This window comes from Alkalihalobacterium alkalinitrilicum (genome assembly GCF_002019605.1).
In the GTDB taxonomy this organism is placed as follows: domain Bacteria; phylum Bacillota; class Bacilli; order Bacillales; family Bacillaceae_F; genus Alkalihalobacterium; species Alkalihalobacterium alkalinitrilicum.
On record NZ_KV917368.1, the window covers coordinates 5388570 to 5446240 of the forward strand.

Here is a 57671-nt window from a genome sequence, read left to right on the forward strand (position 1 = left end):
GAAGAACAGCAGTCACAAGTAAAAAGAAGGTATTCTCACGGGAAAGTTTTAAAAATAACTTTACGCACATTACAAACTGCTTTTGTTGAAAAAGATAAAGTCGCGTTTACACTTTCATTCTTATTAAATGAAATGTTTTATACCCTTTATCCAAACACTTATATGTATGTTCAAGTTTCGACGCAATTGAAGGAGACTTTTTTTAATGAAAATATCGAAATGAAACAAATTTTTCCTACACTAGAAATGTCTGAGGAAACTAATAATGAAAATGAGCTTGTTTTATATGTGTTTGAAGATTCGCCTTTACAACTCGGTCTAATCGAAAGTATTCTCATGAACCGTGCACATATCATTGAAATTCTTGAAGATTATTTAACATGGGTGCTTAAAGAGCCTACAAAAAATGAAAAGTACTTAAAATTCGGCAAAGATTCCGTCAATTCGTTATTTGCTATTGAAGAAGCAGCTAAACTTGTGCGGAACTTTTTAGGGGATCATATTTTGAGTAATGTACGTCAGGCCTTTGAAAAAAACCATATCGTTCAGAAAGATATAGAAGAAACGGAAATGAAACAATGTGATTTCTGTGCAAGACAATATCCATTAGCTGAATTTGAGGAATTAGATGATGGACGTCACCGTTGTCAATATTGTAAACAAAGTGCGATTAATCGTGTGGCTGACCTATCATCCCTTTATGAACAAGTAAGGAGCTATTTTGTTGAACAATTTGGCGTACAATTAAGAAAAGATATCTATATTGAATTAATGAATGCGAAACAACTTCATGCGCTAAGCGGATTACCATTTATTCCGACCAATGACTATGATCCTCGGATCGTCGGTAAAGCAGTCATTGATGATGAGAAAAACATTTCCGTTTATATTGAAAATGGTGCTCCACGCATCCAGACATTATTAACGTTTGCCCATGAAATGACCCATGTATGGCAATTTGACTATTTAAATATTCAATACATGACACTTGAAGAACTTGAAGGCTTTGCGAGTTGGATTGAAGTTCACTTTGCAGAAACGTTAGGTGAAATGGATTACGCGGAAATGCTTCATCAGCAGCTGCTCAATCGAACCGACGAATACGGTCGAGGCTATCAAATGATGGTTGAAAGGTTAGCAAACAATCGACTCTTAAAAACGCCATTTGATATTTATATACAACAAGAAGTGTAACGTAGGATTAATTGACTAGCGAAGCTTAATTTATTAGAGCTAAGAACTCGACCCAAGGCTTGGAGGATAGAAAAGGTGAAGAGGAAATAAAGTTCCTATTACAGGTAAGTTCCCTTACGCCTATGGCAACATCTGTGTGATCCGTATCTTGTGGGCTGAACTAACAATCAGTGGGGGATAAAGGAAAGCTCTCAATGAATGAAGTTTCCACTTAATTAATGTTTAAAAGAGAAAGGACAGTCCAAATAAAAATGGGACTGTCCTTTTAATCATGATTACCTTATTATTTACGTAATTTCAACACCACATCTTCATTTGGTGTGACATATAATGTGGTTTGATTGTCATAAATTACAAAACCAGGTTTGGAGCCGTTGGGCTTTTTTACGTGGCGAATTTTTGTGTAATCGACAGGAACACCGCTTGATTGCCGAGCTTTACTAAAGAAGGCAGCGACTGTAGCTGCTTCTGTTAATGTCGTTTCATCTGGGTCAGTATGGCGAATCAATACATGTGAGCCTGGGATGTCTTTAGTATGAAGCCATATCTCGTCTTGACGAGCTAATCGATTCGTTAAATATTCGTTTTGCTTATTATTTTTCCCAACAAAAAATTCGACGCCAGTTGATGAAACATACGACTCAATTTGGGGCTTTGTCGGTTTTTTCTTCTTCTTGCTGTCTTTTTGACGACGTCTCACATAACCTTCTTCAATTAGTTCTTCTCGAATTTCCTCGATATCTTTCGGTGACGCCGCCTCCATTTGTTGTATGAGTTGTTCTAAATACTGCATTTCTAGTTTCGCTTTTTCGATTTGTTCTTCGACGACGGCAACAGAATTTTTTGCCTTATTGTATTTACGAAAATAATGTTGAGCGTTATCAGACGGTGATTTCTGTGGGTCTAATGTAATCGATACTGTAGCGCCGTTTTCATCATAATAGTCGAGAACGTTAATTGCTTGATCACCTCGTTTTACGAGGTGAAGATTAGCCGTTAATAGTTCTCCGAACCGTTGGTACGTTTGCGCCTTTTCGGCATCAACTAATGTTTTTTCAAGTTTTTTGATTTTCTTTTCATTTTTTTGAAATTCATTTCGTAAAAAACGTTCTAAATCATGGGCTTGCTGTTTGACGCGGTCGCGTTCTCCTTTTCCAAAGAAGAAGCGATCTAGTAACTCACTTACAGATGTAAAAAATCGTACATCGCCTTGCAGGTGCGTAAGTGGAAAAAGGGAAAAAGCTTCTTTGTTCTGAGCCAAAACCATCTGTGGCTCAAATTTATTATTTTTTAACGGTCCAATCACGTCAAAAAAAGCTCCTGCAACCGCCTTTTGTTGTGTTAATTTGGCCCGATGAACAATTTCTTTTGTTACTTGTGGTGATATACCTGAAAACGTCTCGAGTATTTGCTTATCTAATTTTCCTTGGTTAAAATCAAGTCTACTAAGTAACCCTTCTTCATCGATTGAAAAAGGATTTATTTTCCCTTGCGCAGGTGGAAATTCGTATGTTTGCCCAGGTAATACCGTTCGAACACTACTTTGCGATGGAGAAATATGTTTGATACTATCGATGATTTTTTTGCTATCTTTATCGACGAGTGTAATATTACTATGGCGCCCCATAATTTCAATAATTAACGTCTTATACGTTGTATCTCCTAACTCGTCTTTTCCTTTAATATCGATTGTGATAATCCGTTCCATATCAATTTGTTCTATTTTTTCAATAAAACTTCCTTCTAAATGTTTACGTAGAAGCATACAGAACATCGGAGGTTCTTGAGGGTTTTCATATTTTTCTGTTGTTAAATGGATCCTAGCAAAGGAAGGGTTTGCAGATAGAAGTAAAGAATGATTTGTACCTTTTGCTCGAATCGTAAATAATAACTCTGTTTTATAAGGTTGATAGACACGAGAAATTCTTCCCGTTTCTAATTTTTCTTGTAATTCTTTTGTTATTGCTTTTGCCATTAATCCATCAAATGACATACGTTCACCAACTTCCTCATCGATCTTTTAAAATAAGTTCTTAAAATAAGTTCATAAAGGAGGACAAAAAGACCCGAGAAGTTCGAAGTGGTGCAGTAGCGAGTACCACAGCGTATGCTGTTAATACGTGAGGAACACAGCCGCAAACCAACGAAGAAATTCGACAGAGATTTTTCCCAGACTTATTGAACATCCTCTAAAAATTTATAATTCTAAATCATTCCCACCATCAGTATAGCATTTTTTAGGACTTGCCTGAATATGATGCTTGTATAAAGTGTACAAGATGTGGGGTGTCTTCATGAAATGGTATGAGATGGAGGTAAATGAAGTTGAAAGATCAACAGGAACAGACGGAATACAAGGTTTATCAGATAAGGAGGCACAAAAACGACTAAAACAATATGGAGAAAACAAATTGGATGAAGGTGAAAAACCTTCGGCACTATTAGTTTTTTTAGGACAGTTTAAAGATTTTATGGTGCTTGTCTTACTTGCTGCGACACTTATTTCTGGTTTATTAGGTGAATACATCGATGCGATAACCATCATGATTATCATCTTATTAAATGGTGTATTAGGTTTTGTTCAAGAAAGAAAAGCAGAAAAGTCATTAACGGCTTTAAAAGAATTGTCAGCGCCTCAACTCATTGTACTTCGGAACGGTGAATGGAAGAAAATCCCGTCGAGTATGGCAGTTGTAGGTGATATCGTTAAAATTACGAGTGGGGATAGGATTGGCGCTGATTTGCGTCTTTTACAAGTGAATGGTCTTCAAATTGAGGAATCGTCACTGACAGGAGAATCGGTGCCTGTCCAAAAAAGTGAAAAGGTCTTACAAGGAGAAGAACTTGAACTTGGTGATCAAGCGAACATGGCATTCATGGGAACACTTGTTACTCAAGGAAATGGAATTGGTGTCATTGTTGCTACTGGAATGAAAACAGAGATGGGAAAGATTGCCCACTTGCTTCAGTCCACTGAAACATTAGTTACGCCTTTACAAAGAAAACTCGAACAATTAGGAAAAATTCTAATTGGTGTTGCATTACTCCTAACTGCCCTCGTTGTTCTTATTGGTGTGTATCAAGGGCATGATGTTTACACGATGTTCCTCGCGGGTGTATCGTTAGCGGTAGCAGCAATTCCCGAAGGTTTACCTGCCATTGTTACGGTTGCATTAGCACTCGGTGTTCAGCGAATGATTAAGCGAAAAGCGATCGTGCGTAAATTACCAGCGGTTGAAACATTAGGTTGTGCCTCTGTGATTTGTTCTGATAAAACAGGAACGTTAACACAAAATAAAATGACAGTGACTCACCTTTGGATCGGCGGTAAGACGTGGCATGTGACAGGAACAGGTTATGAGCCTACAGGAGATTTCTTAGCTAATGGTGAAAAAGTCAATATTCAAAGTGAACGGGCACTCCAACAAATGTTAGCGTTCGGTTACTTATGTAATAACGCTAAAGTAAATGAGAAACCTGTAAATGAAGGTTTATTAAAAAAGAAGAAAACTGAATATATACTAGACGGCGACCCAACAGAAGGAGCACTCGTTGTCGCAGCAATGAAAGCAGGAGTTTCGTCAACAGGACTTAAAAAACAATTTACTATTTTGAAAGAGTTTCCTTTTGAATCTACACGAAAGATGATGACGATAATTGTTCAAGACAAAAATGGAAAAAGGTTTGCTATAACCAAAGGTGCACCAGATGTTATCCTTGCAAATAGTAAAAATATCTTTGTGAATTCGCGCGAAGAAGAGATGACAAATCGTAGTCGAACGTTAGTTGAAGATGCAATTACAACACTAGCTAGCCAAGCACTACGAACAATAGCGATTGCTTATCGTCCACTGACGAATGCGGATAAAGTAGATCATCCTTTAGATGTAGAAAAGGAATTAACGTTCATCGGTCTTGAAGGAATGATTGATCCACCACGACCAGAAGTGCGAGATTCTATACGTGAATGTCGTGAGGCTGGGATTAAGACAATTATGATTACTGGAGATCATGCGATTACAGCTCGGGCGATAGCAAAACAACTAGATATTCTTCCTGAAAACGGAAAAGTGTTAGACGGGCAAACCTTATCGAGGATTAGTGTTCAACAGCTCGAAGAAATCGTGGACGACGTGTATGTTTTTGCTCGCGTTTCTCCAGAGCATAAATTAAAGATTGTTAAAGCGTTACAAGCGCGAGGACATATTGTTGCAATGACAGGTGATGGTGTTAATGATGCACCCGCCATTAAAGCAGCTAATATTGGTATAGCAATGGGTATTACAGGCACGGATGTTGCAAAAGAAGCTTCATCTCTAATCTTAAGCGACGATAATTTTGCAACGATAAAAGCTGCAATAAAAGAAGGGCGGAATATATACGAAAATATTCGTAAATTTATCCGTTACATGCTCGCTTCCAATGTTGGGGAAATTCTCGTTATGTTATTTGCGATGATCTTAGGGTTACCTTTACCTCTCGTTGCGATTCAAATTTTATGGATTAACCTCGTGACAGATGGTTTACCTGCAATGGCGTTAGGGATGGATAAAGCAGAAGGCGACGTGATGAAACGACCACCTCGAAGTCCTGATGAAGGCGTTTTTGCTAGAGGACTAGCATGGAAAATAATAAGTCGTGGGTTTATGATTGGGATCGTAACACTTATTGCGTTCATGGTAACATTGAATGCGAACCCAGATGATTTAACTAAGGCTCAAACAGTAGCGTTTGTTACACTCGTTATGGCACAGCTTATTCATGTTTTTGATTGTCGTAGTGAATATTCTGTATATCATCGAAATCCTTTTGAAAATATGTATCTCGTTATTGCGGTAATCTCGTCCATTTTACTCATGCTTGCCGTCATTTACTATCCACCACTCCAAACAGTTTTCCATACGACGTTCATGGATGCTCGTGACTGGCTTCTTATTCTCGGTATGGCTGCCATTCCGACTGTAGTACTTGGGGCAGGTCAATTGTTTGGTAAGCGCTAAGTTTTCAGACTTGCTATTTTAATAAAGTTTCGTTAGGCTGTTAAAGGTAACTTTTTACCTCTAACAGCCTTTCTTTTTTACCCTGTTTAACTGACATCCATACTCCTACTTGAAGGAAGACAAAGTATTGGAAAAAAAAGAAGGATAAACGCCAGCAGTTCTAGGAGGATATAAACAAGGACTAATGCTTCTAATAGAACATTTGTCTGGCCTACACCGATAAGACTCAACTACCATCAGTGTGGGTGAAGGAAACCTCCCACTGAATGGAGTTTCACTTTATCGTTGAAGATGGTAAAATTAGATAGAATAGAAAAAGTGGATGTGATAAGATGATTACAAGTATGACAGGATACGGTCAAGCGGTCTTAGACAATGAACGCTTTAAAGTTTCAGTTGAAATGCGTTCCTATAATCATCGTTTTTTTGAAGTAATGATTCGTATGCCTAGACAGCTTCTCCCTATTGAAGAACAATTAAAAAAAGCGGTCCAAAAACAAGTGAATCGAGGAAAAGTCGATGTTTTTGTTAACATAGAAGGCGAAGGCCTCTTTAAAAAGCGGCTTGACGTAGATTGGGATTTATTTCACGAATACATTCACACGGCGAATGAAATGAAAAAACAAGCAAACGTTACTGGCCAACCAACAGTTGACGGATTACTTTTACATGAAAAGATTGTAAGTGTTCACGAGCAAGAGCAGATGGACGAAGGACTTTTCACTTTGCTAGTTAAAGCGACTGAAGAAGCTGCACTTAAATTAGTAGAAATGCGACAACGTGAAGGTCATTCATTATTTACCGACTTAAAAACCCGAGTAGAACTTGTAAACCAGCTTGCTAACGAGTTGCGTAAGTACGCGCCAAATGTTGCTGATCACTATCGTTCGAGATTGCAAAAGCGAGTAGAAGAATTTTTACAAGGTCAAGTCGAATACGATGAAGGCAGGTTATTAAATGAAGTTGCCTTTTTTTCAGACAAGGTGAATGTTGATGAAGAGTTGATCCGATTAGACTCTCATACCCTCCAGTTTTTAAAAATAATGGAAGATGGTGGGGTTGTCGGTAGGAAGCTTGATTTTCTCATTCAAGAAATGAATCGAGAAGTGAATACGATCGGTTCGAAGGCAAATGACATACATATTAGCCGGCATGTGGTAGAATTAAAGAGTGAGATTGAAAAAATTAAAGAACAAGTGCAAAATATTGAATGATTTTATAGAAAAACCCCCATTCTTCGTATATAGTATTTTTAGGATGGGAAAAATAATGAGAGTGAGTTTTTCTTTTTTACAATAAGACACGTGTCAGCAACTTCCATTTTTGGGGAAAAGCTAAAGTGGTCCAATTCACTCCTCTCAAAAAGCGAGGGAGAATAGATGAATATTAAGTTAATTAATATCGGCTTTGGTAACATCGTATCTGCAAACCGGATTATTTCAATTGTAAGTCCAGAGTCAGCTCCGATTAAGCGAATTATACAAGAAGCAAGAGAACGAAACATGTTGATTGACGCAACGTATGGAAGACGTACTCGAGCGGTAATTATTGCGGATAGTGATCATGTTATTTTAAGTGCAGTTCAACCTGAAACGGTTGCTCAGCGTCTAACGAACAAGGATGAATCAGAAGACGCTTAAGACATACATATATTTATTGCTCGGCGCATTTGCCGAGTTTCTTTACACTTTTAACAAAAGGCTTGTCGTAACGTACGTTGTAAAAGAGTGACAAGTTAAACGGAGGTATTTATGAAAAAGGAAAAAGGGTTGTTAGTTGTTCTCTCAGGTCCTGCTGGTGTAGGAAAAGGAACAGTTTGTTCAGCACTTCGACAAGAGAACACAGACATACAATATTCAGTGTCTGCAACCACTCGTGCTCCACGTGAAGGAGAAGTAGATGGTGTTAATTACTTCTTTAAATCACGAGATGAATTTGAAGAAATGATTAAGAATGATGATTTATTAGAGTGGGCTGAATATGTTGGAAATTACTACGGAACTCCAATTGATTACGTGAAAAAAACGATCAATGAAGGTAGGGACATCATTTTAGAAATTGAAGTTCAAGGTGCTTTAAAAGTGAAAGATCGTCTACCTGAGGGAGTGTTTATCTTTCTAATGCCGCCTAGCTTAGCTGAATTAAGAAAGCGGATTGAAGGGCGTGGGACGGAGACAGCTGACGTAATCAATAAACGAATGACGGTGGCGAAAGAAGAAATCGATATGATGAAGAAATATGATTATGTCGTTGAAAATGATGAAGTTCAGTTAGCTGTTGATCGAATAAAAGCAATTGTAACAGCTGAACATTGTAAACGTGAACGATTAATCGAAAAATATAAACAGTTAGTGGAGGTCGAATAGTTTGCTATATCCATCAATTGACTCATTATTAGATAAGTTAGATTCAAAATATACGCTCGTCACTGTATCTTCAAAACGAGCTCGTGAAATTAAAGAGGATAAAAAACGTGGACCATTAGTGGTTAAGCCAGTTTCTCATAAGCCAGTAGGGGTTGCTTTAGAGGAAATCGTATCAGACCAACTTCAATATGAGCGCCTTGAAAAATAACAACCTATTCTTACAATAGGTTGTTTTCTTTTATACTTTAAACAAGTCTCACTTATTTAGCGGATAATTCGTCTATTTCTAATAATTTATGAAAAATTATTTTCTAATAAGAGTTAAAATAGAAGAAACTACATTGATTTTCGCTTATAATTGGCGATAATTCATTACTACGAACAGTAAAAGTATGGGGGGAAGAGAAGATGTTAAACGGAAAAAAAATTTTACTTTGTGTGACAGGTGGTGTAGCTGTATTTAAAGCAGCTGCGTTAACGAGTAAACTTTCACAAGCGGGTGCAACGGTTAAAGTCATGATGACAGAAGCAGCTGAGAAGTTCGTTACCCCGTTAACGTTTCAAACCCTTTCTAGGCAACCCGTCTATAATGATACCTTCGATGAGAAAGACCCTAGTGGAGTGGCTCATATTGATTTAGCCGATTGGCCCGATGTTGTGCTAATTGCACCAGCTACTGCTAATATGATTGGAAAACTTGCAAATGGGATAGCAGACGATATGATTTCGACAACATTACTTGCGACAACCGTACCAGTGTTCATTGCACCTGCAATGAACGTACATATGTATGCACATCCTGCTGTAGAAAAGAACTTACAAACATTAAGTCAATACGGATTTCATTTTATCGAACCTGAAGAAGGATTTTTAGCGTGTGGTTATGTTGGAAAAGGTCGTTTAGCTGAACCTGAGCAAATTATTCAACAATTAAACCAATTTTTTCAAAACCGATCACATCAACCATTGAAAGGGCAACAATTTCTTGTAACTGCAGGACCTACTCAAGAAAAGATTGATCCAGTACGTTATATTACTAACCATTCTTCAGGGAAAATGGGGTACCAAGTGGCTGAAGTAGCAGCTAATTTAGGTGCATCAGTGACACTTATCTCAGGACCAACTCAACTTAATACTCCTAGAGGTGTAAAGCGGATTAATGTTTTATCAGCACAGGAAATGTATACTTCGGTTATGGAACACTTTGCTACTGCGAATGTAGTCGTTAAGACGGCTGCTGTCGCAGATTACCGTCCCAAAGTGGCTCACAATCAGAAGATGAAGAAAAAACCTGGTGATGCTGTCATTGAGTTAGAACGAACAACAGATATATTAGCGACACTAGGTGAATTAAAAACCCATCAAACGCTAGTAGGTTTTGCAGCAGAGACGGAACAAATTGAAGAGTATGCAAAAGGCAAATTAGAACGAAAAAATTTAGATATGATCGTTGCAAATAATGTCACCGAAGCAGGAGCTGGATTTAAGGGGGATACAAATCGAGTATCCATCTTTAAGAAAAATGGGGAGGCTGTAGAGCTTCCAATGATGACAAAGCGAGAAGTAGCTGAGAAAATTCTAGACGAAGTCATTCAATATCAAAAAGGAAGTCTTAATAAATGATTGCTAGAGTTGTTGTCGATGTTCCAAGTGGACAAACTGATCGCCTTTTTGATTATAAAATACCAGCAGAGTGGTCACACATTTTAGAAAAAGGGATGCGTGTTGTTGTTCCATTTGGTCCAAGATCTATACAAGGTTTTGTTGTTGAGATTATAGAAACCTCAACTGTCGATAAATTGAAAGAAATTAAAGATATATTAGATGTTACACCTGTATTAACAGAAGAGTTATTGAAACTAGGTGATTGGCTAACAGAACAAACTTTATCTTATAAAATTTCAGCCTATCAAGTAATGCTACCAGCAGCATTGAAAACAAAAGTAGAAAAAAAACTAGTTTGTCTTAAACCGCAGCACTTACCTTTTTTGCTACAACCTTTTTTTGAGAAACAATCAATAATGAGCTGGAATGAGATTGTTGAAACGAACCCAAGCTTATTAAAAACAATTAAGGAAGCAGTTAAAGAAGGATTACTTGAAGTTGAATATTCCGTAAAAGATAAAGGTAAAAAACAAACGCATCGAATGATTGAGTGTCTATTTTCAAAAGAGCAACTAGTAAGTCTTATTGACACTCTCCCACAGAGGGCAGAAAAACAAATAGCGATTGTCCACTATTTTATGAATAATGTAGGTAAAGTGCCGTTAATTAGATTAATTGAACTTACCGATAGTAGTCGGTCATCCGTAAAAGCCCTTGTTGATAAAGGCATCCTCATTGAAAAAGATGAAGAGTTTTATAGAGATCCATTTTTGAATGAGCAGTTTGAACAAACAAAACCATTACCTTTAACTGAACAACAACAACAAGTAACAATACCTATTCTTACTTCGATTGAAGAAAACGTACACCATACTTTTTTATTACATGGCGTGACAGGAAGTGGAAAAACGGAAATTTACTTACAGGTGATTGAACGAGCATTATCTAAGGGACAAGAAGCGATCGTTCTCGTACCAGAAATCTCGTTAACCCCACAAATGGTTGAACGGTTTAAAGGGCGATTCGGTTCACAAGTAGCTGTTCTTCACAGTGGTCTGTCGCTTGGTGAAAAATATGATGAATGGCGAAAAATTCATCGCAAAGAAGTAAGAGTTGCGGTAGGTGCGAGATCAGCGATTTTTGCTCCTTTTGAAAATTTAGGGGTCATCATCATTGATGAAGAACATGAAGGAAGTTATAAACAAGAGGAGATGCCCAGATATCATGCAAGGGATGTAGCCATTTTTCGCGGTCAATTTTATCATTGTCCCGTTATATTAGGAAGTGCGACTCCTTCATTAGAAACATTTGCCAGGGCCAAAGTGGGTAGATATGAGTTACTTACATTAGGAGTGCGTGTAAATAAAGGTCCACTTCCGACCGTTGACGTTGTCGATATGCGTGAAGAGTTAAGAGCAGGAAATCGCTCGATGTTTTCAATTGCACTTTTTGAAAAAATGCAAGATCGTTTAAATAAAAAAGAACAAATGGTCTTATTATTAAATCGTCGTGGATTTTCGACTTTTGTAATGTGTCGTGATTGCGGATTTGTTGCAACTTGTGAACATTGTGACATTTCCTTTACCTATCATAAATCAAACCATTCTCTTAAATGTCATTATTGTGGACATGAAGAACGGATGATATCGACTTGTCCGTCGTGTGCAAGTGAGCATGTCCGCTTTTTTGGAACGGGGACGCAACGAGTAGAAGAAGAGTTAGGGAAAGTCTTACCTGAAGCCCGTGTAATTCGAATGGATGTTGACACGACAAGAAGAAAAGGTGCTCACCAAAAATTGTTAAAAGACTTTGGTAATGGAAAAGCTGATATTTTATTAGGCACTCAAATGATCGCGAAAGGTCTTGATTTCCCGAACATTACACTTGTCGGGGTCCTCACAGCGGATACAATGTTACATCTACCAGACTTTCGTTCTTCAGAAAGAACTTTTCAACTGTTAACCCAAGTGAGTGGTAGAGCGGGTCGTCATAAACTTCCTGGAGAAGTTATCGTTCAAACATATACACCGGAACATTATAGTATTGAACTTGTCAAAGAGCACGATTATGTGAGCTTTTTTCAACGGGAGATGTTTATCAGGAAAAATAGTGGGTATCCTCCATATTTTCATATTGCTCTAATCAATGTTTCACACCAGGAACTTCCTAAGGTTATTCATGTGACCGAAAAAATTACTCATTTCATTAAAGAACAACTTTCCAATGAAGCGAATGTCCTAGGGCCTGTCGCTTCACCCGTTGCGCGGATAAAAGATAGATATCGATATCAATGCATGATAAAATACAAAAATGAACCAGCACTTGGTAAAATATTACGTGAAATACAACAGCATTACAGTCGAGAAGTTTCGCAAGGAGAATTGCTAATTTCCATAGATATGAACCCACAGATGTTCATGTAACAATATATGAAAAGATATGTCTACATTGAAAGGTAGGTTATTCAGAAAATGAAAATCGTCTTTATGGGTACACCCGATTTTTCCGTCCCTGTATTACGTCAGCTCATTGAGGATGGATATGATATTGTCGGTGTTGTTACACAACCCGATCGACCAAAAGGAAGAAAAAGAGTATTAACTCCACCTCCTGTGAAAGTGGAAGCCGTTTTGCATGGTTTAACTGTCCTGCAACCGGAAAAAATAAAAGAAAAAGAAGAATTAGCAAAAGTACTTGCACTCGAGCCAGATTTAATTGTGACTGCGGCATTTGGTCAAATTTTACCGCGAGAAATTTTAGAAGCTCCAAAGTACTGTTGTATTAATGTCCACGCCTCTTTATTACCTCAATATCGTGGAGGTGCACCAATTCATCAAGCAATCATTGATGGACAAAAAGAAACAGGAATTACGATTATGTATATGGTAGAAAAGTTAGACGCGGGTGACATTTTAACACAAGCTGTCGTTCCAATCGAAGAAGAAGACCACGTCGGTTCTTTACATAATACGCTAAGTGCAGCAGGAGCGAAATTATTATCTGAAACGATTCCATCTCTAATTCGTGGTGAAATAAAGCCCATTGAACAAGACGACTCGGAAGTAACATTTGCAAGAAACATCTCACGAGAACAGGAGAAAATCGATTGGCATAAACCAGGTGAAGAAATCTATAATCAAATTCGCGGACTTCACCCATGGCCTGTTGCTTTTACCACATTTGCTGGACAGCCTATGAAAATTTGGTGGGGGAATAAAGTACGAGTGAAAAAGGCGGAAGCACCTGGTACAGTAATAGCAGTCGAAGAGGACGGGTTTATTGTTCGAACAGGTAACGAGATCGCGATTAAGGTGACCGAACTTCAACCCGCTGGAAAAAAACGAATGTTAGCGCAACAGTTTTTACGAGGCGCTGGTATTACAACAGGAGATAGATTAGGAGATCATCATGAAAATGAAAACCGTACGTGAAGTAGCTCTAGATGTGTTACTTCAAATTGAAAAAAATCAAGCGTATAGTAATTTACTCTTAAATCAAACGGTACAAAAATCAAATTTGGACCCGAGAGATGTCGGCTTGTTAACAGAAATCGTGTATGGTACCGTTCAGCGTAGGGATACCCTTGACTTTTACTTAGAACCTTTCATAAAAAAAGGGAAAAAGAAGTTAGAGGATTGGGTGCTCGTTTTATTACGACTCTCCCTATATCAAATGGTATACCTTGACCGTGTACCCGACCGTGCGATTGTCCATGAAGCCGTGACAATTGCAAAGCGAAGAGGTCATCAGGGGATTTCTGGAATGGTCAACGGTGTGTTGCGAAATATCAGAAGGCAAGAGTTGCGGTCGTTTGATGAGATTAAAGATGAAACGAGTCGTCTTGCCATTTCAACAAGCCACCCGTTATGGTTAGTAAAACGCCTGATTAAACAGTATGGAACAGAAGTGGCCGAACAAATCTGTTTGACCAATTTGCAACCCCCTCAAGTAACGGTTCGTGTCAATCAAACGAAAGTTACTGTGGATGAAGCAATGGAGCTTCTTCAAGGAGAAGGCGTTGATGTGGAGCGTGGCCATCTTTCTGACGATGCCCTTATTATAAAGAAAGGAAACGTCACACATACGAATGCTTTTCAAAACGGGATCTTTACCATTCAAGATGAAAGTTCGATGCTAGTAGCTAGAGCCCTTGGTCTAAAAGAAGGTATGAACGTATTAGATTGTTGTGCGGCACCAGGAGGGAAATCAACACACCTTGCTGAGCGAATGAATGATAATGGACGAGTAGTTGCTCTTGATTTACATGAACATAAAGTGAAATTAATTGATCAACTAAGCAATCGTCTTGATTTAAAATCTGTCCAAGGAATGGCAATGGATGCACGTCTGGCAAGTTCTCATTTTGAGAATGAGAGCTTTGACGCGATCTTAGTCGATGCTCCTTGTTCAGGTTTAGGAGTCATTCGGAGAAAGCCTGATATAAAATGGACAAAAAATGCTAAAGATATTGAGGCTATACAAAAAATTCAAAAAGAAATATTAACAGCCGTTGTTCCGCTATTAAAACAAGGTGGGCGGCTTGTTTATAGCACATGTACGATCGACAATTCCGAAAATGAAGAAATGATACAATGGTTTTTAGATCATTTTAACGAATTTACGATGGATCCATCACTTAACGATCGTTTACCAGATCATGTATCAATTAATGTGGAAATGAATGAGGGTAGTTTAACCATTTTGCCACACCATTTTCAAACAGACGGATTTTTTATAACCTCAATGATCAAACGGTAAATCAATGAAAATGAGGACATGAAGGGAGTTCTTATGGAGGATAAAAAAATAGAAGCAAAGTTGGTCGAAACTGGAAACTTACCTTCCATTTATTCGCTTCAATTTAATGAATTAAAACAGTGGTTGCAAGAAAATAATGAGCCTGCATTTAGAGCTGGACAAATTTATGAGTGGCTTTATAGCAAACGGGTGGAATCTTTTGAGGAAATGACGAATTTATCCAAAGAACTACGTATGAAGCTAGTAGAGCAATTTAATTTAACCACATTAAAAACGGTGACGAAACAAGAATCGAGTGACGGGACAATTAAATTTTTGTTTGAACTTCATGATGGTTATTCGATCGAAACGGTTATTATGCGTCATAACTATGGTAATAGTGTTTGTGTAACGACTCAAGTTGGTTGTCGAATTGGTTGTACGTTTTGTGCTTCAACACTAGGGGGGCTTAAACGTAACCTAGAAGCTGGAGAAATTGTCGCCCAAGTGCTAGAGGCCCAACGCGCAATTGATGAAGTTGATGAACGAGTCAGTTCTGTAGTCGTCATGGGAATTGGGGAGCCATTTGATAATTACGAAGCACTCGTTTCATTCTTAAGAACAATCAACCATGACAAAGGATTAAATATTGGCGCACGGCATATTACAGTTTCAACGAGTGGCATCGTTCCATATATTTATAAGTTTGCTGATGAAGGGATGCAAATTAATTTTGCAATTTCACTTCATGCTCCAAATACAGAACTACGTTCAAAACTTATGCCGATCAATCGAGCATATTCGTTACCTAAACTAATGGAGTCTATTGATTATTATACGAATAAAACAGGACGTCGCGTTACGTTTGAGTATGGTTTATTTGGAGGCGTGAATGATCAAGCGGAACACGCTGAAGAATTGGCTGATTTAATTAAAAATCTAAAATGTCATGTAAACTTAATTCCGGTAAATTTTGTACTAGAAAGGGATTATAAGCGGACACCTAAAGAGCAAATCTTTGCTTTTGAAAAAATTCTAAAAGATCGTGGTGTTAATGTAACGATCAGGAGAGAGCAAGGACATGACATAGATGCTGCTTGTGGGCAGCTCCGAGCGAAGGAGCGTAAAGAGGAGACGAGGTGAAGAATTCATGAAGTATGCATTTAATACGAGTGTAGGAAGAGTGAGACCCCATAATGAAGATAGTGGAGGAATTTTCCTACACCCTAAAGGAGCCGTTTTGGCAATAGTTGCAGATGGTATGGGGGGGCACCAAGCTGGTGACGTTGCAAGTCAAATGACAAGTGATATTCTACAACAAAGATGGTTAGCTACATCAGAGTTACGGAAACCAACTGAAATTGAACAATGGATACGAGAATCGATTGAGGTTGTTAATGAAACCTTGTTTATGCATGCTAAAGAAAATCGAGACTGTCAAGGGATGGGGACAACGGTCGTTGTTGCTGTTTGTACGAATGATTTCGTATCTTTAGGTCATGTTGGAGATAGTCGTGGATATTTGCTAAACAGATGTGGATTTCAACAGAAAACTTCTGACCATTCTTTAGTCAATGAACTCGTCCGAACAGGTCAAATCACAGTTGAACAAGCGGAGCACCATCCGAGAAAAAACGTGCTTCTTCGTGCGCTTGGAACAGAACCTACCATCAAAATTGATGTAGAAACGGTCGATTGGGAAGAAAATGATACGATTATACTTTGTTCAGATGGGCTTTCAAATAAAGTAACGGATCTTGAGATCGAGGAGTTGCTCCAAACTAAAGGTCATAGCGTTAACGAAAAGGTAGACAAGCTTATAAAGATGGCGAATGAACGTGGAGGAGAAGACAATATTACCGTAGCGATTGTCCACTATACTCATGACCGTCAGGAACAGGGGTGACGTTTATGATAGGTACACGCATTAACGGTCGTTATCACATTTTAGAAACGATTGGCGGCGGCGGAATGGCATTTGTGTATAAAGCACGTGATGTTATTTTGGATCGTATCGTTGCTGTTAAAGTTTTACAGCCACAATTTTCAAGAGATGAACAGTTTATTAAGCGATTTAGACGTGAAGCTCAAGCGGCTACAAGTCTAGCACATCCGAATGTTGTTAGTATATTTGATGTTGGAGAAGAAGAAGATTTATACTATATCGTAATGGAATACGTAGAGGGACCAACATTAAAAGAATTAATTCAAGACCGTGGAGCCCTTTCACTTGATGAAACTATTGATATTATGTCCCAAGTTACATCAGCAATTGCTCACGCACATGCAAATCAAATAGTTCATCGGGATATTAAACCGCATAATATATTGATTAGTAAGAATGGTGAAGCAAAAGTTACTGATTTTGGTATTGCGCGTGCAATGTCAAGCGCGACGATTACTCATACTAATTCTGTTATGGGGTCCGTCCATTATCTATCACCTGAACAAGCAAGAGGTGGAGTTGTTACTTACAAGTCAGATATTTACTCTCTAGGAATTGTTCTTTATGAGATGGTAACGGGTCAGGTTCCTTTCTCGGGAGATACAGCGGTAACAATTGCTTTAAAACATCTTCAAAATGATGTTCCCTCCCCAAGACAAATCAATCGATTGATCCCGCAAAGTGTTGAGAATATTATTCTACGTTCTACTGCAAAAGATGCATTTCATCGATATGAAAGTGCTTTAGAAATGGGGGAGGATCTAGAAACAGCTTTAGATTCGTCACGTGCAAATGAACCCAAATTTACAGCTTCGGATGATGATGATGATGTCACAAAAGCGATTCCAGTCATTAAAGATCAAGGTCATTTAGAAAATTTAGATAAAACGATAGAAGTTAAGCCTTTAGATAATAAAACTGAGAAAAAAAAGCCTGCCAAACCACCAGAAAAGAAAAAAAAGAAAAAACGTTGGTTAACGACGTTACTCGTTATATTTTTCTTAATTATTGGCTCAGGAATAGCTGCTTTTGCCATTTTTCCAACTCTTTTAAAAGTAGATGAAGTAGAAGTTATCGATGTCATCGGTAACGAAATTCAAGAAGCTGAAGATTTGTTAGACGACCTTGGCCTTATCGTAGTACAGGAAAGAATTCCTGATGATGAAGTTCAAGCAGATCATGTTATACGTCAAGATCCTGCGGGGGGATCAGTGGTAAAAGTAGGGAGTACGGTGAAGTTGTTCGTAAGTGAAGGTCAAGAAAAGTATGAAATGCCTAATGTTGTCGGTATGCAAAGAGATCGAGCAGAGCGCATCTTGATTGATTTCGAGAATATCGAGTATCAGGAACGGCAATCGGATGAACCGCCAGGGATTATTTTAACACAAGAACCACAATCAGGCACTCATATCATTGCCGAAGAAACGACGGTTTATTTAACATATAGTGTTGAGCAAACTATAACTTTAAATAATTTACGAGGATTAACAGAACAAGAAGCGTATAATTACTTAGATGGAGAAGGTCTTTTAGCAAATGTAACATATGAACACTCGAATAATGTACAAAAAGATCATATCATTTCGCAGTCCCCAAGTGCTTTTACACAAGTTAGGAAAGGTTCAGAAGTAGCAATCACAGTTTCAAAAGGTCCTGAGCCGCAAAAACCAGTGGAGCCGAAAGAAGAAGAAAAAGAACCAACGAAAACGATTACCAGTGTACTTCCAGTTCAAGTAGATGAAGGAGATTCACCGCATATATTGATACGTTATGAAGATGCTACGACAGATGGGGAAAAAGTATTTTTTGATGATACGATTACAGAGTCTGTAACATTTCGAATTCCGTTAACAGTTACGCCAACTATAGATGGTTCTTATAAACTTTACATCGATGGAGAACTTTATAATACGTATGATTACACGTACTAACAATTTATTTAATAATGAGGCTGTTTTCATAAAAATAATGGAAATAACTCAACAGGCGTTGGTTGTATTAATGGCCAATTCTGAATGAAGAGTCTAATCAGTAGGAGACAGTCTCAAAGATCAGGAGGATTTCATGCCAGAAGGAAGAATAGTTAAAGCCCTGAGTGGCTTCTATTATGTCCACAATGAAGAGGGTATGTTTCAATGTCGTGGTCGAGGTGTTTTTCGTAATCAAAACATTAAGCCACTTGTTGGTGATTTTGTTCATTTTGAAGCAGAAAACCGAACAGACGGCTATATTTTGGACATTTTTGAACGTGAAAATGAAATGATTCGTCCACCAATTGCAAATATCGATCAGGCTATTTTAGTTTTTTCCGCTTTAGAGCCTGATTTTAGCCCGCTTTTATTAAATCGTTTTTTAGTCCATATCGAAGCTCACTATATTGAACCACTTATTTGTATAAGCAAAGTCGATTTATTAGACGATATTAAACAGCAAAAAATTATAAAATACAAAAGTGATTATGAGAGTATTGGTTACCAGGTGATTATGACATCGATAGAAACGAAGGAAGGGATTGGAAATGTCATCCCGTTCTTAAAGGATAAAGTAACTGTTATCGCAGGACAATCAGGAGTAGGGAAGTCATCATTACTAAATACTTTACATCCTGAATTAAATATTGAGACGAATGAAATATCCACTCATTTAGGACGTGGTAAACATACGACGAGACACGTTGAATTATTAGCAGTCGGAGAAGGTTTGGTTGCAGATACCCCTGGATTTAGTTCGTTAGATTTTGTCGGGATTGAAGCAGAAGATTTGTCCTTATATTTCCCAGAAATGAAAGAAAGAATGGGAGCTTGTAAATTCCGTGGGTGCACTCATACGAGTGAACCGAAATGTGCAGTGAAGGCAGCGGTTGAAGCAGAAGATATTCTAGAATATCGGTATGAACATTATTTACAGTTTTTAGATGAAATAAAAAGCCAAAAGCGGAGGTATTAATCATGATAAAAATAGCACCCTCGATTTTATCAGCAAATTTTGCAAAACTTGGAGAAGAGGTTAAAGATGTGGAACGTGGAGGTGCGGATTATATCCATATCGATGTGATGGACGGTCATTTTGTTCCGAATATTACAATTGGACCCTTAATTGTAGAAGCGATCCGACCAGTTACAACACTTCCACTAGATGTTCATTTAATGATTGAAAATCCTGATTTATATATTCCTCAATTTGCAAGTGCAGGTGCAGATATTATCACCGTTCATGTTGAAGCTTGTCCGCATCTTCATCGAACCGTTCACCTGATTAAAGAACATGGTGTCAAAGCGGGAGTAGTCTTAAATCCTGCCACTCCTGTAGATACAATCCAACATGTCATTAGTGACCTAGACATGGTGTTGTTAATGACTGTAAACCCTGGTTTCGGGGGGCAAAAATTCATACATAGTGTATTACCGAAAATTACTGCTGTATCTGAAATGGCTAAATCAAAAAAACTAAATATTGATGTTGAAGTAGATGGTGGAGTTAACGAAGAAACAGCAAAATTATGTATCGAAGCTGGTGCCAATGTATTAGTTGCAGGTTCAGCTATCTATAATAAAGATGATCGTTCTGCGGCTATTCAAGCGATTAGAGGATGAAGAACATACCTCCTCCAAATCGATTAATGAAAAAATGGTTTGTCCTATTTCTTAAACCAAGTTGCATAAGAGTGGTAGTTTTGCATATGAATGGTTGTAGGGTAGAACTAAATGGTGAAACTCAGTGGGGAACTCACATGAAAAAAAAGGGTACTATTTTGTCAGTGATGAATATACTAGTATAAATGAGCATTCATGAAATCATCCTTCATTTATTCGTTAGTCGGTAGCAATTCATGTTGAGGAGGAGGAGCTATGAAATTTTATACGATCAAGCTGCCTAAATTTATTGGCGGGTTTGTAAGAGCGATCCTAGGTTCGTTTAAAAAAAATTAAGAATCCAAAAATGCACCGTACCTGCCTAAAGACGGTGCATTATTTGGTTTGAAAAAACACTCTTTTGATTAAATAATTCTAGGAAAAATACAAAAAAACAAGAGGTCGACAAGTGTCAGCCTCTTGTTTCTTCAACGAAGCATGAAAGGACTTCGTTTAGTCTACACTGATAGTAGACATAATTCTTATACGCGTTCTACTTTACCAGACTTTAATGCACGAGCTGAAACATAAACTCGCTTCGGTTTGCCGTCAACTAAAATACGAACCTTTTGAACGTTAGCTCCCCATTTGCGCTTTGTTTTATTCAACGCGTGTGAACGCTGGTTTCCTGTGCGTGCTTGTCTACCAGTAATATAACATTTACGTGCCATAATACGCACCTCCTTAAACCCAATTAATCCAACCGAAATTTTTGTTCGGTTTTTAATTCATACTCGAATATCTTAGCATAGGGATTTTTATAATGCAACAGTTTCCAACTAATATTCAGTAAATATAACGAATCAAAACTTAACTTTATCAATGGATGTTTCTTGACAGCAACTTTCAGTAGAGTTAGCTTTTAAATTAAGGGATAGTATAGTAAAATGACGATACCCAAACATATTATAAAAGGGGGACATGTTAATGCCTGTAGAATTAAAAACACAAATGGGAGTTATTGATGTTTCTAAAGATGTTGTTGCAACAATAGCTGGTGGAGCTGCTGTCGATTGTTATGGAATCGTAGGAATGGCTTCGCAAAAACAATTAAAAGATGGTTTAAGTGAAATCTTAGGGAAAGAAAACTTTCAACGTGGTGTCATCATTCGAGAAGAAAATGAAGAAATTCATATTGATATGTACATCATTGTAAGTTATGGTACAAAAATTTCTGAAGTAGCTCATAATGTGCAAACGAAAGTGAAGTACCAACTAGAGAAAATGTTAGGTTTGGTTGTAGACTCAGTGAACATTTTTGTTCAAGGGGTGCGAGTGATCAACCCTTAAGTGAGTTAGGAGGAAAGATTTGTGTCAACAAATGGAATTGAGGCAATTCAATTAGCGCAAATGTTTATTCAAGGTGGCGCTAATTTAACAAAACATGCAAAAATCGTTGACTCATTGAATGTGTTTCCTGTGCCAGACGGCGATACGGGAACAAATATGAATTTGACGATTACTTCTGGAGTAAAAGAAGTTAGACAAGCATCGCAACAAAGTATTGCTGTAGTTGCCCAAGCATTTTCTAAAGGACTCTTAATGGGTGCGAGAGGTAACTCTGGTGTTATTTTATCCCAGCTTTTTAGGGGGTTTGCTAAAGGTGTCGAAGGAAAAACAACAATGGGTGGTAAGGACTTAGCGGTTGCTCTCGAATTAGGAGTGACAACAGCTTATAAGGCTGTAATGAAGCCAGTTGAAGGAACGATATTAACAGTGGCAAAAGATAGCGCTAAAGCAGCTGAAAAAGCTGCGAAAAAAAGTGAAGATCCAATCTCAGTAATGGAATACGTATTAACAGAGGCCAAAGCTTCTTTAAAACGGACACCAGATTTGTTGCCTGTTTTAAAAGAGGTGGGAGTTGTTGATTCGGGTGGACAAGGTCTTGTTTATATTTACGAAGGGTTCCTAGCGGTCTTAAAAGGTGAAACAATTTCAGGCCAAGAAGTGGAAACGCCTTCAATGGAAGACCTCGTTAAAGTTGAACATCATAACGCTCAAAGTATGTTAGCTACCGAAGATATTGAATTTGGCTATTGTACTGAAGTGATGGTTAAGTTCGACGAGGAAAAATTAAGACTAACACCTTTTAGTGAAAATGATTTCCGACAAGAATTAAATTCATTTGGTGATTCTCTTCTTGTTGTTTCCGATGATGACTTGCTAAAAGTACATATTCACGCCGAGTCACCTGGTGAAATTCTAAATCGAGCACAACGTTTTGGAAACTTAATCAATATTAAAATTGAAAATATGAGAGAACAACATACTCATTTATTAGATGAAACGAAAGCGGTTTATGGTGATGAAGCGGTTAGCCAAATTCCAACAGAAAAGAATGAGTATGGGGTCGTTACGGTATCGATGGGCGATGGAATTGAAGATTTATTTAAAGGGCTTGGGGCAAGCGTGGTCATACCAGGCGGACAAACGATGAATCCAAGTACAGAAGATATTGTTTCCGCAATACATAAAGCAAATGCTCATAAAGTGATTGTGCTTCCGAATAACGGCAATATTATTATGGCAGCTGAACAAGCTGCAGAGGTAGCAGATGCTGAAGTTATTGTTATTCCTTCCAAGTCTGTACCTGAAGGGTTAGCGGCGCTGCTTGCATTTAATCCTTTAACTTCCCTCGATAACAACGGGACAACCATGACGGATGCGATGGCAGGTGTAAAAACAGGGCAAGTCACATATGCTGTTCGTGATACGAATATGGACGGTATCGAAATTAAAAAAGATGACTATATGGGAATTTCTGAAAAAGAAATTGTTTCTGCTGGTTCATCTTTAGTTGATGTAACAAAACAATTGTTACAAGTTATGTTAGACGAAGATTCCGAAATTTTAACGGTTATCTGGGGAGTAGGAGCAACTGAAGATACAGTAGCTGATATAACTTCTTTCGTGAATGAAAAATTTGAAGATGTAGATGTAGAAATTCATGAAGGTAAACAACCTTTGTATTCGTTTATATTAGCAGTTGAATAAGATCATAATTAATGAGGCTGACTCTAAGTTTCTGTGCGCTCTACTCTTACACGGTATTTCATTTTCGTGTAGAGATGCCTAGCACTTTGCTTTTGGTCAACCTCATTTTTAAAGTGAGGTGAAAGGATTGAAGTACCGTACAGTGTTTGACATTATTGGTCCAATCATGATAGGTCCATCTAGTTCTCATACTGCAGGAGCTGCAAGAATTGGTCGCGTGGCTCGAACGTTGTTTGGCAGAGAACCAAAATGGGCCAATATTTACTTTTATGGATCTTTTTCAAAAACGTATAAAGGTCATGGTACCGATGTGGCAATTGTAGGTGGTCTTTTAGATTTTGATACTTTTGATAAACGTATTACAAGTGCCATTCAAATTTCCAAAACAAAAGGAATTGAAATTAATTTTTATGAAGAGGAAGCGGTGACAGATCATCCGAATACGGCAAAAATTATTCTTGGTGATGAAACAGATAAATTGGAGTTAGTTGGGATATCCATTGGTGGCGGAAAAATAGAAGTTATTCAACTCAACGGTTTCGACTTAAGACTTTCAGGTAATCATCCCGCAATACTTGTTGTGCATAACGACCGCTATGGTGTCATTGCGAGTGTATCCAATATATTAGCCAAATACCAAATTAATATTGGTCATATGGAAGTATCAAGAAAGGAAAAAGGACAAGAAGCTCTTATGGTTATTGAAGTTGATCAAAATGTAGACGAGTCTTTACTAAAAGAGATGGAAGCTTTACCTAATATTCATAAAGTGACTAAAATCCATGACTAGTAAATTGGAGGTTAATGATGTTTCGAAATGTTGCGGAATTAATTGAGTTAGCAGAGTCCAATCAAATTCCAATTTCTGAAGTGATGATTAAGCAAGAGATGGAAGTATCGGAAAAAAGTCAAGAAGCCGTATTTTCTTTAATGGAAAAAAACCTCGATATTATGGAAGAAGCAGTGAATCGAGGAATAAAAGAAAACATTAAATCCGTATCGGGTCTAACTGGCGGTGATGCTGTTTTATTACAAACATACATCCAATCAGGAAAGTCACTTTCTGGAGATGTTGTTTTAGATGCAGTAAGTAAAGCTATTGCAACAAATGAAGTCAATGCTGCGATGGGAACGATTTGTGCAACACCAACAGCAGGTTCCGCAGGTGTCGTGCCTGGCACATTATTTGGATTGCAAAATAAACTTAATCCGACAAAAGAACAAAAAGTAAGGTTTCTTTTTACAGCAGGGGCCTTTGGGTTTGTGGTAGCTAATAATGCTTCCATTTCAGGAGCGGCAGGTGGATGTCAAGCTGAGGTAGGATCTGCAACAGGTATGGCAGCAGCAGCGATCGTTGAGTTAGCTGGTGGAACACCAAGTCAATCTGCTGAAGCGATGGCTATTGCTTTAAAGAATATGCTCGGACTCGTTTGTGATCCAGTCGCAGGTCTCGTGGAAGTTCCCTGTGTAAAAAGAAATGCAATAGGAGCATCGATTGCCATTGTTGCTGCTGATATGGCATTAGCAGGTATCACAAGTCGGATTCCGTGTGATGAAGTGATCGATGCGATGTACAAAATAGGGCAGACGATGCCTATTGCTTTGCGCGAAACAGCACAAGGTGGATTAGCGGCTACCCCAACTGGCCGAGAGTTAGAAGCTAAAATATTTGGGATTTCTCTTGATAAAAAATGAGTCATTTAGTACAACCTGTAACCATATTAAAGGGAGTAGGAGAAGAAACTGGAAAACAGTTGGGGAATTTAGGAATTCATACGGTTGGAGATTTGCTAGAATATTTTCCGTTTCGTTATGAAGATTATCGAATAAGAGAAATACATGAAGTACAACACGATGAAAGAGTAACGATCGCAGGGATCGTTCATAGTGAGCCAACCGTAAGGTATTTCGGTAAAAAGAAAACAAGACTATCTGTCCGGGTATTAATCGACAATGTACTGATTACAGCTGTCTTTTTTAATCAAGGATTTATAAAAAAACAATTACAGATTGGCAGTTCTATTACTCTAACAGGTAAATGGGATCGTCACCGTTTGACCTTAACAGTGAACGAATTTAAGCTTGGTGACGTAACTCGACAAGATGAAATAGCACCAGTTTATTCTGTTGGAGGAAACCTAAAGATGGCCACGTTAAAAAAAATAATCTATCAGGGACTAAAGGAGTATTCTAATGAAATTCCAGAAATACTCCCTCCTTTTATTTTAAAAAAGTATAAATTACTATCCAAAAAAGATGCTGTCCTAAGGTTACACTATCCACAAACATTGGAACTGGTCAAACAAGCTCGGCGACGAATGGTCTACGAAGAATTTCTCCTTTTTCAATTAAAAATGCAATCGTTTCGTAAGTTTAAGCGAGAACAGACAAAAGGTCTACCGATGCCGATTGAACGTGAAAAAGTTGAACAATTTATTCAGACCTTACCGTTTCCCCTAACAGGAGCACAACAGAGAGTCGTTAAAGAAATTATGAAAGACTTGGTATCTGATTATCGGATGAACCGCTTGTTACAAGGAGATGTTGGCTCAGGAAAAACAGTTGTAGCAGCTATTGCCATGTATGCAACGGTTCAAGCAAGTTTTCAAGCCGCTTTAATGGTGCCAACCGAAATTCTAGCGGAACAACATGTTAGTTCCATTACGGAATTATTATCTCCATACGGTATAGAAGTCGCACTTCTATCAGGGTCTATAAAAGGAAAAAAACGTCGTGAACAACTTGAAAGGGTACGAACAGGGGAAATACATGTCGTCGTTGGAACACATGCACTCATTCAAGATGACGTCCACTTCAAGAAGCTTGGACTCGTCATTACAGACGAGCAACATCGCTTTGGAGTAGAACAACGTCGTATACTTCGTGATAAAGGAGAAAATCCTGATGTATTGTTTATGACGGCAACGCCTATTCCGCGTACTTTGGCTATCTCCGTATTTGGTGATATGGATGTATCGGTTATAGATGAAATGCCAGCAGGAAGAAAAACGATTGAAACGTATTGGGTCAAACACGATATACTAGAGCGTGTATTACATTTTATTGAAAAAGAAATAAAAAAAGGTCAACAAGCGTATGTCATTTGCCCACTGATTGAAGAATCTGAAAAGTTAGATGTACAAAATGCAATTGATGTTCATGCGATTTTACAAGCTCACTTTAAAGACTATCGAGTCGGGTTAATGCATGGGCGTCTCCATCCATCTGAAAAAGACGAAGTAATGGAGGCATTTAGTAAAAACGAGTCACAGATTCTCGTTTCAACGACTGTTGTTGAGGTTGGAGTGAATGTTCCTAATGCAACCGTCATGTTGATTTATGATGCAGAAAGGTTCGGTTTAGCGCAACTTCATCAATTAAGAGGTCGGGTCGGACGAGGGGAACATCAGTCTTATTGTATATTATTAGCGGATCCAAAGTCGGATGTAGGAAAAGAACGAATGAGGATTATGACTGAAACGACTGACGGTTTTACACTATCCGAGCGAGATTTAGAGCTTCGTGGACCTGGTGATTTTTTTGGTCACAAACAAAGCGGTCTTCCTAATTTTAAAGTAGCAGATGTTGTTCATGATTACCGAGCGTTAGAAGTAGCAAGACAAGATGCGGTCGAATTTGTGAACTCTACTAGCTTTTGGAAAGATCAAGAGTATAAATCACTTGTTTATTATTTAGAAGAGCAAGGTATATTAAGTGGAGAAAAACTAGATTAACTATTGCTATTCAATAGTTGGAATTATATACTACTATTAGTACCTAGTCATATATTTAACTTTAAGAAAGTTAATGTCTCTTAAGGAATAAAAAAAGGCATCGTTTTCGCTATTTTTTGCGGGAATTATGTTTTTCTAATGGATGGTGGCGTACATGAAAAAGTCAAAAAAAGAACGCCAAAAGCTGTTAAAAGAAACGATTGAAACAAATCCATTTGTAACCGATGAGGAACTAGCTAAAACATTTTTAGTTAGTGTTCAGACGATTAGATTAGACCGAATGGAGTTATCTATACCTGAACTGAGAGAACGAATTAAGGATGTTGCTAAGCAGCAACTTGATGAAGTAAGAGCCTTACCAATTGAAGAAGTCATCGGGGAAATTATAGATCTTCAACTTGACGAAAGTGCTATTTCACTATTGCAAATTGGGAACGAACATGTTTTTTCACGAACGAAAATCGCTCGTGGACACCATTTATTTGCGCAAGCCAATTCGTTAGCAGTAGCTATTATTAATGATGAACTCGCATTAACTGCTAAAGCGACAATCCGGTTTACTCGCCAAGTTAAAGTTGGAGAGCGTGTGATTGCAAAGGCGAAAGTGTTAAAACATGAAAAAGACCGGACCATCGTCGAAGTGAGTAGTTTTGTCAATCAAGAAAAAGTATTCTCAGGTGAGTTTGTTATGTTCAGATCGAAACAATCATAAATTATGAACATCGATTGTTGGCGGTTTTTGGGTAGGTTTGTCAAAAGGTTTATCAGGTTTTTGTAAAGAAAAAGAAGGAATTAAGGCAATCGATATTTAAACTATTATTGACCGATGAAAGAAAAGAGGTTTGCTAACATGAAACTCGCAATTGATGCTATGGGCGGTGACAAGGCACCAAAAGCCTCTATTGATGCCGCCGTAAAAGCGTTAAACGAATTTCCTGATCTTGCTATTACATTAGTAGGAAATGAACAAAAAATAACGAAATATATTCAACCAAGTGATCGTATTACGATTTTACATACCGAAGAAAAGATTGAAGATGACGACTCACCAGCAACCGCGGTTCGACGAAAAAAAGGTGCTTCAATGGTTCTTGCTGTTAAAGAAGTGAAGGAAGGACGAGCCGATGCATGTATTTCTGCAGGTAATACAGGTGCCCTAATGGCAGCTGGACTCCTTTATGTTGGCAGAATCCAAGGCATTGATCGCCCTGCATTAGCCCCAATGTTTCCGACGGTTAATGGTAAAGGTTTTTTAATTCTCGATGTCGGGGCAAACATGGATGCAAAACCTGAACACCTAAACCAATATGCCATTATGGGAAGCATTTATATGCAAATGGTTCGAAAAGTGAAGCAACCGAAAGTTGGTTTACTCAATGTTGGGACGGAAGATGGTAAAGGAAACGAGTTAACAAAATTAACATTCCCTTTGTTACAAGAGTTAAATATTAATTTTGTTGGCAATGTTGAAGCTAGAGATCTATTAAATGGTGCTGTTGATGTTGTCGTTTGTGATGGTTTTACAGGCAATATTGTCCTAAAAGCGACAGAGGGAGCTGCCACTTCATTATTTACCATCTTAAAACGAGAATTAACAGGTAATCTTTTTAATAAGCTTGTAGCGGGCTTGTTAAAACCTAGTTTTATGAGAATAAAGAAAACGATGGATTATTCTGAGTATGGGGGGGCCGCTTTATTTGGATTAAAAGCTCCTGTCATTAAGTCGCACGGTTCATCTGATGAAGTTGCGTTCTATCATACTATTGTCCAAGCCAGAGAAATGGTAGAACAACAAGTTGTAACAACGATTAAAAATGAAGTCGCTAAACATAATCAACAAGCTGATTAATAAAGATTGATTAACATTACTAATAAAAGGAGAAAAAGATGGGAAAAATTGCGTTTATCTTTCCAGGACAAGGATCACAATTTGTAGGGATGGGACAAAATCTCATTGAAAATAGACCAGAGCTCCAGGCGATTTATGACATAGCTGATAAGCAGTTAGGTTATGCACTTTCAAATATAATGTTAAATGGACCCGAAGATCAGCTTAAACGTACTGAAAATACACAACCAGCATTACTAACGATGAGTGTAGCGGTATTAGAAGCATTGAAAGCATATGATATTACGCCCGATTATGTTGCAGGTCATAGTTTAGGTGAATACAGTGCACTTGTTTGTGCGAAAAGTTTATCGTTTCAAGATGCTGTTCATGCTGTTAGACAACGTGGATTGTTTATGGAGGAAGCTGTACCAGCCGGTGAAGGTGCCATGGCTGCTATATTAGGAATGGACCGTGAAGCATTATTAGAAGTTACGGAAGAAGTGTCTAACAATGGTGATGCGGTTCAGTTAGCGAATTTAAATTGTCCTGGACAAATTGTAATTAGTGGTACTGCAGAAGGAGTTCGTAAAGCTTCGGTGTTAGCGAAAGAAAAAGGAGCTAAGCGAGCACTCCCATTACAAGTCAGTGGTCCATTCCATTCGTCTTTAATGAAACCAGCGGCTGATAAGCTAACAAACGTATTGGACGGAATTACAATTTCAGAAGCAAAAATTCCAGTTATTGCGAATGTTACGGCTGCCGTCGTAACCGATTCTAAACAAATTAAAGAAAAACTGATTGAACAAGTGTATTCTCCGGTACTCTGGGAAGATACAGTTCGTCGCTTACTGGATCTTGGTGTCGACACTTTTATTGAAATAGGTGCAGGGAACGTATTAAGTGGTTTAGTGCGTAAAGTTGAACGAAGAGTCAATGTGTTTGCAGTGAATGATATGGAATCCATAGATGCGATGTTATCGAAGTTGAAAGGAGAATAAAACATGCTGAACGGAAAAGTCGCACTAGTAACTGGTGCCTCAAGAGGAATCGGAAAAGCAATTGCTCTTGAATTAGCACAAAATGGTGCAAAAGTAGCTGTGAATTATGCAGGAAGTAAAGAAAAGGCAGAAGCGGTCGTGAATGAAATTACCGAAAACGGTGGAGAAGCATTTGCGATCCAAGCGGATGTTGCGATTAGTGAAGATGTACAAGCAATGATTAAAGAAGTAATTTCTACGTATGGTTCTCTAGATATATTAGTCAACAATGCAGGGATTACTCGCGATACACTTGTCATGCGTATGAAGGATGAAGATTGGGACGCTGTAATCAACACCAATTTAAAAGGTGTCTTTAATTGTGCTAAAGCAGTGACTCGTCAAATGATGAAACAACGTTCAGGTCGTATTATTAATATTTCTTCTGTCGTTGGTGTGTTAGGAAATGCAGGACAAGCGAACTATGTTGCAGCAAAAGCAGGTGTAATCGGATTAACGAAGTCATTAGCTCGTGAGCTTGCTAATCGTAATATTACGGTCAATGCCGTTGCACCAGGGTTTATTGAAACTGATATGACGGATCAATTAACTGATGACATTAAAGCGAGTATGCTAAATCAAATTCCATTAGCGAAACTAGGACAACCTCAAGAAATTGCTCGTGTTGTAAGGTTTCTTGCATCTGAGGATAGCAGTTACATGACGGGGCAAACACTTCATGTAGATGGCGGAATGTACATGCCATAATAAATCTTTCTTTTTTGCTTTTAGAAAGGATTTGCTTTTATTAATCGTTTCATGCAAAATAGATACGATGTTATTTTGTACATAAAATAAGATAATAAGTAACCTTTTTGAGAGGAGGTGAACGGAAGATGGCAGAAACTTTAGAGCGCATTACTAAAATTATCGTTGACCGTCTTGGGGTTGAAGAATCAGAGGTAAAGCCTGAATCTTCATTTAAAGACGATCTTGGTGCAGATTCATTAGATGTGGTTGAGCTTGTTATGGAATTAGAGGACGAGTTTGACCTTGAGATTTCTGATGAGGAAGCTGAAAAAATCTCTACTGTTCAAGATGTAGTTAGCTATATTCAAAGCCAACAGTAGTTCTTGGATAGGAAATATATAGTATGAGGCTACTCAAATTATGTGTCCGCCCCTCTAAGTCGATACAGAAAAATGAGGAGTTCTGCACGAATTTGAGTCAGCCTCTTGCTTTTCATCCCAGCTAAGGCAGTTTGGAGGTAAGACATGCCAAATTCTTCAAGGCATTATCGAAAAAGATATACAAACCATCATGGAGACCGAAAAAGACAACCACGTAGACTTACTTTGTCGTTAAAGCAAAAAGAGAAGTTTGATGCGTTGCTCCAAAAAATCGGTCTAGAATTTAATAATAATAAATTGCTTATTCAAGCTTTCACTCATTCATCCTATGTGAATGAGCATCGAATTAACTCAAGTCATGATAACGAACGACTTGAATTTTTAGGAGATGCGGTTTTAGAGTTAGCAGTTTCACAGTATTTATATAAAAAGTTTGATACGATGAGTGAAGGAGATATGACCAAGCTGCGTGCTGCCATTGTCTGCGAAGCTTCCTTAGCTAATCTAGCAAATGAGTTGTCATTTGGTGAATTAGTATTATTAGGGAAGGGCGAAGAAATGACAGGAGGAAGACAACGACCGGCGCTGCTTGCTGATGTTTTCGAATCCTTTATTGGATCACTTTATTTGGATCAAGGACTTGATTCTGTATACTGTTTCCTCGATAAAACGATATATCCAAAGATTAATGACGGTGCTTTTTCGCATATGATGGATTTCAAAAGCCAATTACAAGAATTTGTCCAACGAGATAACATCGGGCAAATTCATTATGAAATTGTACAAGAAAGAGGACCAGCGCATAGTCGTGAGTTTGTTTCAGAAGTATTATTAAATGAACAAATCCTCGGAGTGGGAGTAGGGCGTTCAAAGAAAGAAGCCGAACAACATGCTGCTCAACAAGCATTACTAAAATTAAGTGAAAAACTATAAAAACGAGGGAGATAATAGTCTTTCTCTTATGTATTGAGAAACCCCCACTTTTCTGAAAAAAAAAGTGGGGGTTTCTACAAATATTCTAAATTACATCACCATTTATGTTATTTACGAAGGCGACCTAATTCAGAAACGATCGCGTCTAATTCAGATACACTAAAGTTACTTTGACGCTGTACTAAATCATAAATATCTTTTAAATCTTCGTATTTGTCGGTCTCAAAACTTGCAGCTTTTAAGGCTCCTGCATTGACAATTTGTAACTTCTTCTTTATTTCCTCTAACATATATTCGATATTTTCACGGCTCGAAACAGATAAATCCATTTTAGCATTCCTTTCTTTTTGAAGGTTTCATGCGGTTATCATATCATAGAATAACTCATTTGTCTTAAAACATTCATTCAGAGAACTTTTTGAACAACTTCGATTAGTGGTATGATAAAATAGGAAAGTTGTTATTTACACTTTAGGAAAGGTTACTTTTTTAAAGAATTAAAGTATATGAAAAGACATTGATTTTCTCCACTCTTGGCGAAAAATCCTGTTTTTCTAATTATTGAGGGGGAAGGAACATGTTCCTCAAACGATTCGAGGTAATGGGCTTTAAGTCATTCGCAGACAGGATGACAATAGAATTCGACTCTGGAGTAACAGCTGTCGTCGGCCCGAATGGAAGTGGGAAAAGTAATATTTCGGATGGGATCCGTTGGGTACTTGGTGAACAATCGGCAAAGTCACTACGGGGATCAAAAATGGAAGATATCATTTTTGCAGGTAGTGATACGAGAAAACCATTAAATTTTGCAGAAATTACGCTAGTTCTTGATAACCAAGATCAGCATTTAGCGATAGATTACACTGAAGTAAGTGTCACGAGGCGAGTATATCGTTCAGGTGAAAGTGAATATCAGCTTAATAAGCAAACCTGTAGATTGAAAGATATTGTTGATCTATTTATGGATTCCGGTTTAGGTAAGGAAGCTTTTTCTATTATCGGTCAAGGAAAAGTAGAAGAAATATTAAGCAGTAAAGCTGAAGACCGCAGAGTTATTTTTGAAGAAGCTGCGGGAGTACTTAAATATAAAAACCGTAAGCTTAAAGCTGAAAAGAAGCTCTGGGAAACACAAGAAAACTTAAACCGTGTAGAAGACATTCTTCACGAATTAGAAGGACAAATTGAGCCTTTACGAATTCAATCATCAGTTGCTAAAGATTTCTTACAAAAAAAAGAAGAGTTAAAAGAAGTTGAAGTAGCATTAATGGTCTACGAAATCACCGAACTCCATGAAAAATGGAAAACGGAAAAAGCGCAGTTACAATCGTTAGAACAGAGTCGAGATGAACTTTCTTTAAAGGTTAAAGAAAAAGAAGAAAAGTCTGAGAGTGTTCGTGCGGAATTGCGTCAACTTGATACGTCATTAAATGAGCTTCAAGACGAATTGCTTCAATCAAGTCAGGCCCTAGAAAAAAGTGAAGGGCAAAAGGAAGTTCTAAAGGAAAGAAAGAAGAACTTTCACTTTAATCGAGACCAACTCATTAAAACGATCAACGAGCTCAAAGAAAAAAGGCAGTTGCTCGACAAACAATTAACGGCTGAAAACGAGTCATTACGAAAAATTGAAAAAGAATTTCAAACGAGAACAATGGAGTTAACGGAACGTCAAGAACGATTAGCCTTAGCGCAAGAAGACTTAGAAGGTGAACTTGACCGTTTAAAGTCAGATTACATAGAGATTGTAAATGAGCAAGCTTCGATTCGGAATGAAATTCGTTACCTAGAAGAACAAGTCACTGTAACAAGTCGCAAAAAGAAAATATTAATTGAAGATAACGAACAACTTCTTCAGTTACGAGAAGAAGTGTTGTTAAAGAAGGAAGAGTACGAACGACTCGTAAATAATCGCCAAGAGGACCTCCATGGAATAGTAGACCAATTCCGAGCTTTAGAATCTAAGCTTGAAAAATTAAATAAAGAGTATGAGACTAGACAAACACAACTTTATGAAGCCTTCCGCATAATTCAACAAGTTCGTTCTAGGAAAGATGTTATTGAAGAAATGCAAGCTGATTTTTCTGGTTTTTTTCAAGGAGTCAAAGAAATTTTAAAAGCAAAAAATAAACAACTCCAAGGGGTTGTTGGTGCAATTGCAGAGTTGGTCAACGTTCCAAAACAGTATGAAACAGCAATTGAAATTGCGCTAGGTGGAGCTACTCAACATATAGTTGTTGAAACAGAAGAAGCAGCGAGACAGGCCATTGCATTTTTGAAAAAAAATGGCTTTGGTCGAGCAACATTTTTACCGTTACCTGTCATTAAAGGACGTGGAATTCGAGCAGACGTGATTCAGCAAATTGAAAGGCACGACGCTTTTATTGGGATTGCCTCACAATTAATTCATTTTGATCCTAGATATGATCAAGTGATTGGAAATCTGTTAGGTCATGTGATTATAGCGAAGAGTATAGAAGGAGCGAATGAGTTAGCACGTAAAATTGGCTACAGCTACAGAATCGTTACAATAGAAGGTGATGTCGTAAACCCAGGAGGTTCGATGACAGGTGGAGCTATTAAGCAAAAATCCACCCCTTTAATCGGGCGGCAACGAGAGTTAGAAAGTTTAACCGAAAAACTTATTGGAATGGAAGACAAAACAACAAAATTAGAGTCGTATGTAAAAGAGTTGAAACTACAGTTACAACAAAATGAACAAAAATTACAACAATTAAGAGAAGCTGGAGAAGTAGCTCGTGAATCAGAGCGGGAATCGAGAAACTTCCTTCGTGAAGTGGAATTAGAAGAGAAAAGCGTCAATGAACGCCTCTCTTTATTTGATCGAGAACAGGACTTACACATGAAAGACGAGGAAGCTGCGATACGGAGATTAGAAGCGCTATCTACTGAATTAAAGCAATCTTCAGCTACAACTGCGCTTCTTGAAAGTCAAGTTAAAGAGATCGAAGCAAAACAAAAGCTACAGCAAACGTCCAAGGAAACCATTCAAGGTGAATTAACCGACTTAAAGGTAAATCTTGCAAAAGATGAAGAAAGGTTAGCTAATCAACGTGAGACAGTCGTGCGTCTCAAACATGAAGTTGAGGAATTAACTGCAGTGTTAAAAGATACCGAAGAACAGTATTGGTTACTTGAAAATGAAATGAATAATAGTACAAGTGGTGAGGGTCATCTAGAACAGAAAATTGAAGTGAGCCGAAAGAAAAAAGACGAAGCGATCACACTTATTAGTCAAATTCGTCAAGAGCGAACTACAAAACAAACTATATTAGATGAGCTAGAAGCGAGTTTAAAAATAGAAAAAGGTCATATAAAGTTACTACTTGATGAATTACATCAATGTGAAGTTCTAACAAACCGTTATGATGTACAATTAGATCATCGTTTAACACATCTTCGCGAAGAATATGAGTTGAGTTACGAAGCGGCAAAAGTCGACCACCCATTGCTCATCCCACTAGATGACGCAAAAACGAGGGTAAAATTAATAAAACTTGCCATCGAAGAACTTGGAACAGTGAACTTAGGTGCGATTGAAGAATACGACCGTGTTAGTGAACGTCATCAATTTCTCCACGACCAAAAAGAAGATTTAGTGATGGCAAAAGAAAATTTATATCATGTTATTATGGAAATGGATGAAGAAATGACAAAGCGCTTTAAAGAAACTTTCGATCAAATTAGCGCCCATTTTAAAGTTGTTTATCAGCAATTATTTGGTGGTGGGCATGCTGACTTAGTTTTAACTAATCCAGAGCAATTGTTAACAACAGGGGTAGAGATTATGGCTAGGCCACCAGGAAAGAAATTGCAAAATCTCGCTCTTTTATCGGGTGGTGAGCGTGCATTAACAGCAATCGCATTACTATTTTCGATTCTTAAAGTAAGACCAGTACCGTTTTGTGTATTGGATGAAGTTGAAGCTGCATTAGATGAAGCAAATGTTAACCGTTTTGCTTCTTACTTAAAAGCTTTTAGTGGTCAAACTCAATTTATCGTCATTACTCACCGGAAAGGGACGATGGAAGAAGCAGATGTACTTTATGGTGTAACAATGCAGGAGTCTGGAGTTTCAAAGCTTGTTTCCGTCAAATTAGAAGAAACGAAAGAATTAATTGAAAGCTAAGGAGGAAATAAGATGAGTTTCTTTAAAAAATTAAAAGAAAAAATTACGGGTCAAACAGAATCAGTTACTGAGAAGTTTAAGTCCGGGCTAGAAAAGACAAGAGAATCATTCGTTGGAAAAATGAATGAACTTGTTGCACGCTACCGAAAAGTAGACGAAGATTTCTTTGAGGAATTAGAAGAACTGTTAATTAGTTCAGACGTAGGTGTTGCAACTGTCATGGAATTAATTGATGACTTAAAAGATGAAGTCCGCCTTCGCAATATAAAAGATACATCGGAAATTCAACCTGTCATTTCAGAAAAATTAGCTGAACTTTTACAAAAAGAAGAGGAAGATACTTCACTAAACATTCAGGATAATGCAATGACGGTTATTCTTTTCGTTGGTGTAAACGGCGTTGGTAAAACAACGACGATTGGGAAAATGGCACATATGTTTAAAGGACAAGGGAAGTCTGTACTCTTAGCAGCGGGGGATACGTTCCGTGCGGGTGCGATTGAGCAGTTAGAAGTATGGGGAGAACGTGTCGGGGTAGATGTTATTAAACAACAAGCAGGAAGTGACCCTGCAGCAGTCATGTTCGATGCAGTTCAAGCCGCTAAATCAAGAAATGCGGATATTTTACTTTGTGATACAGCTGGTCGATTACAAAATAAAGTGAACTTAATGAAAGAGTTAGAAAAAGTAAAGCGTGTGATTGAACGTGAAGTTCCCAATGCACCGCATGAAGTTTTGCTCGTACTCGATGCAACGACAGGTCAAAATGCAATGAGTCAGGCTAAACAATTTAGTGAGACAACAGATGTTAGTGGAATTGTATTAACGAAGCTCGACGGAACAGCTAAAGGTGGAATTGTCCTTGCGATCCGTCATGAATTAGATATTCCAGTTAAATACGTGGGTTTAGGTGAAAAGATGGATGACTTACAGCCATTTGACGCCGAGCAGTTTGTTTATGGACTTTTTAAAGATGTACTTGAAGAAAAGCTTGAAGAAGAAGAAGAAAATTAATTATTTAATAAAGGTAGTTCTAAAAGTGAGATAAAATAGCGAGTGAACCTTCTCGGACACTTTTTATCCTCCTTATGAACACTTTGTTTTAGTAAGTAAAAAGTCTTTCAAGAAAAAAACTTGACACTCATTTTCTTTTCGTGTAGTATGATTTCTTGTAAAGGGAATTCACTTAACAAGGGGATGGTCCGTTTGCTCGATAAAACATTAAGGATGAATTATTTACTTGATTTCTATCAGTCCTTACTAACATCTAAGCAACGACAGTATATGGAACTCTATTATTTAGATGATTTTTCCCTAGGTGAAATTGCCGAAGAATTTGAGATTAGCCGTCAAGCCGTTTTCGATAATATTAAGCGGACAGAGGCAATGCTAGAGGAATACGAAGCAAAATTATCGCTTCTCGAAAAATTCGAGCAGCGTTCCAACTATATTGCACAGTTAAAATCGGCAATCTTAAAACCAGAAGCGACTCCTGAAGAGATCATGAGCGTCATCGAAGCTCTTGAAAAACTAGAGTAGGAGGCGACGGCCAATGGCATTTGAAGGTTTAGCGGAACGACTGCAAAGTACGATGCAGAAAATCCGTAGCAAAGGAAAAGTAACAGAAGCTGATGTTAAAGAAATGATGCGAGAAGTTCGACTTGCGTTATTAGAAGCAGATGTTAACTTTAAAGTTGTAAAAGAATTTATTGCACGTGTAAAAGAGCGTGCCGTCGGACAAGAAGTATTAAAAAGTTTAACGCCTGGTCAGCAGGTTATTAAAGTAGTAAACGAAGAGTTAACTTCTTTAATGGGCGGGGAACAAAGTAAAATTGCGGTTGCTAATAAGCCACCAACCATAGTTATGATGGTCGGTTTGCAAGGGGCAGGTAAGACGACAACAACGGCAAAGTTAGCAAACCACTTACGAAAGAAACATAATCGTACACCAATGCTCGTTGCAGCAGATATCTATCGTCCAGCCGCGATTAAACAGCTTGAAACATTAGGAAAGCAACTTGATATGCCAGTATTTTCATTAGGTGATCAAGTGAGTCCAGTGCAAATTGCTGAAGAAGCGATTAAGAAGGCAAAAGAAGAACATAACGATTATGTCATTATTGATACAGCGGGTCGTTTGCATATTGATGAAGAGTTAATGGATGAGTTAAAACAGGTAAAAGAAATTACCAAACCTGATGAAATTCTCCTCGTTGTAGATGCGATGACAGGCCAAGATGCCGTCAATGTTGCTGAGAGCTTTAACGAACAGTTAGATATTACAGGTGTCGTATTAACGAAGCTCGATGGTGATACTCGTGGTGGTGCAGCTTTATCTGTTAAGGCGGTCACCAATACTCCGATTAAATTTGCGGGTATGGGTGAAAAAGTTGATCAACTTGAACCTTTTCACCCAGAGCGAATGGCATCAAGAATTCTTGGCATGGGAGATGTTTTAACTTTAATTGAGAAAGCTCAATCGAACGTCGATGAAGAAAAAGCGCGTGAGCTTGAAAGAAAAATGCGAACGATGGACTTTACGTTCGACGATTTCTTAGAGCAGCTCGATCAAGTTAAAAGTATGGGCCCATTAGATGAACTTCTTGGAATGATGCCGGGCATGAATAAGGTGAAGGGCATGAAAAATCTGCAGGTCGATGATAAACAAATCGGTCGTGTAGAAGCGATTGTCCGGTCGATGACAAAACAAGAAAAGCAAGACCCTAGCGTTATTAATGCAAGTCGTCGTCGTCGAATTGCTAAAGGAAGTGGTACATCGATCCAAGATGTCAACCGACTTTTAAAGCAGTTTGAAGATATGAAGAAGATGATGAAGCAAATGACAAACATGGGGAAAGGAAAGAAAAAAGGAAAAATGCCTTTTAAGTTTCCATTTTAAAATCAGTTTTCAATTTTTCCTAGTTGCAAGCTAGTGAAAATTACTATAATATAAATTATTGTGTGAAATTATTTGGAGGTGTACAACGAATGGCAGTTAAAATTCGTTTAAAACGTATGGGATCTAAAAAATCCCCATTTTATCGTGTAGTAGTAGCAGATTCTCGCGCACCGCGTGATGGACGTTTCATTGAGGAAATCGGTACTTACAATCCGTTAACTCAACCAGCAAAAGTTGAAATTAAAGAAGAGAAAGCTTTAGACTGGATGTTAAAAGGTGCAAAGCCTTCTGACACAGTTCGTAACCTTTTCTCTAAAGCTGGTTTAATGGAAAAGCTACACAACGAAAAAAACAGTAAGTAATCAGCATTTATAATTTGAGTTCAAAAAGAAGGACTAAAAGAGCCAACGAAGAAATTCGATAGCTACTTATCTTAGACTTTTTGAACAACCTTATTATGTCTGAAACGAAAGGGAATGCAATGAAAGAGTTAGTTGAACATATTGCAAAAGCTCTTGTTGACCATCCCGAAAGAGTTCATGTCACAGCAACGACTGACAACGAAACAGTTCATCTTGCTTTGTCGGTTCATCCTGAAGATATGGGCAAAGTCATTGGAAAGCAAGGGCGCATAGCTAAAGCTATTCGCTCTGTCGTGCATGCGGCTGCTACCAATACGAATAAGCGAGTCCGCATTGATATTGTAGACGAAATAAAAGGGTAGGGGGAAACCTCGCCCTTTTATTTTTGTATAAGCTTCTATAAAATAAAAGAAGGTTGTTTTTCTTTAAATAATACACAAAAGAAATTTTATTAAGGCTAAAACGAGTTTAAAAAAAGAATGAGACCCTTTTATGTGAGGTGAACTATGAAGATAATAAAAACGGTCGCCATAAAGCAAGTTTTAACAGAAAACAGAAAAGGTCAGCTGTTAAATGAGTTACACATTGAAAAGGAACAAGTTGTAAAAGAATTAGAGCAATTAAAATTTCAATTACATAAAAAAATAAAACAGCATACAAGTCATGAACAAAATCATAGCTTGAGAAGTAGTTTCCAAAAAGAGATCAATCAACGCGAAGAAAAATTAAGAGGAATTGATTTTAAATGCCACCAGCTTCACAAGCTAGAAATTGGAACAGAGCTTAGGGACGGTCAAATTCAATCAATCTGTGAACTAAAGATTGGCGACAATTGGGATGATATTTCTTCAGAAGCAGAAATTATTATTAAGGACGGAATCGTTCACGATATTAGAAAAGGATGAAACGATTATGACAAAATGGTTTAAAGTAGGGAAAATCGTTAATACCCACGGAATTCGTGGGGAGGTACGTGTAATTTCAACGACTGATTTTGAAGAAGAGCGGTATGCGATTGGGGCAGAATTATTTATTGAACACCCTGAATTTCGAGAAATGGTGCGTGTGATTGTAGAAACACACCGTAAGCATAAAAACTTCGATTTACTAACATTTGAAGGATATACAAATATTAGTCACGTCGAGAAATTTAAAGGGGGTTCATTAAAAGTATCTGAAGATGCATTAAGTGAGTTAGATGAGGGTGAATTTTATTATCATGAAATAATCGGATGTCAGGTTTTTACAGAAGATGGTCTTGAGCTTGGTAAAATAAAAGAAGTTCTTTCACCAGGAGCAAATGATGTATGGGTGATTCAATCCAAAACGGGTGGAAAAGATATTTTAATCCCATATATTGACGATGTTGTAAAAGAAGTAAACATTGCTGAAAAGAAAGTTATAATTGAACTACTCGAGGGGTTAATTTAAGTGAAGATTGATATTCTGACACTATTTCCAGAAATGTTTTCAGGTGTATTTGGTTCTTCAATTTTGAAGCATGCAGCGGAAAGAGGACTTGTTTCTTATAATGTAGTTGATTTTCGGAATTACGCACAAAACAAACATAGAAAAGTGGATGATTATCCGTACGGTGGAGGAGCAGGAATGGTGTTAATGCCACAACCAATCTTTGATGCGGTCGATGATTTGGTAATAGAACAAGACTCGAAGCCGAGAGTTGTTTTACTATGTCCTCAAGGAGAACGATATACACAAAAAAAAGCAGAGCAACTTGCAAAAGAAGAGCATCTTATTTTAGTGTGTGGACATTATGAAGGTTTTGACGAACGAATTCGTGAGCATCTTGTCACTGATGAGATTTCCATAGGAGATTATGTTTTAACGGGTGGTGAACTTGGTGCGATGGTTATTTCCGATAGTGTTACCAGGTTGTTACCAGGTGTATTAGGAAATGAGACAAGTGCAGTAACTGACTCATTTTCAACAGGATTACTAGAACACCCACATTATACTAGACCAGCTGACTTTCGTGGTATGAAGGTTCCAGACGTGTTATTATCGGGTCATCACGAAAATATTAAAAAGTGGCGTCACGAACAATCATTAGAACGTACTAAGAAACGCCGTCCAGATCTATTAAATGACTAGATGGAAGTTTCACTTTATAAGATTTAAAGAGAATTTTTTCTTTTTTCTTGTTCTAAAGAGAGAAATATGTTATTATATTCGTTGTGGCTAAGGCCCGTGATTACGATGTTCCGCTGCAGGTAGAAGACTGGTATGAACATCTTGGATGGAAGGAGGGGAATAGGATGAGCAATATTATCCGTGAAATCGCAAAAGAACAACTACGCACTGATCTTCCTGCGTTCCGTCCTGGAGACACTTTACGTGTACACGTTAAAGTTGTTGAGGGAAATCGTGAGCGTATTCAGGTGTTTGAAGGTGTAGTCATCAAACGTCGTGGAACAAGTGTAAGTGAAACTTTTACTGTACGTAAAGTTTCTTATGGCGTAGGTGTTGAGCGTACATTCCCATTACACTCACCGAAAATCGATACGATTGAAGTGAAGCGTCGCGGTAAGGTACGTCGTGCTAAACTTTACTACTTACGTGCACTTCGTGGTAAAGCCGCGCGTATTAAAGAAATTCGATAATTGTTTGAAAAGAAAGGAGCTTGATTATCAAGCTCCTTTTTACACTTTCTGAAAGTCTACTTTTTACAGAGTTACCTTCGTTAGAACAGACATTGCCTTTTGGACAATATAATGTGAATACATGTAACAATAGGATTTTGACCTTGGTCATACTTAGTGTTAATCGTGTTTTTCTAAAAAAAATTATGTTATGATCTAAAATAGGGAAGTAATACATTCCTCATAATAGAGAATTTATATTGTGGAGGAGTAAATATGAATTTTGGTAGAAGCGAAACATATGAGTGGATAAAAGCAGTTTTAATTGCTTTACTTTTAGCAGTTCTTATTCGCTATTTTTTATTTGCCCCAATTGTTGTAGAGGGGGAATCAATGGTCCCTACATTGCATCATAGTGACCGTATGATTGTTAATAAAATTGGGTATACCATTGGAGACCCAGAACGTTTTGATATTATTGTTTTTCATGCAAGCGAAGAAAGTGACTACATAAAGCGCGTTATAGGTTTACCTGGGGATGAAATTGAATTTATTGATGATACGTTATATATTAACGGCGAAGCATATGAAGAGCCTTATTTGGACGAACTAAAAGAAGAATTAAATGGTGCTACACTTACATATGATTTTTCATTAGAAGAAGTAACTAATTCTGTTGTAGTTCCTGAAGGTTATTTATTCGTGATGGGTGACAATCGCAGAAGAAGTTTAGATAGTCGTGATATTGGATTTATTCCATATGGAGAAGTTGTAGGAGAGGCTAATTTTGTATTTTGGCCGTTCGCAGATATTCGAATAGCAAAGTAGGTGTTAACTTGACGATACAGTGGTTTCCAGGACATATGGCAAAAGCTCGCCGAGAAGTAACAGAGAAGTTGAAATTAATCGATGTCGTTATCGAGTTGCTTGATGCACGAGTCCCGATGTCATCAAGAAACCCAATGATTGATGAGATTGTAGCTCATAAGCCAAGGTTAGTATTATTAAATAAAGCTGATTTAGCAGATCAAAAAGTGACCGAAAACTGGAAGAGATATTTTACAAAACAAAATGTGAAAGTATTAGCGATTGATAGTCAATCTGGTAAAGGTGTCTCTGCTATTAGCCCGAGTTGTAAAGAACTAGCCGCCCCATTATTAGAAAAAATGAAGTCTCGTGGTATGAAACCGCGAGCGATCCGTGCGATGATCCTTGGTATACCTAATGTAGGGAAAAGCACCTTAATCAATCGATTGGCTGTTAAAAAGATTGCTAAAACAGGAGATCGTCCAGGTGTGACAAAGCAACAACAATGGATTAAGGTTGGTAATGAAATGGAACTGCTAGATACACCAGGAATTTTATGGCCTAAATTTGAGGATCAAGCCATCGGTTTTCGTTTAGCAGCAACAGGCGCGATCAAAGATGAGTTACTCGATTTCCAAGATGTCGCCCTATTTGTACTTAATTATTTAAAAGACCGCTATGAAGGACAAGTTAAAGAGCGATTTAAACTTGAGATAATCCCAGAAGAGGGTTTGCAATTGTTTGACGAAATCGGTAAAAAACGTGGTTTCCTACAAAGTGGTGGATATATAGATTATGATAAAACAGCTGAAGTCATTTTACGCGAGCTCCGTTCAGGTAAAATAGGAAGAATTACTTTAGAAACACCAGATGAATATTAATAGAGTAAATGTCACGCAGTGGTCTTTCGTCGCCACTGTGTATTTTTCTATTAGGGGAAGTGTGTACTAAGAGAGTATGATTATTTAGCTCCTGATGGACAACCAATAGGTTACGCTACCATTATTTAAAGTAGCTTACATAATAAATAATTTTCTATAACCAACCGATATAAAAAGTAAGTCGATAGAGGAGTAGATCTTTTATGAATCAATTCACAATTAAACAAGTAGAGCAACTATTATTTAATAATGAGACGGAGCTTTCAGATGAACTTTTCTCAAGTATAAAAATCGATGAGAGAAAAGGAGTTCAAAAGTTAGTCGAAAGATATGAAAAACAGCGTCAAAAAGAAATGCAGTTAAAAGAGATGTTTATAGGCATGAGTCGTTATGAAACCAATCTTCGTAATGAAGGAGTAGAGTGGATAGCAGGTGTTGATGAAGTTGGTCGGGGACCATTAGCTGGCCCAGTTGTCTGTTGTGCAGTCATCCTTCCTAAAGATTTCTATTTACCTGGATTAACAGATTCTAAAAAACTTTCAAAAGAAAAAAGAGATGCGTTCTATGTTACTATTTTACAAGAAGCAGTTGCAGTAGAAACGAGTATTATTTCAGCTGCTGTTATTGATAAAATCAACATATATGAAGCTACAAAAATGGGGATGACAGAAGCGATAAACGGATTAAAGATTCAACCAGAACATGTATTAATAGATGCTATGAAACTAGCAATTTCAATTCCACAGACGTCAATTGTGAAAGGAGATGCAACGAGTATTACAATAGCAGCAAGTTCGGTGGTGGCAAAAGTAACAAGAGATCGTTATATGGAACAGCTTGGAGCCAGATATCCTCTTTATGGATTTGAACGTCATATGGGGTATGGAACGAAGGAGCATTTACATGCAATAAATACATACGGGATTATCGATAGAGAGCATCGAATGAGCTTTAGTCCTGTGAAAGAAAGCATTTCAAGTTAATTTTTTTAAGGGAGGGTGTCTCGTTGTTTAACAAAATACAGCAATCATCTCAGAAAGCTTCTACAACAAAACCACAAAAACTGCACCTTTCCCAAGGGCAATTGTTTCAAGGTAGAATCATTAAGTTTTTCCCAAATAATATTGCCGCTCTGCAATTAGGAAATAAAACCGTATCCGCCAAACTTGAAGCTCCGCTATCAGCAGGACAGACTTATTGGTTAGAAGTTGTTCGAGCTGGTGGAATCCCACAGCTTAAAATACTAGATGATAATTCTGTTCGAAGGGGTGAACAACAAACACAAGCGCAAGTTCTTCAACAATTGGGGATTCCTGCGAATAAAGTAAATGATATTTTAATTCGACATCTCGCAACAGAACAAATTCCGTTTACAAAAGAGGTATTTGAAAAAGGTGCTCAACTATTACTACAAACTGAAACAATAACAAAGGAAGGGCTTCAAACCTTAACGACTTTACTACAGAAAAATTTACCGCTTACTCAAGAAAGTTTTCAAGCAATAAAAGCGGTTGAACGCTCACAAGCACCATTAATTCAACAAATAGCAGAACTTCATTCTTCTTTACAGCTAATCGAAAAAGACAATCCTTCACTTCGTTCATATGTGAATGGCTTACAAAACATCATGAAAGAAACGCAAATGGTAGAGGGTAAACATCCACTCTTTCATTTACTTCATTCGGTATCTTCACAAGGCGTTTCACAGGATATACGAGAAGGAGCAACACAACTTTTACAGAGAACAGGTTTAATTACAGGCAGTGATTCAGTGGACAAGCTTTTTGAATTGTTTAAGGCACAATTGATAGATCCTACAAATAGAGCTAGTGTAAGTAAGTTGTGGCCGTTTTTATTACAAAATGGTACTGGTGGTATCCCGATAGATTCTATGGATGGAAAAACTGTTTTTCAATTACTACATTCTCGACTCGACCAACCTGTGAACAAAGGAGATCAACAGCAACAATTGCAGTTACTTTTGCAATTGTTCCAAAGTAAAGAAAGTGCAAAAAATGTAACGCAAACTCTTTTAAGTATGCAGCATTCCTTACAGCATTTTTCATCACAAGAAAAAAGTGCTATTGCGTATATGTGGAATCAGACGGTTAGTAATGAACAAGAAAATGTTCGTTCAACGATAGCTAGTCAGTTCATGAGAATTATTACTGGCGTCGGATATTTGCAAGAAAGAGAATTATCTCAATTTTTTCAGGGGCAACTTTCGTTTAATGAAGAAAATAGAGGAGCGCGGCTAAAAAGTCTTCTTTTACAACTTAATCAGCTGCAATTATCGAAGGAGATGAAAGAAAAAGTAGGATTGGTACTTCATCGATTAACAGGTCAGCAACTGTTAGCTCAAGAACAACAAGGGCCAATTCAACAAACTGTATTGCAAATTCCTTTGCAATTAGGTGATTGGCAAACTGAAATGACGGTTCAATGGGAAGGAAGAAAATCAACTAACGGAAAAATTGATCCTGATCATTGTCGAATTCTTTTTTATCTCAATTTAACCCAGTTACAAGAGACGATTATTGATGTTCACATCCAGAAAAAAGTCCTTTCTGTTCAAGTGTTTAATGAACATGAAAAGCCAAATGGTTTAATTCATGCACTTCTACCTTTATTGAAAAAAAAGCTATCAGAAATGGGGTATACTCTATCTTCGATTAAGTGGGTACAATTCCAAGAACAGAAAATATTGAAAGCCAATTCCGCTCAACAAGCTTATGCACAAAGACAGGGATATGAAGGAGTGGATGTGAGAATATGAGTGAAAAACAATTCCAAAAAGCAATAGCACTTACTTATAGTGAAACAACAGATAACGCGCCACGAGTCAAAGCAACAGGAAAAGGCTTTGTTGCCGAAGAAATTATTGCGCTTGCAAAAGAGCACCAAATCCCTATCCAAGAAGACCCCTCATTAGTGGAGTTGCTTAGTCAATTGGAGATTAATGAGACGATACCAAGTGAATTATACGAAATAGTAGCTGAAGTTTTTGCATTTATATATCGTATTGATAAAAATGTCGACTACACCCAGTCGAACAAATACTCAAATTCGTAGCAATGTTAAAACAATCTTCTTTCATTGTTTCATACACGTTGGACATACTATGTATATGAAATGAAAGGAGTGAAATGATGGCAAAAAAGAATTTATTAGTTGTTCCTGAATGTGAACAAATGCTTCAGAATTATCGAGAAGAAATTGCAAGTGAGTTCGGAATCCATCGAAGTGTTCAAGAGATGGACGCAGTTAGTCGAAATATGACTAAAAAAGTAATATCGGAGACAAATGAAAAAAAAAGTTCGGAGGACTGTGAATGATGGGGAAGGACAGAGAATTTAATCCTAATCCGAAAACACCATTAGACCATTGGGATGAAAATATAGACCCTGCGCAAATGTCTGGAGACCATTGGGTGCAAGAAGAAAATGCCCCATTAGAGAATAAAGGTATTGTCGATTCTTCAGAGTGTGAAGTTGTCGAAGAAAAAATGATTCCACCAGCTTCAATGTTCATGCACCCTTCCATAAATGTTTCCTATGGTAATGATGGTTTAACAGGAACGAGTCCAAAAAAAAGTGAAAAGATAGGAAATGAAGAGAATAACAGTGAAAATTGAAGAAAATGTGTCGATTTTTTAAATTTTTGGAGGGTTTTTCCCTCCAAAAAAATTTAAAAAGTGTTAAAATAAAAAGGAATTTGACATTTCATCACGAAATATCTGTATTGGAAGGACTGGCTGTTTAAGTTTTGTCTTTCAAAACGGATATAATTGATAGGAGGATGGAGAGAGAATGAATATCCACGAGTATCAAGGTAAAGAGCTCCTTCGTAAGTACGGAGTAGCAGTACCAAATGGAAAAGTGGCTTTTTCTGTAGAAGAAGCAGTAGAAGCTGCAAAAGAATTAGGTTCTAGCGTTTGTGTTGTGAAAGCACAAATCCATGCTGGTGGCCGTGGGAAAGCTGGCGGTGTAAAGGTTGCTAAAAATCTTGATGAGGTTCGTACATACGCACAAGAAATTTTAGGGAAAGTTCTAGTTACACATCAGACAGGACCAGAAGGTAAAGAAGTAAAGCGCTTACTTATCGAAGAAGGTTGTGATATTCAAAAAGAATATTACGTAGGTCTTGTTTTAGACCGTGCAACTTCTAGAATAGCTATGATGGCTTCTGAAGAAGGCGGAACTGAAATTGAGGAAGTGGCTGAAGCTACTCCAGAGAAAATTTTCAAAGAGTACATTGATCCTGCTGTAGGTTTACAAGGATTCCAAGCTCGTCGATTAGCATTTAACATTAACATCCCTAAAGAGTTAGTGAACCAAGCAGTTAAATTTATGATGGGCTTATATCAAGTATTTGCTGATAAAGATTGCTCAATCGCAGAAATAAACCCGCTAGTTACTACTGGAGACGGTAAAGTAATGGCACTTGATGCGAAACTAAACTTTGACTCTAATGCTTTATATCGTCAAAAGGATATTTTAGAATATCGCGACTTAGATGAAGAAGATGTAAAAGAGATTGAAGCTTCTAAATATGACCTTAGCTACATTGCGTTAGATGGTAATATTGGTTGTATGGTTAATGGTGCTGGACTTGCAATGGCAACTATGGATATCATTAAGCACTACAATGGTGACCCAGCTAACTTCCTTGACGTTGGGGGCGGTGCTACAGCTGAAAAAGTTACAGAAGCATTTAAAATTATCCTTTCAGATGAAAATGTTAAAGGAATTTTCGTTAACATCTTCGGTGGTATTATGAAGTGTGACATCATTGCACAAGGTGTAGTTGAAGCTACAAAACAAGTTGGTTTAGAATTACCACTTGTTGTGCGTCTTGAAGGAACGAACGTAGAAAAAGGTAAGAAAATTCTTGAAGAGTCTGGTTTAAATATCACTTCAGCTGATTCTATGGCTGACGGTGCACAAAAAATCGTATCTCTAGTGAAATAGAAAGGCGGGACGTGGAGAATGAGTATCCTTATTAACAAAGATACAAAAGTTATTGTACAAGGGATTACTGGTGCTACAGGTTTATTCCATACGCAACAAGCGATAGAATATGGTACAAACATTGTAGGTGGAGTTACACCAGGTAAAGGTGGAACAGAAATCGAAGGTGTTCCTGTATTTGATACAGTTGAGCAAGCAGTTAAGGCAACAGGTGCTAACGCAACGGTTATTTACGTGCCACCTGCATTTGCTGCTGATGCGATCATGGAAGCAGTTGATGCAGATCTAGATTTAGCAATTTGTATCACTGAAGGAATTCCTGTAAACGATATGATCAAAGTTAAACGTTACATGGAAGGTAAGAAAACACGTCTAGTTGGACCAAACTGCCCAGGTGTTATTACACCAGAAGAATGTAAAATTGGTATCATGCCTGGTTATATCCATAACAAAGGTCATGTAGGCGTTGTTTCACGTTCTGGTACGTTAACATACGAAGCAGTTCATCAGCTTTCAACAAACGGCATTGGTCAATCGACTGCTGTAGGTATTGGTGGAGACCCTGTAAATGGAACAGATTTCATCGATGTATTAAACCTATTTAACGAAGATCCAGATACTTATGCAGTGATCATGATTGGTGAAATCGGTGGTACTGCAGAAGAAGAAGCTGCAGAGTGGGTTAAAGCAAACATGACAAAACCTGTAGTTGGTTTCATTGGCGGTCAAACGGCACCTCCAGGAAAACGTATGGGTCATGCTGGTGCGATTATCTCTGGCGGTAAAGGTACTGCTGCTGAGAAAATTAAAACAATGGAAAGCTGCGGAATTAAAGTAGCTGAAACTCCATCTGTTATGGGTGAAACGCTAATTTCTGTGCTTAAAGAACAAGGGCTACTTGAAAAATGTATTACACATAAAATCTAATTGATAAGAAGAGGCTGACTTGTCAGCCTCTTTTTCCCTTGTTTAGCGAAAAAGGAGATACAGATATTAAAAAATACCGATTAACTGCTTTATGAGGCTCAGTCAATAGTTTTTATATTTTAATTGAATAAGGTGATTTTATGGATATTGCAAAAAAACGTTTAATTCAAATCCATCACTGTAGAGGTGTCGGCTGGAAAACGATCCACTCATTTTTTCAACAAGATCCAACTTTTGCCCTTATCTATCAGTTATCCCCTCATGAGTTAATTTCTAATTTCGCGATGAAGAGAAATCATGCAGAATTATTTCATTACGATCTCCACCATATAAATATAGATAAAATCCTTCAAACTCTACATTCTCATCAAATTAAGATGATTACTCCATTAGATCCTAATTATCCATCACTTCTATCGAATATCTTTGATCCACCGTGGGTTCTTTATTGTAAGGGAAACATAGATTATTTAACAAATACAAGGACGCTTGCTGTCGTTGGGACTAGGTATCCATCGCAAAGTGGTCTCACTAGTGTTGACCAATTGTTACCTCCAATAATTGAAAAGGAATGGACGATCGTGAGTGGACTTGCTTTAGGTATTGATAAAAAAGCTCATGAATTAACAATGCGTTTAGGAGGTTCCACTATTGCAGTACTAGGGTCTGGTCTATTTCATATTTATCCCGAAAAAAATATTCCACTTGCACAATTAATGGCAAAAAACCACTTGTTACTATCTGAATATCCTCCTCACCAAAAACCACAACGATGGCAATTCCCTGAACGAAATCGAATTATTAGTGGTTTAAGTCGAGCTATACTTGTAGTAGAAGCAAAAGAGAAAAGTGGTGCACTAATAACGGCTGACCAGGCTTTAGAACAAGGAAGAGAGGTTTTGGCGGTACCAGGTTCGATATTAGAAGAGCGCGCAACGGGAACTAATTTATTAATTCAAAATGGTGCAAAACTTATACAAAGAGCAAGTGATATTTTAGATGAATTAAATTACTAAAACTTGGTGAAATTGATCTATATTTCAAATTATTTAATAAGTAATGTTTGACAAATGCTAAAAATGTATTTAATAATAGGGAAGATTTATATTAATCCTCAAAGGGGGAGGAAACGAACATGGCTGATTATTTAGTAATTGTTGAATCTCCCGCAAAAGCTAAGACGATTGGTAAATACTTAGGGAAGAAATTCACAGTTAAAGCGTCAATGGGACATGTGAGAGATTTACCAAAGAGTCAAATGGGAGTAGACGTAAATGAGGGCTTCAATCCTAAATATATAACGATACGTGGTAAAGGTCCTGTAATGAAGGATTTAAAAGCAGCAGCTAAAAAGGTAAAGAAAATTTATCTCGCAGCTGACCCCGATCGCGAAGGTGAAGCGATTGCCTGGCATTTAGCACACAGTCTCAATATAGATGAGACTTCTGAGTGCCGAGTTGTTTTTAATGAAATTACGAAGCAAGCGATAAAAGATGCCTTTAAAACACCACGAACCATAAACATGGATCTTGTTGATGCCCAACAAGCACGGCGAATCCTTGATCGATTAGTAGGATATAATATTAGCCCTATATTATGGAAGAAAGTAAAAAAAGGCTTAAGTGCGGGAAGAGTACAATCGGTTGCAGTTAAAATGATCATCGACCGAGAAAATGAAATCAAGGCATTTATTCCAGAAGAATACTGGAGTATTCAAGCAAAGTTTTCAATGCATGAAGATAGTTTTGAAGCTAAATTTTATGGCATTGGCTCAAAAAAAGTTGAGTTAAAAACAGAGTCTGAAGTAAATGATGTTCTAGGAAAACTAAAGGGTGAGAACTTCATTATAGACTCGGTGAAAAAGAAAGAAAGAAAGCGAAACCCTGTGGCACCGTTTACAACATCTTCCTTACAACAAGAAGCGGCGCGTAAGTTAAATTTCCGGGCAAAGAAGACAATGATGCTAGCTCAACAATTATATGAAGGAATTGATTTGGGTAAGGAAGGCACCGTCGGATTAATTACTTATATGCGTACAGATTCTACACGTATTTCTGATACAGCAAAGCAAGAAGTAAAAGCTTATATTGAAGAAACGTATGGTAAGGAGTATACGCGTCAAGGAGAGAGAATCGTTAAGCAAGATAAGAAAGCTCAGGATGCTCATGAAGCGGTTAGACCGACTTCAGTAAACAATGACCCTAAAACGGTTAAAAGCTTCTTATCTCGTGATCAATTTCGTCTCTATAAGTTGATTTGGGATCGACTAGTTGCAAGTGAAATGGCGCCTGCGATTATGGATACAATGACGGTTGATTTAAAAAATGAAGATGTTGTTTTTAGAGCAACAGGTTCAAAAGTAAAGTTTGCTGGATTTATGAAAGTTTATATTGAAGGTAATGACGATGGAAAAAATGAAGAAGATCGATTTTTACCAAATTTAGAAGAAGGTAAATCCGTAAAAAAAGAAGAAATTACGCCAAATCAACATTTTACGCAACCACCACCTAGATATTCGGAAGCTAGACTCGTAAAAACGTTAGAAGAGCTCGGTATAGGAAGACCGTCTACCTTTGCGCCAACATTAGATACAATTCAACGCAGAGGCTATGTAGCCCTCGATGAAAAACGATTTGTGCCAACAGAACTAGGTGAGATTGTTATTGAGTTAATCCATGAATTTTTCCCAGAAATTTTAGATGTAGACTTTACAGCAAAGATGGAGAATGATTTGGATGCAGTTGAAGATGGGAAAGAAAATTGGGTCCGAGTTATTGATGGGTTTTATCGTGGGTTTGAGAAGCAAGTAAAACATGCCGAAGAAGAAATGAAAGAAGTCGAGATAAAAGATGAACCTGCGGGTGAAGATTGTGAAAAATGTGGACATGAGATGGTATATAAAATGGGGCGCTTTGGTAAGTTTATGGCTTGTTCTAATTTTCCAGATTGCCGAAATACAAAAGCCATTGTAAAGGATATTGGGGTAAAGTGTCCAACATGCCATGAAGGTAATATCGTCGAAAGAAAAAGTAAAAAACGTAGAATTTTTTATGGGTGTGACCGTTTTCCAGATTGTGAGTTCGTATCATGGGATAAGCCAATTGCAAGAAAGTGTCCTAAATGTGAGCATATGCTGGTGGAGAAGAAAACGAAGAAAGGTGTACACGTTCAATGTACATCTTGTGATTACAAAGAAGAGACAAATTAGTGAACTTAATTGAAAGTAAAGCATTAGTAGTATATGATATTAGAGGTCTGACTTCTAAAATTAATACAAAGTAAAACATCAAATAGGATGACTAAATAAAAGTGAGTAAAATTAATGATCGAATTTACTATTTATCCCGTATCAACTGGCAGTAATACCCCACTTCAAGACTTCGAGGAAATCAAAGGAGGATAAGTGGGGGATAATTTCCAGTCACAACTATAACAACTATTTGAACACAGACGCGGCCACGTCTGTGTGACCCACATCGTGTGGTCTCTACCATCAGTGGGGAAGAAAAACCCTCACTGATGGAAGTTTCACTTTATGGGGCATCCTAAAACAATGGAAACTAGATATACAAAAATGATTCAACACGGTACGGAGGTTAAAATCTATTGGAGACAATACATATTAACGTAGTAGGGGCTGGTTTAGCAGGAAGTGAGGCGGCTTGGCAAATTGCCAATCTTGGCATCCCTGTGCATTTATATGAAATGCGACCAGTGAAACAAACCCCAGCTCATCACACAGACAAATTTGCTGAACTGGTTTGCAGTAATTCATTAAGAGCAAATACACTTACAAATGCGGTAGGGGTATTAAAAGAAGAAATGCGCATATTAAATTCTGTTATTATATCATCAGCTGATGCGTGCTCTGTTCCTGCTGGGGGTGCTTTAGCTGTTGATCGACATGAATTTGCGGAGCATGTAACGAGTCGAGTCCGTAATCATCAATTGGTTACAGTTATGAACGAAGAAGTTAGTCAAATTCCAGACGGTCCAACTGTGATAGCGACTGGTCCATTGACGTCAGAAAGTCTCTCTAAAGATTTAAAAGCACTAACAGGAGAAGAATATTTATATTTTTATGATGCTGCAGCCCCTATAATTGAAAAAGATTCTATCGACATGAATAAAGTGTATTTAAAATCTCGTTATGATAAGGGAGAAGCGGCCTACTTAAACTGTCCTATGACAGAAGAGGAGTTTGACCGTTTTTACGAAGCGTTAATATCTGCTGAAACTGTTCCGCTTAAGGAGTTCGAAAAAGAAATTTTCTTTGAAGGATGTATGCCGATTGAAGTGATGGCACAGCGAGGCAAAAAAACGATGCTATTTGGACCGATGAAACCTGTTGGACTTGAACATCCTGAAACAGGGAAAAGACCATATGCTGTTGTTCAACTTCGTCAAGACAATCAATCAGGAACGTTATATAACATAGTTGGATTTCAAACGCACTTAAAATGGGGACCGCAAAAAGAAGTTCTTAAACTTATTCCTGGTCTTGAAAATGCTGAAGTTGTTCGTTATGGTGTCATGCATCGAAATACATTTATCAATTCCCCAAAAGTGTTACGACCAACTTATCAATTTAAAGAACGAGACGATTTATTTTTCGCAGGACAAATTACTGGTGTTGAAGGATATGTAGAGTCAGCTGCATCAGGACTTATTGCTGGGATTAACGCAGCGCGTTTTGTCGAGCAGAAAGAATTATGTGTTTTCCCAGAAGAAACGACGATTGGTAGCATGGCCCAATATATTACGACGGCAAATCCAAAAAACTTCCAACCGATGAATGCTAACTTTGGATTGCTTAAACCATTAGAACAGCGAATTAAAAATAAAAAAGAGCGTAATGAGGCATTAGCTAACCGTGCATTGGAAACAATTCAGAATTTTGTGAAAAAAATGTAAACTTCCTTGAAAGGGCTACTAAGTTGTGTTACAATTTAGTAGCTTTTGTGAGGTGTTAATATGGGAGATACAACCACTCGTAAATCGATTGATGATTTTGTTTTTTATTTACAAGTTGAAAAGAATTGTTCGAAACATACAATTGAAAATTACCTGCTTGATATAGAAGATTTTGTCTCATATATGAAGGAGAATAACCTTAGTGAGTTTTCGGTTGTAACTTATCATTTCGTTAGGGGCTATTTATCGGCGTTACATGAATATAAATATGCTAGGACTACAATTGCGAGGAAAATCTCAGCATTGCGAAGTTTATATCGTTTTTTATTAAGAGAAAATAAAGTGAATGAGAACCCATTCGCTTCAACTCACTCCCCTAAGACTGGAAAACGATTACCGACTTTTTTGTATGAACAAGAGATGGAACAGTTATTTTCTTCTTTTGACGATTCAAAGGTACTCGATCAACGGGATAAGGCGCTGATCGAAATATTATACTCTTCAGGATTACGAGTAAGTGAATGTTGTCAGTTAAAAACAGAAGATATTGATTTTTCAATTGGTACTGCATTTGTTATAGGTAAAGGAAGAAAAGAACGTTATGTCCCAGTAGGAAGCTATGCTCTAGATGCTTTACAGAACTATATAGAAGATGGACGCAATCAATTGTTGAGTAAGTCGAAGTCTGGCCCTCATGATGTGTTATTTCTGAATTTTCGCGGTGGACCTTTATCCGACAGAAGTGTACGGGATATTTTAAAAAAACGCGTAGAAAAAGCATCTTTAATCATGCACGTAAGTCCACATATGTTACGTCATACGTTTGCAACACATCTATTGAATAATGGTGCAGATTTACGTGTAGTGCAAGAGTTATTAGGACATTCACATTTATCTTCTACGCAAATATACACTCATGTCACAAAGGATAGACTGAAAGATGTATATAATAAACACCATCCAAGAGCATAAATGAATACATATTGAACTCATCATATCCGTATGTACAACTGTAACGAGAAATTACAACTAATGAATATTACTGATCTCTAAAGAGGAGGGTTCTCATGTCGGAAGCGAATTTTCATGCAACAACGATCTTTGCTATTCAACATAACGGGCAATGTGCAATGACAGGTGACGGACAAGTAACGTTTGGTAATGCTGTAGTTATGAAACATACCGCAAAAAAAGTAAGAAAAATATATCAAGGCAAAGTAATTGCTGGTTTTGCGGGTTCTGTTGCTGATGCCTTTACTTTATTTGAGAAATTTGAAGGACGTTTAGAAGAATACAATGGTAATCTTCAAAGAGCGGCCGTTGAATTGGCAAAAGAGTGGAGAAGTGATAAAGTTCTACGACGACTTGAAGCGATGCTAATCGTCATGAACAAAGAACATTTATTACTCGTTTCTGGAACTGGAGAAGTGATTGAGCCAGACGATGGGGTATTAGCAATCGGCTCAGGTGGTAATTATGCTCTTTCAGCTGGTCGTGCGTTGAAAAAGCACGCACCACAACTTTCGGCAAAAGAGATTGCGATGGCTGCACTTGAAACAGCAGGCGATATTTGTGTGTACACGAATAAACAAATTGTCATCGAAGAGCTATAAAAACTTTGAGAGCGGAGGATGTTGAGATGCAAAATAACTTAACGCCAAGACAAATTGTTGAACGTTTAAACCAATACATTGTAGGTCAAGAATCAGCGAAGAAATCAGTAGCCGTTGCCCTAAGAAACCGTTATCGTCGTAGTTTACTCGATGAAAAACTACGAGATGAGGTAACGCCAAAAAATATTTTAATGATTGGGCCTACAGGTGTAGGGAAAACTGAAATTGCTCGTCGACTTGCTAAATTAGTAGGTGCTCCTTTTGTAAAAGTAGAAGCAACAAAATTTACTGAAGTAGGTTATGTTGGACGAGATGTAGAGTCAATGGTTCGTGACTTAGTGGATACGTCTATTCGGATTGTAAAAGAAGAAAAGATGAATAGTGTCCGTGATAAAGCAGAAGAACAAGCCAACCAAAGAATTGTGGATTTACTTGTACCTTCAGCTAAAAAGCAAACACAATACAAAAATCCACTAGAAATGCTCTTCGGTAATCAAGGACAACCTGTCCAAGATACGAACGAGTCATCTGAAAGTCAGGATATTCAACAAAAAAGACGACAAACAGCTCACAAATTAGCGTTAGGTGAACTTGAAGATCATATTATAACGATAGATGTAGAGGAGCAAACATCAGGATTCCTCGATATGTTCCAAGGATCTGGCATGGAACAGATGGGTATTAACATGCAAGATATGTTAGGTAATATGATGCCGAAAAAGAAAAAGAAACGGCGCTTAACTGTGAAAGAAGCACGAAAATATCTTCTTGAAGAAGAAGCTCAAAAACTTATTGATATGGATGAAGTTAATCAAGAAGCGGTTTCAAAAGCAGAACAACTGGGTATTATCTTTATAGATGAGATTGATAAAATTGCTGGCAAAAGTCAGAATAGTGCTGATGTATCTCGTGAAGGGGTGCAACGTGACATTCTTCCTATCGTTGAAGGCTCGACCATTGTTACAAAATACGGACCTGTAAAAACAGATCATATTTTATTTGTTGGTGCAGGTGCATTTCATATGGCAAAGCCTTCTGATCTAATTCCTGAACTACAAGGACGTTTTCCGATCCGAGTTGAGCTTTCAAATTTATCAATTAATGATTTCGTAAGAATTTTAGTGGAGCCAGATACTGCTTTAATTAAACAATATACTGCTTTATTAGAAACAGAAGGTATAAAAGTAAAGTTTTCTGACGAAGCTATTCATAAGATTGCGACAATTGCAACAGATGTTAATCAAGATACAGAGAATATTGGTGCAAGGAGATTGCATACGCTTTTAGAAAAATTATTAGAAGATTTATCATTTGAAGCACCTGATATTACACTAGAAGAGATTGTTATTACACCAGCTTATGTTGAAGAAAAGTTAGCAACGATCGCAAAAAATAGAGATTTAAGCCAATATATATTATAGTATGGATTTTTTAGGAGGAAAAGGAATGGATTTACTAACAAGAACGAGAAAGATT

General features: G+C 37.6%; 56 protein-coding genes (2 of these 56 cut by a window edge). 53 read left to right on the top strand and 3 right to left on the bottom strand.

The genetic code is table 11. From position 1 onward, the window contains the following. On the top strand, window positions 1-1194 hold the 3' portion of the coding sequence (locus BK574_RS26075; protein WP_078430680.1) for a hypothetical protein. Its footprint begins 2646 nt before the window's first position; the window shows 1194 of its 3840 coding nt (coding positions 2647-3840); the start codon falls outside the window, past its left edge; it ends in the stop codon at window positions 1192-1194. A 283-nt stretch (window positions 1195-1477) separates the two neighbouring features. Here BK574_RS26075 and BK574_RS26080 read toward each other — a convergent pair whose 3' ends face one another. Further along, window positions 1478-3187, bottom strand: a complete 1710-nt coding sequence (locus tag BK574_RS26080; RefSeq protein ID WP_078430681.1) for an Rqc2 family fibronectin-binding protein — start codon at window positions 3185-3187, stop codon at window positions 1478-1480. A 301-nt stretch (window positions 3188-3488) separates the two neighbouring features. Here BK574_RS26080 and BK574_RS26085 point away from each other — a divergent pair, with 301 nt between their 5' ends. The 15 genes from BK574_RS26085 (at window position 3489) to spoVM (ending at window position 20776) form a co-directional block, all read left to right on the top strand. Further along, entirely contained in the window at window positions 3489-6194 is a 2706-nt protein-coding gene (locus BK574_RS26085) for a cation-translocating P-type ATPase (protein ID WP_075385590.1), read from the top strand. 332 nt (window positions 6195-6526) lie between these two features. Further along, the gene (locus tag BK574_RS26090) at window positions 6527-7408 is read left to right on the top strand and encodes a YicC/YloC family endoribonuclease (protein ID WP_075385591.1); all 882 of its coding nucleotides are present in this window, start codon (window positions 6527-6529) and stop codon (window positions 7406-7408) included. 165 nt (window positions 7409-7573) lie between these two features. Beyond that, window positions 7574-7834 carry an extracellular matrix/biofilm regulator RemA gene (gene remA, locus BK574_RS26095; RefSeq protein ID WP_075385592.1) on the top strand — a complete coding sequence of 87 codons (261 nt, stop codon included), beginning with the start codon at window positions 7574-7576 and terminating at the stop codon, window positions 7832-7834. Between the two features lie 111 nt (window positions 7835-7945). Continuing rightward, entirely contained in the window at window positions 7946-8560 is a 615-nt protein-coding gene (gene gmk / locus BK574_RS26100) for a guanylate kinase (protein WP_075385593.1), read from the top strand. 1 nt (window position 8561) lies between these two features. Beyond that, entirely contained in the window at window positions 8562-8768 is a 207-nt protein-coding gene (gene rpoZ, locus BK574_RS26105; RefSeq protein ID WP_075385594.1) for a DNA-directed RNA polymerase subunit omega, read from the top strand. A 200-nt stretch (window positions 8769-8968) separates the two neighbouring features. Beyond that, the gene (gene coaBC, locus BK574_RS26110) at window positions 8969-10183 is read left to right on the top strand and encodes a bifunctional phosphopantothenoylcysteine decarboxylase/phosphopantothenate--cysteine ligase CoaBC (protein WP_078430682.1); all 1215 of its coding nucleotides are present in this window, start codon (window positions 8969-8971) and stop codon (window positions 10181-10183) included. Then, window positions 10180-12588 carry a primosomal protein N' gene (gene priA / locus BK574_RS26115; RefSeq protein WP_078430683.1) on the top strand — a complete coding sequence of 803 codons (2409 nt, stop codon included), beginning with the start codon at window positions 10180-10182 and terminating at the stop codon, window positions 12586-12588. The genes coaBC and priA overlap by 4 nt, the downstream gene beginning before the upstream one ends. A gap of 48 nt (window positions 12589-12636) precedes the next feature. Then, complete coding sequence (gene fmt, locus BK574_RS26120) at window positions 12637-13596, top strand: methionyl-tRNA formyltransferase (protein WP_078430684.1); 960 nt, start codon at window positions 12637-12639, stop codon at window positions 13594-13596. After that, entirely contained in the window at window positions 13574-14923 is a 1350-nt protein-coding gene (gene rsmB / locus BK574_RS26125; protein ID WP_078430685.1) for a 16S rRNA (cytosine(967)-C(5))-methyltransferase RsmB, read from the top strand. Before fmt ends, rsmB begins: the two co-directional genes overlap by 23 nt. A 33-nt stretch (window positions 14924-14956) precedes the next feature. Further along, on the top strand, window positions 14957-16045 hold the full coding sequence (gene rlmN, locus BK574_RS26130; RefSeq protein WP_078430686.1) for a dual-specificity RNA methyltransferase RlmN: 1089 nt from the start codon (window positions 14957-14959) through the stop codon (window positions 16043-16045). A 7-nt stretch (window positions 16046-16052) separates the two neighbouring features. Beyond that, window positions 16053-16808 carry a Stp1/IreP family PP2C-type Ser/Thr phosphatase gene (locus BK574_RS26135; RefSeq protein ID WP_078430687.1) on the top strand — a complete coding sequence of 252 codons (756 nt, stop codon included), beginning with the start codon at window positions 16053-16055 and terminating at the stop codon, window positions 16806-16808. A 5-nt stretch (window positions 16809-16813) separates the two neighbouring features. After that, window positions 16814-18778, top strand: a complete 1965-nt coding sequence (pknB, locus tag BK574_RS26140; protein WP_075385601.1) for a Stk1 family PASTA domain-containing Ser/Thr kinase — start codon at window positions 16814-16816, stop codon at window positions 18776-18778. A gap of 133 nt (window positions 18779-18911) precedes the next feature. Beyond that, window positions 18912-19793, top strand: coding sequence for a ribosome small subunit-dependent GTPase A (gene rsgA, locus BK574_RS26145; protein ID WP_078430688.1), 882 nt, complete (start codon window positions 18912-18914; stop codon window positions 19791-19793). 2 nt (window positions 19794-19795) lie between these two features. Further along, a complete protein-coding gene (gene rpe / locus BK574_RS26150; RefSeq protein ID WP_078430689.1) occupies window positions 19796-20440 on the top strand; it encodes a ribulose-phosphate 3-epimerase in 645 nt (214 codons plus the stop codon). 255 nt (window positions 20441-20695) lie between these two features. Further along, window positions 20696-20776, top strand: coding sequence for a stage V sporulation protein SpoVM (spoVM, locus tag BK574_RS26160; RefSeq protein ID WP_075385605.1), 81 nt, complete (start codon window positions 20696-20698; stop codon window positions 20774-20776). Between the two features lie 185 nt (window positions 20777-20961). Here spoVM and rpmB read toward each other — a convergent pair whose 3' ends face one another. After that, on the bottom strand, window positions 20962-21150 hold the full coding sequence (gene rpmB / locus BK574_RS26165) for a 50S ribosomal protein L28 (protein ID WP_075385606.1): 189 nt from the start codon (window positions 21148-21150) through the stop codon (window positions 20962-20964). 256 nt (window positions 21151-21406) lie between these two features. On the opposite strand from rpmB, the gene BK574_RS26170 reads away from it, so the two are divergent. From BK574_RS26170 to rnc, 11 genes are all read left to right on the top strand, one after another. Continuing rightward, window positions 21407-21769, top strand: a complete 363-nt coding sequence (locus BK574_RS26170; RefSeq protein WP_075385607.1) for an Asp23/Gls24 family envelope stress response protein — start codon at window positions 21407-21409, stop codon at window positions 21767-21769. Between the two features lie 21 nt (window positions 21770-21790). Then, window positions 21791-23473, top strand: a complete 1683-nt coding sequence (locus BK574_RS26175; RefSeq protein WP_238458097.1) for a DAK2 domain-containing protein — start codon at window positions 21791-21793, stop codon at window positions 23471-23473. 127 nt (window positions 23474-23600) lie between these two features. Continuing rightward, window positions 23601-24263, top strand: coding sequence for an L-serine ammonia-lyase, iron-sulfur-dependent subunit beta (gene sdaAB, locus BK574_RS26180; RefSeq protein WP_078430690.1), 663 nt, complete (start codon window positions 23601-23603; stop codon window positions 24261-24263). 17 nt (window positions 24264-24280) lie between these two features. Beyond that, entirely contained in the window at window positions 24281-25168 is an 888-nt protein-coding gene (gene sdaAA / locus BK574_RS26185) for an L-serine ammonia-lyase, iron-sulfur-dependent, subunit alpha (protein WP_075385610.1), read from the top strand. Continuing rightward, window positions 25165-27207, top strand: a complete 2043-nt coding sequence (gene recG, locus BK574_RS26190; protein ID WP_078430691.1) for an ATP-dependent DNA helicase RecG — start codon at window positions 25165-25167, stop codon at window positions 27205-27207. The genes sdaAA and recG overlap by 4 nt, the downstream gene beginning before the upstream one ends. Window positions 27208-27361: 154 nt before the next feature. Further along, window positions 27362-27919: a transcription factor FapR gene (gene fapR / locus BK574_RS26195; protein ID WP_075385612.1), complete on the top strand. Its 558-nt coding sequence runs from the start codon at window positions 27362-27364 to the stop codon at window positions 27917-27919. 138 nt (window positions 27920-28057) lie between these two features. Next, window positions 28058-29056 (top strand): phosphate acyltransferase PlsX, encoded by a 999-nt coding sequence (gene plsX / locus BK574_RS26200; RefSeq protein WP_078430692.1) that lies wholly within the window; start codon window positions 28058-28060, stop codon window positions 29054-29056. A 38-nt stretch (window positions 29057-29094) separates the two neighbouring features. After that, window positions 29095-30036, top strand: a complete 942-nt coding sequence (gene fabD / locus BK574_RS26205; protein WP_078430693.1) for an ACP S-malonyltransferase — start codon at window positions 29095-29097, stop codon at window positions 30034-30036. A gap of 3 nt (window positions 30037-30039) precedes the next feature. Beyond that, window positions 30040-30783: a 3-oxoacyl-[acyl-carrier-protein] reductase gene (fabG, locus tag BK574_RS26210; protein WP_075385615.1), complete on the top strand. Its 744-nt coding sequence runs from the start codon at window positions 30040-30042 to the stop codon at window positions 30781-30783. Window positions 30784-30911: 128 nt separating this feature from the next. Next, entirely contained in the window at window positions 30912-31145 is a 234-nt protein-coding gene (gene acpP, locus BK574_RS26215; RefSeq protein ID WP_075385616.1) for an acyl carrier protein, read from the top strand. Between the two features lie 144 nt (window positions 31146-31289). Then, window positions 31290-32078 (top strand): ribonuclease III, encoded by a 789-nt coding sequence (gene rnc, locus BK574_RS26220; protein ID WP_078430694.1) that lies wholly within the window; start codon window positions 31290-31292, stop codon window positions 32076-32078. A gap of 107 nt (window positions 32079-32185) precedes the next feature. Here rnc and BK574_RS26225 read toward each other — a convergent pair whose 3' ends face one another. Then, window positions 32186-32407: a DUF1128 domain-containing protein gene (locus tag BK574_RS26225; protein WP_078430695.1), complete on the bottom strand. Its 222-nt coding sequence runs from the start codon at window positions 32405-32407 to the stop codon at window positions 32186-32188. A gap of 248 nt (window positions 32408-32655) precedes the next feature. On the opposite strand from BK574_RS26225, the gene smc reads away from it, so the two are divergent. The 26 genes from smc to codY all read left to right on the top strand — a co-directional run. Then, on the top strand, window positions 32656-36222 hold the full coding sequence (smc, locus tag BK574_RS26230; RefSeq protein ID WP_078430696.1) for a chromosome segregation protein SMC: 3567 nt from the start codon (window positions 32656-32658) through the stop codon (window positions 36220-36222). A 12-nt stretch (window positions 36223-36234) separates the two neighbouring features. Next, on the top strand, window positions 36235-37236 hold the full coding sequence (gene ftsY, locus BK574_RS26235; protein WP_075385620.1) for a signal recognition particle-docking protein FtsY: 1002 nt from the start codon (window positions 36235-36237) through the stop codon (window positions 37234-37236). Between the two features lie 192 nt (window positions 37237-37428). Further along, a complete protein-coding gene (locus BK574_RS26240) occupies window positions 37429-37761 on the top strand; it encodes a putative DNA-binding protein (RefSeq protein WP_075385621.1) in 333 nt (110 codons plus the stop codon). Window positions 37762-37774: 13 nt separating this feature from the next. Continuing rightward, window positions 37775-39121: a signal recognition particle protein gene (ffh, locus tag BK574_RS26245; RefSeq protein ID WP_075385622.1), complete on the top strand. Its 1347-nt coding sequence runs from the start codon at window positions 37775-37777 to the stop codon at window positions 39119-39121. A gap of 89 nt (window positions 39122-39210) precedes the next feature. Beyond that, window positions 39211-39483 (top strand): 30S ribosomal protein S16, encoded by a 273-nt coding sequence (gene rpsP / locus BK574_RS26250; protein ID WP_075385623.1) that lies wholly within the window; start codon window positions 39211-39213, stop codon window positions 39481-39483. Between the two features lie 119 nt (window positions 39484-39602). Further along, a complete protein-coding gene (locus tag BK574_RS26255; RefSeq protein ID WP_078430697.1) occupies window positions 39603-39845 on the top strand; it encodes a KH domain-containing protein in 243 nt (80 codons plus the stop codon). A 144-nt stretch (window positions 39846-39989) separates the two neighbouring features. Then, on the top strand, window positions 39990-40388 hold the full coding sequence (locus tag BK574_RS26260; protein ID WP_075385625.1) for a YlqD family protein: 399 nt from the start codon (window positions 39990-39992) through the stop codon (window positions 40386-40388). 7 nt (window positions 40389-40395) lie between these two features. Continuing rightward, on the top strand, window positions 40396-40914 hold the full coding sequence (gene rimM, locus BK574_RS26265; protein ID WP_075385626.1) for a ribosome maturation factor RimM: 519 nt from the start codon (window positions 40396-40398) through the stop codon (window positions 40912-40914). Next, on the top strand, window positions 40915-41595 hold the full coding sequence (gene trmD / locus BK574_RS26270) for a tRNA (guanosine(37)-N1)-methyltransferase TrmD (protein WP_078430698.1): 681 nt from the start codon (window positions 40915-40917) through the stop codon (window positions 41593-41595). A gap of 164 nt (window positions 41596-41759) precedes the next feature. After that, window positions 41760-42104, top strand: a complete 345-nt coding sequence (gene rplS / locus BK574_RS26275) for a 50S ribosomal protein L19 (RefSeq protein ID WP_075385628.1) — start codon at window positions 41760-41762, stop codon at window positions 42102-42104. Window positions 42105-42359: 255 nt separating this feature from the next. Next, on the top strand, window positions 42360-42911 hold the full coding sequence (gene lepB / locus BK574_RS26280; protein ID WP_078430699.1) for a signal peptidase I: 552 nt from the start codon (window positions 42360-42362) through the stop codon (window positions 42909-42911). A gap of 8 nt (window positions 42912-42919) precedes the next feature. Further along, window positions 42920-43771 (top strand): ribosome biogenesis GTPase YlqF, encoded by an 852-nt coding sequence (ylqF, locus tag BK574_RS26285; RefSeq protein ID WP_075385630.1) that lies wholly within the window; start codon window positions 42920-42922, stop codon window positions 43769-43771. 203 nt (window positions 43772-43974) lie between these two features. Further along, window positions 43975-44754, top strand: a complete 780-nt coding sequence (locus BK574_RS26290) for a ribonuclease HII (protein WP_078430700.1) — start codon at window positions 43975-43977, stop codon at window positions 44752-44754. Window positions 44755-44777: 23 nt separating this feature from the next. Further along, on the top strand, window positions 44778-46547 hold the full coding sequence (locus BK574_RS26295; RefSeq protein ID WP_078430701.1) for a hypothetical protein: 1770 nt from the start codon (window positions 44778-44780) through the stop codon (window positions 46545-46547). After that, complete coding sequence (locus tag BK574_RS26300) at window positions 46544-46843, top strand: EscU/YscU/HrcU family type III secretion system export apparatus switch protein (protein WP_078430702.1); 300 nt, start codon at window positions 46544-46546, stop codon at window positions 46841-46843. The genes BK574_RS26295 and BK574_RS26300 overlap by 4 nt, the downstream gene beginning before the upstream one ends. 77 nt (window positions 46844-46920) lie before the next feature. Next, window positions 46921-47106: a small, acid-soluble spore protein, alpha/beta type gene (locus BK574_RS26305; RefSeq protein ID WP_075385634.1), complete on the top strand. Its 186-nt coding sequence runs from the start codon at window positions 46921-46923 to the stop codon at window positions 47104-47106. Then, entirely contained in the window at window positions 47106-47405 is a 300-nt protein-coding gene (locus BK574_RS26310) for a DUF3905 domain-containing protein (protein ID WP_175576460.1), read from the top strand. Before BK574_RS26305 ends, BK574_RS26310 begins: the two co-directional genes overlap by 1 nt. Before the next feature lie 175 nt (window positions 47406-47580). Beyond that, window positions 47581-48741, top strand: a complete 1161-nt coding sequence (gene sucC / locus BK574_RS26315; protein ID WP_075385636.1) for an ADP-forming succinate--CoA ligase subunit beta — start codon at window positions 47581-47583, stop codon at window positions 48739-48741. Window positions 48742-48759: 18 nt separating this feature from the next. Continuing rightward, window positions 48760-49668: a succinate--CoA ligase subunit alpha gene (gene sucD / locus BK574_RS26320; protein WP_075385637.1), complete on the top strand. Its 909-nt coding sequence runs from the start codon at window positions 48760-48762 to the stop codon at window positions 49666-49668. A gap of 140 nt (window positions 49669-49808) precedes the next feature. Then, complete coding sequence (dprA, locus tag BK574_RS26325) at window positions 49809-50684, top strand: DNA-processing protein DprA (protein WP_078430704.1); 876 nt, start codon at window positions 49809-49811, stop codon at window positions 50682-50684. Between the two features lie 119 nt (window positions 50685-50803). Further along, window positions 50804-52876 carry a type I DNA topoisomerase gene (gene topA, locus BK574_RS26330; protein WP_078430705.1) on the top strand — a complete coding sequence of 691 codons (2073 nt, stop codon included), beginning with the start codon at window positions 50804-50806 and terminating at the stop codon, window positions 52874-52876. A gap of 398 nt (window positions 52877-53274) precedes the next feature. Beyond that, window positions 53275-54582: an FADH(2)-oxidizing methylenetetrahydrofolate--tRNA-(uracil(54)-C(5))-methyltransferase TrmFO gene (gene trmFO / locus BK574_RS26335; protein ID WP_078430706.1), complete on the top strand. Its 1308-nt coding sequence runs from the start codon at window positions 53275-53277 to the stop codon at window positions 54580-54582. Window positions 54583-54642: 60 nt separating this feature from the next. Continuing rightward, window positions 54643-55554, top strand: coding sequence for a tyrosine recombinase XerC (gene xerC / locus BK574_RS26340; protein ID WP_078430707.1), 912 nt, complete (start codon window positions 54643-54645; stop codon window positions 55552-55554). Between the two features lie 95 nt (window positions 55555-55649). After that, window positions 55650-56195 carry an ATP-dependent protease subunit HslV gene (hslV, locus tag BK574_RS26345; RefSeq protein WP_075385642.1) on the top strand — a complete coding sequence of 182 codons (546 nt, stop codon included), beginning with the start codon at window positions 55650-55652 and terminating at the stop codon, window positions 56193-56195. 26 nt (window positions 56196-56221) lie between these two features. Beyond that, the gene (gene hslU, locus BK574_RS26350; RefSeq protein WP_075385643.1) at window positions 56222-57616 is read left to right on the top strand and encodes an HslU--HslV peptidase ATPase subunit; all 1395 of its coding nucleotides are present in this window, start codon (window positions 56222-56224) and stop codon (window positions 57614-57616) included. Window positions 57617-57641: 25 nt separating this feature from the next. After that, on the top strand, window positions 57642-57671 hold the beginning of the coding sequence (gene codY, locus BK574_RS26355) for a GTP-sensing pleiotropic transcriptional regulator CodY (protein ID WP_075385644.1). Its footprint extends 750 nt past the window's final position; 30 of the gene's 780 nt are visible here — the first part of the coding sequence; the start codon lies at window positions 57642-57644; the stop codon falls past the right edge of the window.

Bases quoted from the DNA above. Each gene is read 5' to 3' on its own strand.
- BK574_RS26080 (WP_078430681.1), bottom strand. From the start codon at position 3,187: ATGTCATTTGATGGATTAATGGCAAAAGCAATAACAAAAGAATTACAA.
- BK574_RS26085 (WP_075385590.1), top strand. From the start codon at position 3,489: ATGAAATGGTATGAGATGGAGGTAAATGAAGTTGAAAGATCAACAGGA.
- BK574_RS26090 (WP_075385591.1), top strand. From the start codon at position 6,527: ATGATTACAAGTATGACAGGATACGGTCAAGCGGTCTTAGACAATGAA.
- remA (WP_075385592.1), top strand. From the start codon at position 7,574: ATGAATATTAAGTTAATTAATATCGGCTTTGGTAACATCGTATCTGCA.
- gmk (WP_075385593.1), top strand. From the start codon at position 7,946: ATGAAAAAGGAAAAAGGGTTGTTAGTTGTTCTCTCAGGTCCTGCTGGT.
- coaBC (WP_078430682.1), top strand. From the start codon at position 8,969: ATGTTAAACGGAAAAAAAATTTTACTTTGTGTGACAGGTGGTGTAGCT.
- priA (WP_078430683.1), top strand. From the start codon at position 10,180: ATGATTGCTAGAGTTGTTGTCGATGTTCCAAGTGGACAAACTGATCGC.
- fmt (WP_078430684.1), top strand. From the start codon at position 12,637: ATGAAAATCGTCTTTATGGGTACACCCGATTTTTCCGTCCCTGTATTA.
- rsmB (WP_078430685.1), top strand. From the start codon at position 13,574: ATGAAAATGAAAACCGTACGTGAAGTAGCTCTAGATGTGTTACTTCAA.
- rlmN (WP_078430686.1), top strand. From the start codon at position 14,957: ATGGAGGATAAAAAAATAGAAGCAAAGTTGGTCGAAACTGGAAACTTA.
- BK574_RS26135 (WP_078430687.1), top strand. From the start codon at position 16,053: ATGAAGTATGCATTTAATACGAGTGTAGGAAGAGTGAGACCCCATAAT.
- pknB (WP_075385601.1), top strand. From the start codon at position 16,814: ATGATAGGTACACGCATTAACGGTCGTTATCACATTTTAGAAACGATT.
- rsgA (WP_078430688.1), top strand. From the start codon at position 18,912: ATGCCAGAAGGAAGAATAGTTAAAGCCCTGAGTGGCTTCTATTATGTC.
- rpe (WP_078430689.1), top strand. From the start codon at position 19,796: ATGATAAAAATAGCACCCTCGATTTTATCAGCAAATTTTGCAAAACTT.
- spoVM (WP_075385605.1), top strand. From the start codon at position 20,696: ATGAAATTTTATACGATCAAGCTGCCTAAATTTATTGGCGGGTTTGTA.
- rpmB (WP_075385606.1), bottom strand. From the start codon at position 21,150: ATGGCACGTAAATGTTATATTACTGGTAGACAAGCACGCACAGGAAAC.
- BK574_RS26170 (WP_075385607.1), top strand. From the start codon at position 21,407: ATGCCTGTAGAATTAAAAACACAAATGGGAGTTATTGATGTTTCTAAA.
- sdaAA (WP_075385610.1), top strand. From the start codon at position 24,281: ATGTTTCGAAATGTTGCGGAATTAATTGAGTTAGCAGAGTCCAATCAA.
- recG (WP_078430691.1), top strand. From the start codon at position 25,165: ATGAGTCATTTAGTACAACCTGTAACCATATTAAAGGGAGTAGGAGAA.
- fapR (WP_075385612.1), top strand. From the start codon at position 27,362: ATGAAAAAGTCAAAAAAAGAACGCCAAAAGCTGTTAAAAGAAACGATT.
- plsX (WP_078430692.1), top strand. From the start codon at position 28,058: ATGAAACTCGCAATTGATGCTATGGGCGGTGACAAGGCACCAAAAGCC.
- fabD (WP_078430693.1), top strand. From the start codon at position 29,095: ATGGGAAAAATTGCGTTTATCTTTCCAGGACAAGGATCACAATTTGTA.
- fabG (WP_075385615.1), top strand. From the start codon at position 30,040: ATGCTGAACGGAAAAGTCGCACTAGTAACTGGTGCCTCAAGAGGAATC.
- acpP (WP_075385616.1), top strand. From the start codon at position 30,912: ATGGCAGAAACTTTAGAGCGCATTACTAAAATTATCGTTGACCGTCTT.
- rnc (WP_078430694.1), top strand. From the start codon at position 31,290: ATGCCAAATTCTTCAAGGCATTATCGAAAAAGATATACAAACCATCAT.
- BK574_RS26225 (WP_078430695.1), bottom strand. From the start codon at position 32,407: ATGGATTTATCTGTTTCGAGCCGTGAAAATATCGAATATATGTTAGAG.
- smc (WP_078430696.1), top strand. From the start codon at position 32,656: ATGTTCCTCAAACGATTCGAGGTAATGGGCTTTAAGTCATTCGCAGAC.
- ftsY (WP_075385620.1), top strand. From the start codon at position 36,235: ATGAGTTTCTTTAAAAAATTAAAAGAAAAAATTACGGGTCAAACAGAA.
- ffh (WP_075385622.1), top strand. From the start codon at position 37,775: ATGGCATTTGAAGGTTTAGCGGAACGACTGCAAAGTACGATGCAGAAA.
- rpsP (WP_075385623.1), top strand. From the start codon at position 39,211: ATGGCAGTTAAAATTCGTTTAAAACGTATGGGATCTAAAAAATCCCCA.
- BK574_RS26255 (WP_078430697.1), top strand. From the start codon at position 39,603: ATGAAAGAGTTAGTTGAACATATTGCAAAAGCTCTTGTTGACCATCCC.
- BK574_RS26260 (WP_075385625.1), top strand. From the start codon at position 39,990: ATGAAGATAATAAAAACGGTCGCCATAAAGCAAGTTTTAACAGAAAAC.
- rimM (WP_075385626.1), top strand. From the start codon at position 40,396: ATGACAAAATGGTTTAAAGTAGGGAAAATCGTTAATACCCACGGAATT.
- rplS (WP_075385628.1), top strand. From the start codon at position 41,760: ATGAGCAATATTATCCGTGAAATCGCAAAAGAACAACTACGCACTGAT.
- lepB (WP_078430699.1), top strand. From the start codon at position 42,360: ATGAATTTTGGTAGAAGCGAAACATATGAGTGGATAAAAGCAGTTTTA.
- BK574_RS26290 (WP_078430700.1), top strand. From the start codon at position 43,975: ATGAATCAATTCACAATTAAACAAGTAGAGCAACTATTATTTAATAAT.
- BK574_RS26300 (WP_078430702.1), top strand. From the start codon at position 46,544: ATGAGTGAAAAACAATTCCAAAAAGCAATAGCACTTACTTATAGTGAA.
- BK574_RS26305 (WP_075385634.1), top strand. From the start codon at position 46,921: ATGGCAAAAAAGAATTTATTAGTTGTTCCTGAATGTGAACAAATGCTT.
- BK574_RS26310 (WP_175576460.1), top strand. From the start codon at position 47,106: ATGGGGAAGGACAGAGAATTTAATCCTAATCCGAAAACACCATTAGAC.
- sucC (WP_075385636.1), top strand. From the start codon at position 47,581: ATGAATATCCACGAGTATCAAGGTAAAGAGCTCCTTCGTAAGTACGGA.
- sucD (WP_075385637.1), top strand. From the start codon at position 48,760: ATGAGTATCCTTATTAACAAAGATACAAAAGTTATTGTACAAGGGATT.
- dprA (WP_078430704.1), top strand. From the start codon at position 49,809: ATGGATATTGCAAAAAAACGTTTAATTCAAATCCATCACTGTAGAGGT.
- topA (WP_078430705.1), top strand. From the start codon at position 50,804: ATGGCTGATTATTTAGTAATTGTTGAATCTCCCGCAAAAGCTAAGACG.
- xerC (WP_078430707.1), top strand. From the start codon at position 54,643: ATGGGAGATACAACCACTCGTAAATCGATTGATGATTTTGTTTTTTAT.
- hslV (WP_075385642.1), top strand. From the start codon at position 55,650: ATGTCGGAAGCGAATTTTCATGCAACAACGATCTTTGCTATTCAACAT.
- hslU (WP_075385643.1), top strand. From the start codon at position 56,222: ATGCAAAATAACTTAACGCCAAGACAAATTGTTGAACGTTTAAACCAA.